General features: G+C 59.2%; 57 protein-coding genes and 2 tRNA genes (2 of these 59 running past the window's edge). 46 read left to right on the plus strand and 13 right to left on the minus strand.

Going from position 1 to position 57,265, the window contains the following annotated elements; all coding sequences use genetic code 11:
* On the plus strand, positions 1-1,061 hold the 3' portion of the coding sequence (locus tag AADH44_RS05315; protein WP_341954517.1) for a ComEC/Rec2 family competence protein. Its footprint begins 1,285 nt before the window's first position; 1,061 of the gene's 2,346 nt are visible here — the last part of the coding sequence; its start codon lies off the left edge, out of view; its stop codon occupies positions 1,059-1,061.
* A 31-nt stretch (positions 1,062-1,092) separates the two neighbouring features.
* The gene (holA, locus tag AADH44_RS05320; protein ID WP_341954520.1) at positions 1,093-2,121 is read left to right on the plus strand and encodes a DNA polymerase III subunit delta; all 1,029 of its coding nucleotides are present in this window, start codon (positions 1,093-1,095) and stop codon (positions 2,119-2,121) included.
* Positions 2,122-2,253: 132 nt separating this feature from the next.
* On the opposite strand, the gene rpsT is transcribed toward holA, so the two are convergent.
* Positions 2,254-2,514 carry a 30S ribosomal protein S20 gene (gene rpsT / locus AADH44_RS05325; protein ID WP_341954521.1) on the minus strand — a complete coding sequence of 87 codons (261 nt, stop codon included), beginning with the start codon at positions 2,512-2,514 and terminating at the stop codon, positions 2,254-2,256.
* A 388-nt stretch (positions 2,515-2,902) separates the two neighbouring features.
* On the opposite strand from rpsT, the gene AADH44_RS05330 reads away from it, so the two are divergent.
* The 3 genes from AADH44_RS05330 (at position 2,903) to AADH44_RS05340 (ending at position 5,920) form a co-directional block, all read left to right on the plus strand.
* Positions 2,903-3,334, plus strand: a complete 432-nt coding sequence (locus AADH44_RS05330) for a DUF4190 domain-containing protein (protein WP_341954522.1) — start codon at positions 2,903-2,905, stop codon at positions 3,332-3,334.
* A 121-nt stretch (positions 3,335-3,455) separates the two neighbouring features.
* A complete protein-coding gene (gene lepA / locus AADH44_RS05335) occupies positions 3,456-5,321 on the plus strand; it encodes a translation elongation factor 4 (protein WP_341954524.1) in 1,866 nt (621 codons plus the stop codon).
* A gap of 5 nt (positions 5,322-5,326) precedes the next feature.
* Positions 5,327-5,920 carry a DUF1990 domain-containing protein gene (locus AADH44_RS05340; protein ID WP_341954526.1) on the plus strand — a complete coding sequence of 198 codons (594 nt, stop codon included), beginning with the start codon at positions 5,327-5,329 and terminating at the stop codon, positions 5,918-5,920.
* Between the two features lie 9 nt (positions 5,921-5,929).
* On the opposite strand, the gene AADH44_RS05345 is transcribed toward AADH44_RS05340, so the two are convergent.
* Positions 5,930-6,607 (minus strand): HAD hydrolase-like protein, encoded by a 678-nt coding sequence (locus AADH44_RS05345; RefSeq protein WP_341954528.1) that lies wholly within the window; start codon positions 6,605-6,607, stop codon positions 5,930-5,932.
* Positions 6,608-6,706: 99 nt separating this feature from the next.
* On the opposite strand from AADH44_RS05345, the gene hemW reads away from it, so the two are divergent.
* A complete protein-coding gene (gene hemW / locus AADH44_RS05350; protein ID WP_341954530.1) occupies positions 6,707-7,957 on the plus strand; it encodes a radical SAM family heme chaperone HemW in 1,251 nt (416 codons plus the stop codon).
* Positions 7,958-7,981: 24 nt separating this feature from the next.
* Here the strand turns inward: hemW and AADH44_RS05355 are convergent, their stop codons facing one another.
* Both AADH44_RS05355 and AADH44_RS05360 read right to left on the minus strand, forming a co-directional pair.
* On the minus strand, positions 7,982-8,356 hold the full coding sequence (locus AADH44_RS05355) for a DUF4870 domain-containing protein (protein WP_341954532.1): 375 nt from the start codon (positions 8,354-8,356) through the stop codon (positions 7,982-7,984).
* Positions 8,357-8,462: 106 nt separating this feature from the next.
* Positions 8,463-8,861, minus strand: coding sequence for a DUF4870 domain-containing protein (locus AADH44_RS05360; protein ID WP_341954534.1), 399 nt, complete (start codon positions 8,859-8,861; stop codon positions 8,463-8,465).
* Between the two features lie 212 nt (positions 8,862-9,073).
* Between AADH44_RS05360 and hrcA the strand changes: the two genes are divergently transcribed.
* From hrcA to leuA, 9 genes are all read left to right on the plus strand, one after another.
* Positions 9,074-10,096, plus strand: coding sequence for a heat-inducible transcriptional repressor HrcA (gene hrcA, locus AADH44_RS05365; protein WP_341954535.1), 1,023 nt, complete (start codon positions 9,074-9,076; stop codon positions 10,094-10,096).
* Between the two features lie 23 nt (positions 10,097-10,119).
* Positions 10,120-11,220: a molecular chaperone DnaJ gene (gene dnaJ / locus AADH44_RS05370; RefSeq protein WP_341954537.1), complete on the plus strand. Its 1,101-nt coding sequence runs from the start codon at positions 10,120-10,122 to the stop codon at positions 11,218-11,220.
* 9 nt (positions 11,221-11,229) lie between these two features.
* Positions 11,230-11,961, plus strand: coding sequence for a 16S rRNA (uracil(1498)-N(3))-methyltransferase (locus AADH44_RS05375; protein ID WP_341954539.1), 732 nt, complete (start codon positions 11,230-11,232; stop codon positions 11,959-11,961).
* Positions 11,962-11,978: 17 nt separating this feature from the next.
* Complete coding sequence (locus tag AADH44_RS05380) at positions 11,979-12,329, plus strand: histidine triad nucleotide-binding protein (RefSeq protein WP_341954541.1); 351 nt, start codon at positions 11,979-11,981, stop codon at positions 12,327-12,329.
* A 79-nt stretch (positions 12,330-12,408) separates the two neighbouring features.
* Entirely contained in the window at positions 12,409-13,383 is a 975-nt protein-coding gene (locus AADH44_RS05385; RefSeq protein WP_341954543.1) for a PhoH family protein, read from the plus strand.
* Position 13,384: 1 nt separating this feature from the next.
* Positions 13,385-13,846, plus strand: a complete 462-nt coding sequence (gene ybeY, locus AADH44_RS05390) for an rRNA maturation RNase YbeY (protein WP_341954545.1) — start codon at positions 13,385-13,387, stop codon at positions 13,844-13,846.
* Between the two features lie 6 nt (positions 13,847-13,852).
* Complete coding sequence (locus AADH44_RS05395; RefSeq protein WP_341954547.1) at positions 13,853-15,163, plus strand: hemolysin family protein; 1,311 nt, start codon at positions 13,853-13,855, stop codon at positions 15,161-15,163.
* Positions 15,160-16,059, plus strand: coding sequence for a GTPase Era (gene era, locus AADH44_RS05400; RefSeq protein WP_341954549.1), 900 nt, complete (start codon positions 15,160-15,162; stop codon positions 16,057-16,059). Before AADH44_RS05395 ends, era begins: the two co-directional genes overlap by 4 nt.
* Before the next feature lie 221 nt (positions 16,060-16,280).
* Entirely contained in the window at positions 16,281-18,053 is a 1,773-nt protein-coding gene (gene leuA / locus AADH44_RS05405; RefSeq protein ID WP_341954551.1) for a 2-isopropylmalate synthase, read from the plus strand.
* A gap of 75 nt (positions 18,054-18,128) precedes the next feature.
* Here the strand turns inward: leuA and AADH44_RS05410 are convergent, their stop codons facing one another.
* Positions 18,129-18,785, minus strand: coding sequence for a TRIC cation channel family protein (locus tag AADH44_RS05410; protein WP_341954553.1), 657 nt, complete (start codon positions 18,783-18,785; stop codon positions 18,129-18,131).
* A 688-nt stretch (positions 18,786-19,473) separates the two neighbouring features.
* Between AADH44_RS05410 and recO the strand changes: the two genes are divergently transcribed.
* The 7 genes from recO (at position 19,474) to AADH44_RS05445 (ending at position 26,748) form a co-directional block, all read left to right on the plus strand.
* Positions 19,474-20,202 carry a DNA repair protein RecO gene (gene recO, locus AADH44_RS05415; protein WP_341954555.1) on the plus strand — a complete coding sequence of 243 codons (729 nt, stop codon included), beginning with the start codon at positions 19,474-19,476 and terminating at the stop codon, positions 20,200-20,202.
* On the plus strand, positions 20,199-21,011 hold the full coding sequence (locus tag AADH44_RS05420) for an isoprenyl transferase (protein ID WP_341954557.1): 813 nt from the start codon (positions 20,199-20,201) through the stop codon (positions 21,009-21,011). Before recO ends, AADH44_RS05420 begins: the two co-directional genes overlap by 4 nt.
* An 81-nt stretch (positions 21,012-21,092) precedes the next feature.
* A complete protein-coding gene (locus tag AADH44_RS05425) occupies positions 21,093-21,809 on the plus strand; it encodes an NUDIX domain-containing protein (RefSeq protein WP_341954559.1) in 717 nt (238 codons plus the stop codon).
* Complete coding sequence (gene nadA / locus AADH44_RS05430) at positions 21,796-23,085, plus strand: quinolinate synthase NadA (RefSeq protein ID WP_341954561.1); 1,290 nt, start codon at positions 21,796-21,798, stop codon at positions 23,083-23,085. Before AADH44_RS05425 ends, nadA begins: the two co-directional genes overlap by 14 nt.
* A 2-nt stretch (positions 23,086-23,087) precedes the next feature.
* Positions 23,088-24,671, plus strand: a complete 1,584-nt coding sequence (gene nadB / locus AADH44_RS05435) for an L-aspartate oxidase (RefSeq protein ID WP_341954563.1) — start codon at positions 23,088-23,090, stop codon at positions 24,669-24,671.
* Positions 24,668-25,525, plus strand: a complete 858-nt coding sequence (gene nadC / locus AADH44_RS05440; protein WP_341954565.1) for a carboxylating nicotinate-nucleotide diphosphorylase — start codon at positions 24,668-24,670, stop codon at positions 25,523-25,525. Before nadB ends, nadC begins: the two co-directional genes overlap by 4 nt.
* Positions 25,525-26,748, plus strand: coding sequence for a cysteine desulfurase family protein (locus AADH44_RS05445; RefSeq protein WP_341954566.1), 1,224 nt, complete (start codon positions 25,525-25,527; stop codon positions 26,746-26,748). The genes nadC and AADH44_RS05445 overlap by 1 nt, the downstream gene beginning before the upstream one ends.
* Here AADH44_RS05445 and AADH44_RS05450 read toward each other — a convergent pair.
* Complete coding sequence (locus AADH44_RS05450) at positions 26,718-27,680, minus strand: LysR family transcriptional regulator (RefSeq protein WP_341954568.1); 963 nt, start codon at positions 27,678-27,680, stop codon at positions 26,718-26,720. The genes AADH44_RS05445 and AADH44_RS05450 overlap by 31 nt on opposite strands.
* Positions 27,681-27,761: 81 nt before the next feature.
* Here AADH44_RS05450 and AADH44_RS05455 point away from each other — a divergent pair, with 81 nt between their 5' ends.
* The 5 genes from AADH44_RS05455 (at position 27,762) to AADH44_RS05475 (ending at position 32,399) form a co-directional block, all read left to right on the plus strand.
* A complete protein-coding gene (locus AADH44_RS05455) occupies positions 27,762-28,808 on the plus strand; it encodes an aminotransferase class V-fold PLP-dependent enzyme (protein ID WP_341954570.1) in 1,047 nt (348 codons plus the stop codon).
* Positions 28,809-28,863: 55 nt separating this feature from the next.
* Positions 28,864-30,249, plus strand: a complete 1,386-nt coding sequence (locus AADH44_RS05460) for a glycine--tRNA ligase (RefSeq protein ID WP_341954571.1) — start codon at positions 28,864-28,866, stop codon at positions 30,247-30,249.
* Positions 30,250-30,567: 318 nt separating this feature from the next.
* A complete protein-coding gene (locus tag AADH44_RS05465; protein ID WP_341954573.1) occupies positions 30,568-31,458 on the plus strand; it encodes a hypothetical protein in 891 nt (296 codons plus the stop codon).
* A gap of 113 nt (positions 31,459-31,571) precedes the next feature.
* Positions 31,572-32,246, plus strand: a complete 675-nt coding sequence (locus tag AADH44_RS05470) for a DsbA family oxidoreductase (RefSeq protein ID WP_341954921.1) — start codon at positions 31,572-31,574, stop codon at positions 32,244-32,246.
* A gap of 3 nt (positions 32,247-32,249) precedes the next feature.
* Complete coding sequence (locus AADH44_RS05475; protein ID WP_341954575.1) at positions 32,250-32,399, plus strand: hypothetical protein; 150 nt, start codon at positions 32,250-32,252, stop codon at positions 32,397-32,399.
* A 17-nt stretch (positions 32,400-32,416) separates the two neighbouring features.
* Here the strand turns inward: AADH44_RS05475 and AADH44_RS05480 are convergent, their stop codons facing one another.
* The 5 genes from AADH44_RS05480 to AADH44_RS05500 form a co-directional block, all read right to left on the minus strand.
* Entirely contained in the window at positions 32,417-34,393 is a 1,977-nt protein-coding gene (locus AADH44_RS05480; RefSeq protein ID WP_341954576.1) for a glycosyl hydrolase, read from the minus strand.
* Between the two features lie 43 nt (positions 34,394-34,436).
* A complete protein-coding gene (locus AADH44_RS05485) occupies positions 34,437-35,171 on the minus strand; it encodes a biotin/lipoyl-binding protein (protein WP_341954578.1) in 735 nt (244 codons plus the stop codon).
* A complete protein-coding gene (locus AADH44_RS05490) occupies positions 35,168-36,838 on the minus strand; it encodes a glycosyltransferase (RefSeq protein WP_341954580.1) in 1,671 nt (556 codons plus the stop codon). Before AADH44_RS05490 ends, AADH44_RS05485 begins: the two co-directional genes overlap by 4 nt.
* A gap of 293 nt (positions 36,839-37,131) precedes the next feature.
* The gene (locus AADH44_RS05495; protein WP_341954582.1) at positions 37,132-37,572 is read right to left on the minus strand and encodes a hypothetical protein; all 441 of its coding nucleotides are present in this window, start codon (positions 37,570-37,572) and stop codon (positions 37,132-37,134) included.
* Entirely contained in the window at positions 37,572-38,051 is a 480-nt protein-coding gene (locus AADH44_RS05500; protein WP_341954583.1) for a YbaK/EbsC family protein, read from the minus strand. Before AADH44_RS05500 ends, AADH44_RS05495 begins: the two co-directional genes overlap by 1 nt.
* A 57-nt stretch (positions 38,052-38,108) precedes the next feature.
* Between AADH44_RS05500 and dusB the strand changes: the two genes are divergently transcribed.
* From dusB to AADH44_RS05570, 14 genes are all read left to right on the plus strand, one after another.
* A complete protein-coding gene (gene dusB, locus AADH44_RS05505; RefSeq protein WP_341954585.1) occupies positions 38,109-39,275 on the plus strand; it encodes a tRNA dihydrouridine synthase DusB in 1,167 nt (388 codons plus the stop codon).
* The gene (locus tag AADH44_RS05510) at positions 39,265-40,509 is read left to right on the plus strand and encodes a deoxyguanosinetriphosphate triphosphohydrolase (protein ID WP_341954587.1); all 1,245 of its coding nucleotides are present in this window, start codon (positions 39,265-39,267) and stop codon (positions 40,507-40,509) included. Before dusB ends, AADH44_RS05510 begins: the two co-directional genes overlap by 11 nt.
* 32 nt (positions 40,510-40,541) lie before the next feature.
* On the plus strand, positions 40,542-42,449 hold the full coding sequence (gene dnaG / locus AADH44_RS05515) for a DNA primase (RefSeq protein WP_341954588.1): 1,908 nt from the start codon (positions 40,542-40,544) through the stop codon (positions 42,447-42,449).
* Between the two features lie 163 nt (positions 42,450-42,612).
* The gene (locus AADH44_RS05520) at positions 42,613-44,238 is read left to right on the plus strand and encodes an ABC transporter substrate-binding protein (protein ID WP_341954589.1); all 1,626 of its coding nucleotides are present in this window, start codon (positions 42,613-42,615) and stop codon (positions 44,236-44,238) included.
* A gap of 109 nt (positions 44,239-44,347) precedes the next feature.
* Positions 44,348-45,442: an ABC transporter permease gene (locus AADH44_RS05525; RefSeq protein WP_341954591.1), complete on the plus strand. Its 1,095-nt coding sequence runs from the start codon at positions 44,348-44,350 to the stop codon at positions 45,440-45,442.
* Between the two features lie 2 nt (positions 45,443-45,444).
* Positions 45,445-46,473: an ABC transporter permease gene (locus AADH44_RS05530; RefSeq protein ID WP_341954592.1), complete on the plus strand. Its 1,029-nt coding sequence runs from the start codon at positions 45,445-45,447 to the stop codon at positions 46,471-46,473.
* Positions 46,470-48,149: an ABC transporter ATP-binding protein gene (locus AADH44_RS05535; protein ID WP_341954593.1), complete on the plus strand. Its 1,680-nt coding sequence runs from the start codon at positions 46,470-46,472 to the stop codon at positions 48,147-48,149. The genes AADH44_RS05530 and AADH44_RS05535 overlap by 4 nt, the downstream gene beginning before the upstream one ends.
* 1 nt (position 48,150) lies before the next feature.
* A complete protein-coding gene (locus tag AADH44_RS05540; RefSeq protein WP_341954595.1) occupies positions 48,151-48,972 on the plus strand; it encodes an ABC transporter ATP-binding protein in 822 nt (273 codons plus the stop codon).
* A gap of 52 nt (positions 48,973-49,024) precedes the next feature.
* The gene (locus AADH44_RS05545; protein WP_341954597.1) at positions 49,025-49,981 is read left to right on the plus strand and encodes a beta-propeller fold lactonase family protein; all 957 of its coding nucleotides are present in this window, start codon (positions 49,025-49,027) and stop codon (positions 49,979-49,981) included.
* Between the two features lie 51 nt (positions 49,982-50,032).
* Positions 50,033-50,105 (plus strand) — tRNA-Asn (locus AADH44_RS05550).
* 154 nt (positions 50,106-50,259) lie between these two features.
* Positions 50,260-51,495 (plus strand): sensor histidine kinase, encoded by a 1,236-nt coding sequence (locus tag AADH44_RS05555; protein WP_341954599.1) that lies wholly within the window; start codon positions 50,260-50,262, stop codon positions 51,493-51,495.
* Positions 51,492-52,157: a response regulator transcription factor gene (locus AADH44_RS05560; RefSeq protein WP_341954600.1), complete on the plus strand. Its 666-nt coding sequence runs from the start codon at positions 51,492-51,494 to the stop codon at positions 52,155-52,157. The genes AADH44_RS05555 and AADH44_RS05560 overlap by 4 nt, the downstream gene beginning before the upstream one ends.
* Positions 52,158-52,322: 165 nt before the next feature.
* A complete protein-coding gene (locus tag AADH44_RS05565) occupies positions 52,323-52,574 on the plus strand; it encodes a hypothetical protein (RefSeq protein WP_341954601.1) in 252 nt (83 codons plus the stop codon).
* A complete protein-coding gene (locus tag AADH44_RS05570; protein WP_341954603.1) occupies positions 52,525-52,872 on the plus strand; it encodes an AzlD domain-containing protein in 348 nt (115 codons plus the stop codon). The genes AADH44_RS05565 and AADH44_RS05570 overlap by 50 nt, the downstream gene beginning before the upstream one ends.
* On the opposite strand, the gene def is transcribed toward AADH44_RS05570, so the two are convergent.
* On the minus strand, positions 52,869-53,432 hold the full coding sequence (gene def / locus AADH44_RS05575) for a peptide deformylase (RefSeq protein WP_341954605.1): 564 nt from the start codon (positions 53,430-53,432) through the stop codon (positions 52,869-52,871). The two genes, AADH44_RS05570 and def, sit on opposite strands and share 4 nt — an antisense overlap.
* 40 nt (positions 53,433-53,472) lie before the next feature.
* On the opposite strand from def, the gene AADH44_RS05580 reads away from it, so the two are divergent.
* Together AADH44_RS05580 and AADH44_RS05585 are read left to right on the plus strand one after the other, a co-directional pair.
* Positions 53,473-54,414 carry a DMT family transporter gene (locus AADH44_RS05580; protein ID WP_341954606.1) on the plus strand — a complete coding sequence of 314 codons (942 nt, stop codon included), beginning with the start codon at positions 53,473-53,475 and terminating at the stop codon, positions 54,412-54,414.
* A gap of 141 nt (positions 54,415-54,555) precedes the next feature.
* Positions 54,556-55,788, plus strand: a complete 1,233-nt coding sequence (locus AADH44_RS05585; RefSeq protein ID WP_341954607.1) for a glycosyltransferase — start codon at positions 54,556-54,558, stop codon at positions 55,786-55,788.
* Between the two features lie 58 nt (positions 55,789-55,846).
* Here the strand turns inward: AADH44_RS05585 and AADH44_RS05590 are convergent, their stop codons facing one another.
* Entirely contained in the window at positions 55,847-56,389 is a 543-nt protein-coding gene (locus tag AADH44_RS05590; RefSeq protein WP_341954609.1) for a DNA starvation/stationary phase protection protein, read from the minus strand.
* A gap of 147 nt (positions 56,390-56,536) precedes the next feature.
* Here AADH44_RS05590 and AADH44_RS05595 point away from each other — a divergent pair, with 147 nt between their 5' ends.
* From AADH44_RS05595 to AADH44_RS05605, 3 genes are all read left to right on the plus strand, one after another.
* A complete protein-coding gene (locus tag AADH44_RS05595; protein ID WP_341954611.1) occupies positions 56,537-56,812 on the plus strand; it encodes a hypothetical protein in 276 nt (91 codons plus the stop codon).
* 88 nt (positions 56,813-56,900) lie between these two features.
* A tRNA-Ile gene (locus AADH44_RS05600) sits at positions 56,901-56,974 on the plus strand.
* Between the two features lie 132 nt (positions 56,975-57,106).
* Positions 57,107-57,265: the 5' end (the start) of a maleylpyruvate isomerase N-terminal domain-containing protein gene (locus tag AADH44_RS05605; RefSeq protein ID WP_341954613.1), read on the plus strand. Its footprint extends 591 nt past the window's final position; 159 of the gene's 750 nt are visible here — the first part of the coding sequence; its start codon is at positions 57,107-57,109; the stop codon falls past the right edge of the window.

The following is a 57,265-nucleotide window of genomic DNA, read 5'->3' on the forward strand; positions in this document are numbered from 1 at the left end:
CACCCCTGGGCATCGGCTTGATGTGGATTGCTTGGTTGCCCTCCGCGTGGGTGGCTGCTGTGGCAACATTCTTCGCCGACGCGCCTGGCGCGCGCATCCCCTGGTGGGAGGGTTGGGTAGGTGTGCTGGTGCTCAGCGCTGTGACGGTGCTCCTGTTAGCGGCTTTGGTGATGCGTGATCCGTGGCGCCGCCGGGCACTCACAATGCTCGTGGTCGCGTCGACTCTTACGGCTGCGGTGACCGCCGGCCTTGGGGTAAGCGCAATGCTGTCCTGGCCCAAGGATTGGCAATTTGCACAATGCGATGTAGGTCAGGGGGATGCGGTTGTGGTTCGCAGCGATGAAAGGATTGCTCTGATCGACACCGGTTCAGATCCGCAGCGCGTCGACTCCTGTCTCACACGCTTGGGCATACAGCGAATTGATCTGCTGGTGCTCACCCATTTCGACCACGACCATGTTGGTGGTGCAGCCGCCCTGATAGGCCGGGCGGACACGGTGCTTGTTGGGCCCACCGGGTCCGCACAGGATGTCGCCCTGCTCGACACTTTCGCGATAGCCGGTGCTCATGTGCTTCCTGCCAGCACCGGCGATCGCGGCGAGCTTGGTGAGCTGCGTTGGAGTGTGCTCTGGCCGGGCGAGCGGCTGGCGGGTATTGATCCGGGAAATGATGCGAGCGTGATCGTCGAGTTTCTGCCGCGGCCCGATTGCGAACACCAGTGTCTGAGCTCGGTCTTCCTTGGCGACCTAGGCGAGAGTGCGCAGGCACGGCTCCTCGGCGAGAGAAGGGTGTCTACGGTGGATGTCGTCAAAGTCAGTCATCACGGTTCCGCTGATCAATATCCACCCCTCTATGCTGCGCTTAACTCAACCGTGGGATTGGTGGGCGTCGGTGCAGGCAATGGCTACGGGCATCCCACCGCTGATGCACTCGACATGCTCAACGAAACAGGCATTACGGCGGTGCGAAGCGACACCGAAGGGCTGGTTTTGGTCTCGCCCGCGACCCGCCCGGGAGCCGTTCGGCTGTGGTCGGAACGGCACGTCAGCGGGCAAGGATAGGCTGGGGTCGCAGTTCTAAGTGAGGAGTCTCGTGGCCGCTAAACCCCCAGCGCGATCGCCGGCAAAGTCGAAGGTTGTTATCCCGCAATTGACGTGGAACAACGTGCGCCCGGCGCCAATCGTGCTCGTCAGTGGCACCGAAGGTTTCCTTGCCGACCGTGCGATTCGGTTGCTGCGCGACACCCTCAAGGTTGAAGATCCCAGCCTCGAAGTGAGCGACCTTGAGGCCGACCAGTACGCCCCTGGTGAGCTCATTAGTTTGGCGAGCCCCTCGCTCTTCAGCGAACCGCGAATGATTCGCATCACGAACGTTGAAAAATGTTCCGACGCGTTCATTACAGAAACGCTGAAGTATTTGGATGCACCCGCCGACGACACCTATGTCGTGCTCCGTCATGCCGGGGGAGTGCGTGGTAAGAAGCTGCTCGACGCTATCCGTGGCGGAACGGGTGGTGGAATCGAGGTGGTATGTGTCGACCTCAAGAAGGATGCGGAGAAGTACGACTTCGCGGCCGCGGAGTTTGCGACTAAACGTCGACGAGTGACACCCGGAGCGCTGCGCACCCTCGTGTCTGCTTTTTCTGCTGATCTGGCCGAGCTGGCTGCTGCGTGTCAGCAGCTCATTGCCGATGATGCTGATGAGATCAACGAGGCGACTGTTGCTCGCTACTATTCTGGTCGGGTCGAAACCAGCGCATTCAAGGTTGCGGATTCTGCGATCGCGGGTCGCTCAGGTGAAGCTCTTGTGTTGCTGCGTCATGCTCTCGCATCTGGTGCTGATCCGGTTCCGATCGTTGCGGCGTTTGCGTCAAAACTGCGCACGATGGCCAAACTCTCTGGCGGCGCAATGTCGTCAGGGCAGGCGGCGAAGACTTTCGGGATGGCGCCGTGGCAAGCAGATCGGGCGATGAAGGATTTGCGCGGCTGGAGCGATGCTGGGCTTGGCTCCGCCATTGAGGCAATCGCCGATACGGATGCTCAGGTCAAGGGCTTGGGGCGCGACCCCGTTTTCGCGTTGGAACGCATGATTACCGTTGTGGCGGCTCGAGGCATCCGCTAACTAGCGGCGCCACCCGACAACATGCGGCCCAACAACATTCGGCCCTACAACAAGTGACGCAACAACAAACGCCTCCGGCCGCGAGCGGTGGAGGCGTCTGTTGTTTTTCGGCAGTGTGCCGATGTGAGGTCTTTAGAGTGCGGCGACCTGCTTGGCGATAGCCGACTTGCGGTTCGCTGCTTGGTTCTTGTGCAGCACGCCCTTGCCTGCGGCCTTGTCGAGCGTCTTGCTCGCTGCGAGGAGGCGCGCGGTGGCGGTCTCTTTGTCGCCAGCCTTGATTGCTTCGCGGGTTGCACGGATAGCGGTCTTGACCTGGCTCTTGACTGCACGATTGCGGTCTTGTGCCTTCTTGTTGGTGCCGATGCGCTTGATCTGCGACTTAATATTTGCCACGTGTATGTGCTTTCTTGTTTGTGGATCAGAGATGGTGGGCGGCCGTGGAAGAGAATCGGTGTTCTGATTCCCGGCCGCGATGCGCATACTGTTCGACAAAGAACCTTATGCATAAGCCAACAGGCAACATTACCAGCGCGGTGGAGCTAAGGCAATTGCGCAGCAATTGTGCGACCCCAGCGCCGGGCAAACTGTGTTTGCTCGGGCTTGTCGGCGGGTTCCCGCCTTGGCTGCAGTCTCCCGCCCATCAACATTAGGGCTGCAGGGCTTTCTCTACCTGTTTGCGACGCCATATTCGCGGGCTCAAGCCGCCGGCGACGAGTTCCCGCCAACATTTTCGGGGGTTATCCCGATTCCTCGGGCATTCCGCGTTTCCTAGTGTCGAGGTATGACTTCTTTAACTATTTCTGATTCCCCTGTCGATTCGTCCGCGGGGGTGCTCACGCCTTCTCGCGAGGGTGCTGCGGGTGCTGATGCAGCGCCCGACGACCGTGCCGTGCCGACCGATTCGGCATCCCCAGCCCCCGATCGCCCAGTTGCACCAGCTGCACCAGCTGCAGCTTCTGCCGCGCGCACATCCCGCACGATGAGTATTTTGGCGTTGAGCTTGGGTATTGCGTCGCTTTTCTTTGCTCAAAGCGTTGTTGTGCCGCTGGCAGCTATCGTCTTGGGCGTTTTTGGTCTTCGGGATGAGCCTGCGGGGCGAAGTTTCTCTATTTGGGGCATTGTGTTGGCTTGCGTCGCTACCTTCGGTTGGGTTGTTGTTGTGGCTGCTGGCGCATTGATTTCGCTGCCGTTTCTTTTCTTCGCCGCGTTCTAGAAGCGCCTGAACGTGCCTGAACGTTCCTGATCGGTGCCCCTGCGGCTACTAAACCGTGGGTCGGCCCGCTATTTCGTCGGGGTGCACGCAGGATCGTCGCTCTCGTGGGAGAATTGGGCGGATGTCTCCTCGCGCCTCTTACACACTTGAGCCTGCTTCGACCGATCCGGCGTTTATCCGCAACTTTTGCATCATTGCGCATATCGATCATGGCAAGTCCACCCTCGCTGACCGCATGCTGTCGGTCACGGGGGTTGTCAGCGACCGCGATATGCGGGCCCAGTATCTCGACCGCATGGATATTGAGCGTGAGCGCGGCATCACGATCAAGAGCCAAGCGGTGCGCATGCCGTGGGCGCTGATTGATGAGAACGGCAAAGAGCAGTCGTATGCGCTCAACATGATTGACACGCCTGGCCATGTGGACTTCACCTATGAGGTGTCTCGTTCGTTGGCGGCGTGTGAGGGCGCAATTCTTTTGGTTGATGCGGCGCAGGGCATTGAGGCGCAGACGCTCGCAAACCTCTATTTGGCACTCGAGAATGATCTGACGATCATTCCGGTGCTGAACAAGATTGATCTTCCTGCTGCAGATCCTGAGAAGTATGCCGATGAGATTGCGGGTCTCATTGGTTGCGATCCATCAACGGTGCTTCGGGTTTCTGGCAAGACCGGTGTCGGCGTGCCCGAATTGCTCGATGAAGCTACGCGATTGATCCCTGGCCCTATCGGCGACCCGTCAGCTCCGGCCCGCGCAATGATTTTTGACTCTGTCTATGACGCCTACCGGGGTGTTATTACTTACGTTCGCATGATCGACGGCAAGATGGCGCCGCGCGAAAAGGTCATGATGATGTCGACGAAGTCAGCTCACGAGTTGCTGGAGATTGGGGTGAGTTCACCTGAGCCGACCCCCACGAACGGTCTCGGCGTCGGCGAGGTTGGGTACCTCATTACGGGTGTGAAGGATGTTCGCCTCAGCAAGGTTGGCGACACGGTCACTAACTTCGCAAAGCCGTCGACTGTGCCGCTTCAGGGCTATTCCGAGCCGAAACCGATGGTGTTCTCGGGTCTCTATCCCATCGACGGTTCTGACTACCCGGTGCTGCGTGAGGCACTAGACAAGCTGAAACTTTCGGATGCTGCGCTCGTTTACGAGCCTGAGACTTCTGTTGCGCTCGGGTTCGGTTTCCGTTGTGGATTCTTGGGACTGCTGCACTTGGAGATTGTGCGTGAGCGTCTTGAGCGCGAGTTCAACCTCGACATGATTGCGACTGCACCTTCCGTAATTTACGAGGTCATGAGCGATGACAAGAGCGTCACGACGGTCACTAACCCGAGTGAGTTCCCAGCCGGGAAGATTGTCAGCGTTACCGAGCCGATGGTGAAGGCATCCATTCTTACTCCTAAAGACTTTGTCGGAACGGTCATGGAGCTGTGCCAGTCGCGTCGCGGAACCATGCAGGGCATGGAATATGTCGGAACTGACCGCGTTGAGCTTCACTACACCATGCCTCTCGGCGAGATTGTGTTTGACTTCTTCGACCATTTGAAGAGCCGCACGCAGGGTTATGCGAGTCTCGACTATGAGCCCAGCGGCCATCAGGAGGCCGATCTCGTGAAGGTCGACATTCTGCTTCAGGGCGAGGCCGTCGATGCGTTCAGCGCGATCGTGCACCGCGATAAGGCGTATGCCTATGGCGTGCTGATGACGGAACGTTTGAAGAATCTGATTCCGCGTCAGCAGTTTGAGGTTCCCATCCAGGCCGCAATTGGCGCACGCATCATTGCTCGCGAGTCCATCCGGGCGATGCGTAAAGACGTTTTGGCGAAGTGCTACGGTGGCGATATTAGCCGCAAGCGAAAGCTCCTTGAGAAGCAAAAAGAGGGCAAGAAGCGCATGAAGATGGTCGGTCGCGTAGAGGTTCCCCAGGCTGCCTTCATTGCGGCGCTGTCTGGTGAAGTCGAAGGCAAAGAGAAGAAGTAGCCGAAGTGGATTCCCGCACCTACCCCAATGCTCCCGTAACGTACGGCGCGGTGGGTGCCACGCGTGGCAGCACTTTCACTGTGCTCCCGCCGACGGGGTTTCGACGGGTTGATCGTAGCGCTCGAATCGGACACGGTGAGGAACGTTGGGAGTTCGCGCATCAGCAGATTCTGACGTGGGGTGTGAAGCGTCGCAGCGGCTTTGGTGTGACGCTGTTGCCGCGCGACCCGGCGGGCGAAGTGCTCGACCTGTCACAGGACAACGATGCGCATCCGAAGGTTCGTCCTGGTGACACGATCGTACTGTCGATTGGTCGCGGTCGATTGACAGCGCACGAGCCGGTTCGGGTCGTTTATGTCGTTGATGAGCCTAAGGTTGCTGGCTTTGCGTACGGAACGTTGGAGGGACATCCGCTGCGGGGTGAAGAATCGTTCATGATCGAACGTCGCGACGATAACTCAGTGTGGATGACGGTTCGTTCGTTCTCTCGACCATCATCGACCAAGTGGATGCTGCTGTCGCCGGCTTTGCGAATTTTGCAGCACGTCGTGGTTGGCCGCTATTTGCGCGCCCTAGCCGGAACGATTCCTACCCTGTAGCGTCTCGGCCTACCTGCGTTCCTTAAGCTCGGTAATGGTGGCAAGTACCTCGTCGAGCCCACTGACGAGGTCATCAACGACAATGAGCGCGTTTGTACTGCGGAGTTCGTCAACCGAGTATGCGCCGGTCGCAACCGCAATGAAGGGTAGCGATGCAGAGTCGGCGGCTAGCCCGTCGTTGGGGGTGTCGCCGATGATCACGTGTGTTCCTTCACCGAGCGTGGGGGCCACGAGCGAGGTGAGGTGAGGACGGTTGGGTGAACGATCGCCGAAGAACGAGTTCTGCCAGTTGAAGTCGTCGATGGAGTAGCCGGCTGCTAAGAGTTTGTAGCGCGAATGCAGCGGACCATTTCCGGTGAGTAGTGCATTTCCCCAGCCTCGGCCCGCAACTTCACGCAGTGCCTGTGGTCCACCAGCAACCGCCTCGCGGGTATATCCGTTCTCGTGTTGGGCGCGCGTACGCACGTCGAGTTCAGCGAGCAGGTCGTCCAGCATCGCCAGTGGGTGGCCGTTGAGCTCGAGCAGTTCGGTGAGTAGCTGCCCCTCAGTCATCCCGTGCGGGTTGGCAATGCGGTGGCGTGGCGGGCCGCCGGTGACGCGGCTGAATGCGTCGAGATAGACAGTTGCTCCGTCACGAGAGTTGTGAATGAGTGTGCCGTCGATGTCCCACAGGATGTGCGTTTTCACTGTTTCATTGTCCCACGCTCGGGGGTGCGACAATTGAGGGGTGTCTGCATGCAAGAGTTGCGGCAGGCTCTCGTGATCGGCTGCTGAGGGGACTCGTTCGTGCCAGGTGCTTTGCCCATTGCAGATCCAGCACCCCTCGATGGCGCACTTCCCGCATCCGCCGCCGTCGGCTCTGAAGGTCGCCCATGGAGTGTCTACATCCACGTTCCGTTTTGCCGGGTGCGGTGCGGTTACTGCGACTTCAACACGTACACGAGCGACGAGTTGCGCGGGGCCAAACGATCCGACTACGCGACGGAAGCCATTGCAGAAATCGCGCTGGCATCCGCGGTGTTGTCTCAGGCAGGCGTCGCTTCCCGACAAGCATCAACAGTGTTTTTCGGTGGCGGCACGCCTACTTTGTTGCCAGTGACCGACCTCACTCGGATGCTTGCTGCTGCGCGTGACACGTGGGGCTTCACTTCGGATGCCGAGGTGACCACCGAGGCAAATCCTGACTCTGTGGATCGAGACTATTTGCTCGCGCTCAAGGAAGCGGGCTTCACTCGTGTGTCGTTCGGGATGCAATCTGCGGTGCAGCACGTGCTCGCAACCCTCGAGCGAACTCATGACCCTGAACGCGTACCACATGTGGTGACGTGGGCGCGCGAGGTGGGGCTCGATGTGAGTCTTGACCTGATCTACGGCACACCGGGGGAGAGCCTCGAGGATTGGGAGCGCTCACTCGATCACGCCATTGCGCAGAACCCCGACCACATTTCTGCCTACGCGTTGATTATTGAGACGGGAACCAAGCTGGCCGGGCAGATCCGTCGCGGCGTGGTTGCCCCGGTCGATGATGATCTGCAGGCGGACATGTATGAGCTGGCCGAGCAGAAACTGAGTGCTGCGGGGTATGAATGGTATGAGGTCAGCAATTGGGGCAAGGCCAGCAATGATCCTGACGTGAGCAATACCAGTCGCCACAACCTTGGCTACTGGCTTGGCAACGACTGGTGGGGTGTTGGGCCTGGTGCACATAGCCACGTCGGCGGAGTGCGCTGGTGGAATGTGAAGCATCCTGCCGCGTATGCCGACCGCATCGCTGCCGGACACTCGCCCGGAGCTGGTAGAGAGATACTCGCTGACTCCAGCAAGTACTTGGAGCACGTGTTGTTGCGAACCCGAGTGCGGAACGGTCTCCCCATAAACACGCTCGATGCGGATGGCCGTAATGCAGTCGCTGGTCTCATTGCTGAGGAGCTCGTGGATGCGCGTGCGGCCTTGAGCGGAACGATTGAGCTCACGCTGAAGGGGCGCCTGCTCGCGGATGCCGTGGTTCGACGATTGCTCGCTGACGCCCCGATCTAGAGCGGTGAGGGTGGTGGGTTCGAGCTACTTAATAAAGGCAAATGTGAGCGGATAGCTGTAGGCCTGCCCATTGTTTGCGGCGATTGCGGCGATGATGCTGAAGATGACAATGATTACGCCGATGGCGAGAATGATCAAGACTCCGATGCCCGCGATCGAGAGGATTCCGCCTAAAAAGAATCCGATATACATGGTGATCTGAAAGTTCAGTGCGGTGCGGGTGTGCGCGCGCACGAAGGGACCCCGGTCCTTGAAGACGAGGTAGCCGACTAGCGCGGGAATGAATGCGAAGAAGATTCCACCAATGTGAATCAACGTCGACCAGAGCTTCTCGTCGCTCGGACTCATCGGTTGGATCGGTGCGTACGGAGAACTGTTGGGGGGTGTGGAGTCTGACATGACTCCATTAAAGCCTGCATCGGGCAAAAGCGTGCATTGGGCAAAAGAATGGCCCCGAGAGCCTAAGCTCCCGGGGCCGAGTCTTAATTGGCTACTAAATTTTGTGTTACTTGACGAGGCGAAGTGCGAAGGGGTAACGGTAGCTCGTGCCGTCCTTGGCCTTCGTGAATGCGATGATCGAGTAGATTACGCCGACCGCCCAGATTGCGAAGCTGAGCAGGCCCTGGATAATTGCGAAGAGGCCGAAAGTCACAATGGAGAGGATCAAGCCGAGGATAAACAAGGCGACCTGTGCGATCGCCAGTGTGATCTGGAAGTTCAGCGCTTCCTTGGCTTCTACATTGGTGAAAGTGCCGCGGTCCTTGAAGATCAGCCAGATGATGAGTGAGGGCAGGAAGCTGAGGATTCCGCCCAGATGAGCGAATGACGCCCACTGGTTGTCCTCAGCCGTTGTCAGTTGCGCTGCCGGCTGCGGTGCGGCGGGCTGCGGATTTGCGTCAGTCATGTGTTCGTGCCTTTCAGGTGAACGAGGGAAGTTCCCGGGTTTCATCAAAATGCTCGGTGTAACACCTGAGCATGTCCCCGGAGGGGTAGCGCCCAAGTACAGACACACGCTAGCGCTAAAGACTCGCGCGGTGCAACGGGTGTGTCGTGGTGTGTCGAGTAAGATTGGCAGTCGAACGGATTGAGTGCCAATCAAGAGAGGTGGGTGGTGGCATGGTTTCCGCCCGCGGACTTGATGTGCTTCGAGTCATCGTGCAGGACTACGTTGCTACGCGCGAGCCTGTCGGATCCAAGTCGATAGTGGAGCGTCATTCTTTTGGCGTGTCTGCAGCAACGATTCGCAACGACATGGTTCTGCTTGAAGATGAAGAGCTGATTGCCGCGCCCCACACCTCGTCTGGTCGCGTGCCCACCGATAAGGGCTACCGGATGTTTGTAGACCAGCTTGCCGATCTGCGGCCCCTCACAAGCGCCCAACGTCAGGCGATCGAATCTTTCCTGGGCCAAGCAGACGACCTTGACGATGTTCTTGCCCGCACGGTGAGGATGTTGTCCCAGCTGACAAACAGCGTCGCGCTCGTACAGTATCCCTCGCTGGCAACCGCTCGGGTGCGTCACATTGAGTTGGTCCGACTGAGCACTTCGCGCATCATGTCGGTGTTCATTACAGATTCTGGCCGCATCGAACAACGGCTTCTTGATGTTTTCGAGCCCCTTGATGATGTGTTTCTTGGCGAAATGCGGGCAAAGTTGAACTCCGCTCTGAATGGGCAGTCGCTGCCGGAAGCGGCGGAGCGGCTCGCGAATTTTGCCGACATTTTTCCTGTCGAACGCCAACCGATTGTCAGTCAGGTGGCATCCAGTCTGGTTGAGCAGGTCTTGGCAAACCGTCATGACAAACTCGTATTAGCGGGCACAGCAAACCTTGCGCGAACTGAGCAAGACTTCGCGGGGAGCATTTTTCCCGTACTTGAGGCAATAGAAGAGCAAGTTACTTTGTTACGTCTCTTTGGAGAGATGCAGGTAACTAGCGGTTCTGTGTCTACTCGCATTGGGCGCGAGAACGCAGAATTCGGACTTGAAGAGACGTCTGTCGTTACGGGTGGGTATTCCTCGTCGGGCGGAGGCGTCGCGCGATTGGGTGTGTTAGGCCCAACTCGCATGGACTATTCGAACAATATGGCGGCAGTTCGCGCAGTAGCGCGGTACCTGTCACGACTTTTAGAAGACAACTGAGCTCGTAAGGAGCAATCGGAACTTTGGCAGATCACTACGAAGCACTCGGCGTTGCGCGCGAGGCCACGCCCGAAGAAATTAAGAAGGCGTACCGCAAGCTCGCTCGAGAGTTGCATCCCGACGTCAACCCCAGCGCCGACGCGTCTGAACGATTCAAGACAGTCACGCACGCCTATGACGTCTTGAGCGATCCGCAGCAGCGTCAGCAGTACGACATGGGAGGCAGCGGTGGCGGTTTCGGCGGCGCAAATTTCGGCTTTGGCGACATTTTCGAAACCTTCTTCGGCGGTGGCGGTGGCGGTCAATCGGTCGGGCCTCGTTCACGACGTGAGCGCGGTCAGGATGCCCTGCTGCGCGTTGAGGTGAGCCTCAAGGACACGATGTTTGGCGTATCGCGCGATATCGAGGTCAACACGGCTGTGCTGTGTGAGACCTGTGAGGGTAGCTGCTCGGCACCGGGCTCTTCACCGGTGCGCTGTGACATTTGTCAGGGCAGCGGTCAGATACAGCGCCAAGTACGCAGTCTTTTGGGTAACGTCATGACCTCGAGCCCGTGTGGAACGTGCCGCGGCTACGGCAACATCATCGTGAACCCCTGCGCCACGTGTGCAGGACAGGGCCGAGTGCGTGCGCAGCGCACCATTTCCGTGGACATCCCGGCGGGTATCGAAACTGGGTTGCGGTTGCAGATGCCCGGCCAAGGTGAAGTCGGGCCGGCGGGTGGACCCAACGGTGACCTCTTCCTGGAGATAAAGGTTCGTCACCACGACGTCTTTAGCCGCTCCGATGATGATTTGCTTGCGACCGTCGAGGTTCAGATGCTCGATGCGATCTTGGGCACCACCGTCACCCTTGACGGCTTGGACGACACAGTCGAAGTGCATATTAAGCCCGGCACGCAGAGTGGCGAAGTGCTCACCGTTAAAGAGCGGGGGATCACGAGCCTGCGCGGTGGCGGTCGAGGTGACCTGCGACTGGGCATCCAGGTGGTCACTCCGACCAAGCTGAGTGGCGCAGAGCAGACGCTCGTTAAGCAGCTCGCGGCGATCCGCAAGAACAAAGCGCCAGAGTTTGCTGAGTTCCAGCAGGGACTCTTTGCGAAGTTGCGCGACCGGTTCCTGTAGGCGAACACAGTGGCTCATCTCTATATCGATGAAGAACTCGACGACGCGAAGGTCGGCGACACTGTTTCGCTTACTAAGGCGGAGGCGCGCCACGCGGTAACAGTATCGCGACTTGCCGTCGGAGAAACTGTCGCGATTAGCAACGGCGCAGGGCTCACCGTTTCTGGGCGAATAACCACCGCAGAACACACCGAGCTCAGCATCGAAGTTGCCGAAGTGCAGCACGCTGCCCGAAACACTCCCGCTGTGTTCCTTGCGCAAGCGCTCGCAAAAGCGGACCGAGATGACCTCGCCGTTCAAGTCGCCACCGAGCTCGGCATCGATGGCGTAATTCCGTGGTCGGCTGCGCGCAGCATTTCGCGTTGGCAGGGCGCAAAGGTTGCCAAAGGCCGCGACCGTTGGGCAGCAATCGTGCGCGAGGCGAGCAAGCAATCGTTACGCACCTGGTTGCCCGACGTGCTTGATCTCGTCACGACGAAGCAACTGGCCGCGTTCGCTTCCAGCACCCGGATGCTCGTGCTCGAGCCAACCGCAACCGAGACCATCTCCGACCTTGTCGTGGATGATCGCGACATTGTGCTCGTCGTCGGACCCGAGGGTGGCGTGGCAGATCATGAGCTCGAGCTATTGACGGCGGCCGGAGCATCCACGGTTCGACTGGGTAGTGAAGTTCTGCGCACGTCAACGGCGGGCCCTGCGGCGCTTGCGGTCCTTAACGTCAAGCTTGGTCGCTGGGGCTAGAGGTTTAGGCTAGAGCTATGTCTGATTCCCCTTCGATCTTTACTAAGATCATCGCTCGCGAGATTCCCGCGGATATCGTCTTCGAGTCAGATTCCGTAATCGCGTTTCGCGATATCGCGCCCCAAGCGCCTGTGCATCTGCTCGTCGTTCCTAAGACCGAGGAGTTTTCCAATGTTGCCGAGCTTGCCGCAGGCAATCCGGCATTGCTGGCTGAGCTGGTTTCGGTGGCACAGCAACTGGCCGATGAGCACACGCAGAGTGAGTACCGATTGATTTTCAACACCGGCGAAAGTGCCGGTCAAACCGTGTTCCACGCTCACGCTCATGTGCTCGGTGGACACCTCGAGGAAGGCACCCTTGGTCATTAGTGACTCCGAGTCCGTAGGCAGTGAGAAAGCACATCCCCCCGAGCGCGATAGCGTATCGATTGAAGTAGATGGCGTAGCCATGGTGCGGCTGCTAGGCCCACACGATCGACTGTTCCGCGTGGTCGAAAGCAAGTTTCCGGATGTCGAAATGCACGTTCGGGGAAACCAGATCACCTTGAGTGGCGACTCCGTTTCAGTCGCAGCCGCCCACGAACTCGTGGAGGAACTCGTCACAATGGTGCGCGGCGGACACGACCTCGGCACGCAAGAGGTCGAATCGTCGGCGAGCATCCTGCGGCAGAGTCAGGGCAGCCCGAACCTGTTGCTTGGCCAAACGATTCTGACCGCTCGTGGCAAAGCCATTCGGCCCAAGACCTTGGGGCAGTCGCAGTATGTCGAGGCGATGGACAACAACACCATCGTTTTCGGGATCGGCCCGGCAGGAACAGGCAAGACCTATCTTGCGATGGCAAAGGCCGTCCAAGCCCTGCAGCGCAAAGAAGTCGACCGCATTATTCTGAGTCGACCGGCGATTGAGGCTGGAGAGCGACTGGGCTTCTTGCCCGGTTCCCTCACTGACAAGATTGACCCGTACCTTCGGCCACTCTACGACGCGCTCAACGACATGATGGATCCAGAGCTGGTACCTAAGCTTCTGGCCGCTGGCACCGTTGAGGTTGCTCCTCTCGCCTACATGCGCGGGCGCACCCTCAACAACTCGTTTGTTGTTCTTGATGAGGCCCAGAACACCACCCCAGAGCAGATGAAGATGTTCCTGACACGGCTGGGGTTCGACTCGAAGATGGTCATCACGGGCGACGTCACCCAGGTCGACCTGCCCGAGGGTGCGAGTGGGCTCAAGCTCGTCTCGAACGTGCTCACAGACATCGACGACATCCATTTCTCTGAGCTCACGAGTGCCGACGTCGTGCGTCATAGCCTGGTTGGCCGGATTGTTGACGCGTACACAACGTACGATGCCGAGAAGCAGCGCGATGACTATTACCGCAAGAACCGACCGCGCGCTCGAAGCCGCAACCACGAGGGACGTTAGCGTGTCTATTGAGATCAACAACGAGTCGGGCATCGACGTAGACGAACACGCGTTTCAGCGACTGTGCACCTTCGCTCTCGACCAGCTTCATGTGCATCCGGATGCCGAACTAGGCATTGTGTTTGTCGACGAAGCAGCCATGGAGCAGCTTCACGTGCAGTGGATGGACGAACCCGGCCCCACCGACGTTCTCAGTTTTCCGATGGATGAATTGCGCCCCGGAACCGAAGAACGCCAGACCGCCGCTGGGCTGCTCGGCGACATCGTGGTGTGCCCCCAGGTTGCGATTTCGCAGGCAGAGACCGCAGGGCATCCGCCACTTGATGAAATGCTGTTGCTGACCACGCACGGACTGCTGCATTTGCTCGGATTCGACCACGCGGAACCCGACGAAGAAAAAGAGATGTTTAGCCTGCAGCGCGAAATTCTGTTGGGCTTTGCCCTTGCCGAACGAAGCCGGTAGCCGCTCATGCTGAACGGCATCTTCATCACCGCCGCGATCCTGCTAGTTTCGCTCGGTGGTTTGCTTGCAGCGGCCGACTCCGCACTGACAGTGCTCAGTCGCAGCGATCTGGTTGAACTTTCGGGTCGCAGTCGGGCGAAGAAATCCATTCTCGCGATCTCCCACGACTTGGGCGCTCACTTTAACGCGCTTAACTTCATGCGAATCGTGCTCGAAACCACTGCGGCCGTTCTCGTGACGCTAGTGCTCGCTGCCGTGTTCGAGCAGTGGTGGCTTGCGCTGCTGTTCAGCGCACTCATCATGACGGGCGCATCATTCGTTCTAGTCGGCTCCAGCCCTCGAAGCGTTGGGCGTGCCCACTCGCGCAAAGTGATCCAGATCGCTGCACCCTTGGTGCGCGGCATCCGCGTGATCTTGGGCCCCATCGCCGACGCCCTCGTCGCTATCGGTAACCGCGTGACCCCCGGTAGGCCACGAACGGCAACCTTCTCTAGCGAAGAACAACTGCTGAGCATGGTGGATGAAGCCACCGAACATGAAGTTCTGGATCAGGAAGATCGCGACCTCATCCACTCAATTTTTGAGTTCAACAGCACAGTGGTACGTGAGGTTATGATTCCGCGAACCGACATGGTGACGGTCGATGCCGATGTGACTGCGAGTGCGGCAATGGGGCTGTTCCTCAGTCGCGGAGTTTCACGAGTTCCGGTTATCGGTGAAGACATCGATCAGGTTATGGGCGTGCTTTATCTTCGCGACGTTTCCCGGGTGGTCTACGAACAACCCATTGAGGCCGACAAGCTCACGACTCGAGAGCTGGCTCGCCCCGCCCTGTTCGTGCCGGAATCACAGCGCGCCGACAGCCTGCTGCGTCAAATGCAGCTCGAATCGAATCATCTTGCGATGGTTGTCGACGAGTACGGCGGCATCGCAGGGCTAGTCTCATTGGAAGACCTCATCGAAGAACTCGTCGGCGATATCTCTGACGAGTACGACCGTGAGGTAGCAGAGTTCGAAGAGCTCGCTGATGGCACGTTCCGGGTGAGCGCGCGATTGCCGATCGATGAACTGGGTGACCTGTTCGGCCTCGAACTTGACGATGACGAGGTCGACTCTGTCGGCGGTCTGATCATGAAAACTTTGGGCCGGCTGCCCGAGAGCGGTGCGGTAGCGCACTATTCCGGACTGGTACTCACAGCCGAGCGTACCGAGGGGCGACGCAAACGCATCAGCACGGTGCTTGTCGCTAAAGACCCCTCCCTTGACAATCAGCACGACTCAACCTCGGATGAACGAGAGAACGGTGAATCACAGTGACCGACGTCAGTGAGTTCAGAGCAGGATTTGTGACCTTTGTTGGTCGACCCAACGTCGGAAAGTCGACGCTCACTAACGCGCTCGTTGGCGAAAAGGTGGCCATTACCTCGTCGAAGCCGCAAACAACGCGACGCGCGATTCGTGGGTTGGTTCACCGGGAGGACGGTCAGCTGATTATCGTTGACACCCCCGGTATGCACCGCCCGCGCACCCTGCTGGGCGAGCGACTCAACTCGATCGTGCAAGACACTCTGGGCGAAGTAGACGTGATCGGGCTGTGCATCCCCGCCAACGAAAAGATTGGTCCTGGCGACCGCTACATCAACGAACAACTCGATTCGTTTCCCCGCGCAAAGAAGGTGGCAATCGTCACCAAAATTGACGCCTCATCGCGACCGGGTGTCGCAGAGCAACTTCGTGCCGTGAGTGAACTGCGCGACTGGGACGAGATCATCCCTATTTCGTCGTTTGACAGCATCCAGCTCGACATTTTGGCGACCGAACTCGTGAAACTGATGCCCGTGTCGCATGCCCTCTACCCTGATGATGCAGTCACTGACGAGTCAACCGAGTCGCGTGTTGCGGAGCTGATTCGCGAAGCTGCGCTCGAAGGCGTTATGGACGAACTGCCGCACTCGATCGCGGTCACTATTGACGACATGATCGAACGCGAGGACAAAGACTTGCTCGAAGTATTCGCCAACATCTTTGTTGAGCGTGACAGCCAGAAGGGAATCATCATCGGCAAGGGTGGCGAGCGCTTGCAGGATGTCGGAGCTCGCGCACGTGCGGAGATTGAGAAGCTCGTGGGCAAGCAGATCTTCTTGTCGCTGCGGGTGAAAGTTGCCAAAGAATGGCAGCGTGACTCCAAGCAGTTGGGTCGTTTGGGCTTCTAGTGCCCGCTCTGATCGCGGCACGGCTGTGGGATAACGGTTGGGGAACCACTCGCTAATCTGCGCTCAGGCAGTGCTATTCTGAAATGGTGTTGTTCGGTCTGCTCCTCCTTAGCTGCCGCGACGAGTCCTAATCCAGGCCTCACTCGTCGCGGAGTTTGTCATTGGCTGACCAGATCCGTAACGAGTGGCCCACAAGGCCTTGAGAGCAGCAGGAGCACCAAATGAAGAACAATCAGTCCGCATCCTCGATGCCGATCCACAAGTACCGTCCGTTTCACGAGATCATTTCTGTTGATCTGCCGGACCGCACGTGGCCCTCGAAGCGCATCACTAAGGCACCGCGCTGGTGTGCCGTCGATCTTCGTGATGGCAATCAGGCGCTGATCGACCCGATGAGCCCCGAACGCAAGCGGATCATGTTTGATCTGCTTGTCAACATGGGCTACAAAGAGATCGAGGTTGGCTTTCCCTCGGCAAGCCAGACCGACTTCGACTTTGTTCGTTCGCTCATTGAAACTAACGCGATCCCGGATGACGTCACCATTCAGGTTCTCACTCAGGCCCGTGAAGAGCTGATCACACGCACCTACGAGTCGATTAAGGGTGCCAAGCAGGCGATCGTGCACCTGTACAACTCCACGAGTGTGCTGCAGCGTGATGTGGTGTTCCGCAAAGACCGTCAGGGCATCATCGATATCGCACTGACTGGCGCGCGCATTTGTAAGGCTTCCGAGGCAATGGTGCCCGAGACCGACGTCTACTACGAGTACTCGCCAGAGAGCTACACGGGCACCGAGCTCGAGTTCGCTGTTGACATCTGCAATCAGGTGCTCGAAGTATTCCAACCCACTCCTGAGCGCAAAGTCATCATCAACCTTCCCGCAACGGTCGAGATGGCAACCCCCAATGTTTATGCAGACTCCATTGAGTGGATGTCGCGCAACATCAACCACCGCGAGAACGTTCTCATCTCGCTGCACCCGCACAACGACCGCGGAACCGGCATCGCAGCAGCCGAACTCGGCTACCTAGCCGGTGCCGACCGCATCGAGGGCTGCCTTTTCGGCAATGGTGAGCGCACCGGAAACGTTGACCTCGTTGCATTGGGGCTGAACCTATTCACGCAAGGCATTGACCCTCAAATCGATTTCAGTGATCTCGATGAGATCCGTCGCACTGCTGAGCACTGCAACCAGTTGAAGGTGCACGAGCGCAGCCCGTGGGCTGGCGACCTGGTTTACACGGCCTTCAGCGGATCGCATCAGGATGCGATCAAGAAGGGCTTTGAGGCGATGGCCGCTCAGGCTGAGCGCGAGGGCAAGCACGTTGACGAGTTGGTGTGGGCTGTTCCTTACCTGCCGGTGGACCCGAAAGACTTAGGCCGCGGCTACGAAGCTGTTGTTCGCGTCAACTCGCAATCGGGCAAGGGTGGCGTTGCCTACCTGTTGAAGGCAGACCACAGCCTCGATCTGCCGCGCAAACTGCAGATCGAATTCAGTGGTGTCGTGCAGTCAAAAACTGACTCTGAGGGCGGCGAAGTTTCGAGCGAGCAAATCTGGACCTCGTTCCAAGATGAGTACCTGCCGGCATCCGCCGATCAGGTCGACCAAAAGTGGGGTCGCTACGAATTGCTCGCCACGCGCACAACAAGCGCCAACGACGGAGAAGTGAGCCTAGAGGCACGGTTGCGAGTTGATGACACTGAGATCGACACCAACCACAGCGGTAATGGCCCGATCGATGCTTTCTTGAACACGCTTTCTGAGCAGGGAGTCGACGTAAAGCTCTACGACTACGTTGAGCACACGATGGGTGCCTCAAGCAACGCGCAGGCCGCGGCCTACGTTGAGCTCGATATTCACGGTCAACGTCTATGGGGTGTTGGCATCGATGGCGACATTTCGCGGGCATCGCTCAAGGCAATTGTCTCGGCCGTCAACCGTTGGGTGCGAGCAACACACACTGCCCCCGAACCAGAACTGGTCGCAAGTTAGCTCACGCGCTTTCGCGAACACACACGCCTCGTAGCCCCGTGCTGTGGGGCGTCTGTGTTTGCTGCAGTGGAGGTCTTACGGCCGACGGAACTTCGGCATGCCGCTGATGGTGCGCTGCTCGGGTAGCGTCCAATTGAAGAGCACCGCCAATACGCGCACGCCCACCGTGAGAGCAACACAGATAGAGGCGGCGAGAAATACGGGAACGTCGAAGCTCCGCATGACGACGAGGCTCGTCGTTCCGACGGTTGCGGCGACCGCATAGAGCGAACCGACGTGCATGAGCGCGATGGGTAGCGAGAGCAGCATGTCGCGAAGAATGGATCCTCCAACCGCGGAGATTACGCCCACGAAAATTGCGGGAACTTCGGGGAGCCCGAGCGAGAGAGCCTTGGTGGTGCCGATCGCGCCGAAGAGACCGATGGTCAGCGCATCCAACACCGTGATTAGTGGGCCAAGGCGGGCAATCAGCCGCTCAAGCAGCATTCCAAATAGTGCGGCACCCGTGACGACCACCAAATACCAGTTGGTTGTGAGCACAGCGGGCACTTCAGAAAGCACGACATCGCGGATGATTCCGCCGCCGAACCCCGTCGCGATTCCGATAATCGCGATGCCCAAGAGATCGAGCCTGCGGTCACGAAACTGAGAAGCGAACATGGCGCCCTGCATCGCACCGACGCCAACGGCAAGCAGTCCAGCCAACAGCGGGATCTCGAATGTCTCATTCACGGACTATTCGTACCATGCCGGATCCGCGCTCAGCTGTTGTGCTGAAGGCAAGCCTGCAATCGACCTGCTGAGAGAAGTGAAAGGTGGGAAGACGCGAGCAGCGATAGAGGGCTCGGGAATGGAGGCGGCGCATCGCGCATGCATCCTCGACCCGGCCGTACGCTGCTGCATCCTCGAAAACTCAGGAGAATCTGCGCGGGTGGCGCCTCGATCCCCGCAAACTGGTAAGGCGACACATCAACGCGCCTAAGTTTCCTGAGTTTCCGAAAGGGAGCGGTCAGCATCCGAAAAGTGAAGGCCAGGGTTCACTGGCGGCTCGAGGGTAACCCTGCAAAAACGGGTCGCAACAAAAAGTGGAGAACACTGAGATGCGCCAGTGGATTCCTCACTCGACGTCCGTCAACTTTTTATAGAGACGCCGCGGCGATCACCGGCGTCCTCCACGCCGCCCGCGCGGAACTAGGCGCAAGCCTCCAGCAGTCCATGCCACCATCGAGTGAACCGCAAGAACTGACCTCTGAGGCTCACGTTGCGCGATGCGCGTGGGGGCGAACAAGTTGCGACGATCCACTGGTCATGCAAAACCCAGGACGGCGTGGTGATGATTCCACTTCTTGGGCCCACAACTGCCGAGTAGCCGCGGGCCGTCGCTCAGCGAAATAGCTGCGGCACGGGGGATACTTGAGGGGTGCCTACCTATCGTGATGAAGCCGTCGTGCTGCGCACCCACAAACTGGGTGAAGCAGACCGCATTGTCACAATGCTCTCGCGCGAGCACGGCAAGATCCGTGCGGTAGCCAAAGGTGTTCGTCGCACGGCGTCAAAGTTTGGGGCGCGACTGGAACCATTCATGGTTGCCGACATCCAGTGCTATATCGGTCGCAGCCTCGACATCATCCAGCAGGCCGAATCTTTGGGCTCATATGGTGCAGAGATTACGGCAGACTATGCGAGCTACACCGCCGCGAGCGTGATGGTCGAGACTGCGGACAAGGTCACGGATGACGACGGCTCGCTTCAGCAATATCTCCTGCTGGTGGGCGCGCTTCGTTCTCTCGCGCGGCGCGAGCACAACCCGAGTCTGACGCTTGATTCGTACCTGCTGCGCAGCCTCTCAATTGCCGGGTGGGCGCCAAGCTTTGTCGACTGTGCCGTCACGGGGGCGCTAGGCCCGCACTCGGTTTTCGTTGCACAGTTGGGTGGTGTTGTCGCCGACGAGGTTGCCCCGCCAGGCTCGCCGCGACTCAACGCAGACACGCTTGAGTTGCTGGGTGCCCTGCTTGCCGGCACTTGGGATGTGGCAGAAGCATCTGATGAACGTTCGCGTTCTCACGCTAGCGGCGTCGTTGCCGCGTACACGCAGTTTCACTTGGAGCGCAGTCTTCGCTCCATTCAGCATGTGGATCGGAGCGCATGAGCCGCGTAGCAAAAACTCACAAAGATGCCGTCGAATTTCGTCCGCTCGATTGGACGGGAATCCAGCCGCCTCAGCTACCTAAGGGCGCTGTTCCTGAGCACATCGCAATTGTCATGGACGGCAATGGCCGCTGGGCTAATGCGCGCGGCCTGACGCGAGTGGAAGGCCACAAAGCAGGCGAGGCGAGCCTGCTTGATGTGGTGGCCGGCGCCATCCAAATTGGGGTCAAACACATCAGTGTTTACGCGTTCTCGACGGAGAACTGGAGCCGTTCACCCGAAGAGGTGCGCTTTCTTATGGGATTCAACCGCGACGTTTTGCATCGTCGCCGGGATCAACTTAATGAGTGGGGTGTGCGCGTGCGGTGGGCTGGCCGACGCCCCCGGCTGTGGACCTCGGTGATCAAAGAGTTGCAGTTCGCCGAGAAGCTCACGGAGCAGAACAGCACTCTCACTCTGACGATGTGTGTGAACTATGGCGGCCGAACCGAGATTGCGGATGCCGTGCGCTCAATCGCTGACGATGTTGCGGCAGGCACACTGAAGCCGTCTGCGGTCTCGGAGAAGCTCATCCAGAAACGTCTCTATCAACCTCAGCTTCCCGATGTTGACCTCTTTGTGCGCTCGTCGGGGGAGCAGCGGATGAGCAACTTCATGCCCTGGCAGAGTGCCTATGCCGAGATGGTGTTCTTAGACACGCTCTGGCCTGATTTCACACGGGAGCAGTTGTGGCAGGCGATCGAGATCTATGCGCGTCGCACACGGCGCTTCGGTGGAGCTGTCGATGCTCCTGATACCTCTCCCCGCTAACCTTCCGTTCGTTTTGGTCACAGTGACTGTAAGGTGTATTCTGTGTTCAGGTCACGAGGACTCTTACAGAAAGGGGCGGCGATGCAGAAGAACAAACAGCGAATTTCGCTCGCGGTCTCTACCGTGATTTTTGCACTGCGCCCCATCCCGGAGTCCGGCGAAAGCGCGCTCTGGATCCCCTTGGTGCGCCGCAACCGAGAACCGTTTGCTGGCCAGTGGGCGTTGCCCGGTGGCTGGGTCGATAACGACGAAAGCCTTGCGGATGCCGCGGCTCGCAACTTGCTCGAGACCACAGCGCTTGAACCGGCCTACCTTGAGCAGCTCTACGCTTTTGGTGACGTAGAGCGTTCGGTCAGCAGCAGAGTGGTCTCGATCATCTACTGGGCGCTCGTTCGCCAAGAGGAGGCGGACCGCGCGACGGAGGGTGAGAATGTTCGCTGGTTCGCCGCTGATGATCTTCCTGAACTGGCCTTCGACCACAACGTCATCATCGACTACGCCCTCTGGCGTCTGCGCACCAAGATGGAATATTCGCGCATCGCCCGCGCATTCCTCGGGGAAACTTTCACACTGAGCGAGTTGCGGCTCGTGCATGAAGCCGTGTTGCAGAGGCAACTCGACCCGGCTAACTTCCGCCGCCAAATCGAAAATTCGGGCTCACTGGTGCCCACCGACCACGTTGTCTCGGGTGGGCGTCACCGGCCGCCGAGGCTATACCGCTATGACGAGGGTGTTGAGCTCGTTGACAACGGCCCGCTGGGGCACACAAAGACAGGGAGCACTCGTGTCATCAATTGATTCGACCATTCAGCGCATCGTCAAGACCGGAGGAGGCGAAACCTGTGCTCCTGAGCTGGCGGATGGTCCCTGGACCTTTGACCTCGGCGTGCCCAGCTACGGACCCGGCGCGTCGATGGGCGATGTCATCCCCACCGGCGCACCTCGTCAGGGTCAACTTCCTGTCGAGTACCAGAAAGCATCCAACGAAGACCTCAACGCCCGCATCGTTGCTGCAAAAGCGACCCTCGGCGATCGTGCGGTGATTCTCGGCCACTTCTACCAGCGTGACGAAGTGGTGGAGCACGCCGACTTCCTCGGCGATTCGTTCCAGCTTGCCAATGCGGCACAGACCGTGCCGAACGCTGAAGCGATCGTTTTCTGTGGCGTGCACTTTATGGCCGAAACCGCAGATATCCTCGCCCGTTCCGATCAGGCAGTGATTCTGCCCAACCTCGCCGCGGGGTGTTCAATGGCTGACATGGCCGACATCGACTCGGTGGAAGAGTGCTGGGAGCAACTCACGGAGGTGTACGGTACTGAGCCGGATGCCGATGGCCGTGTGCCGATCATCCCCGTCACATACATGAACTCGTCTGCTGCGCTCAAGGGGTTCTGTGGCCGCAATGGTGGAATCGTCTGCACGAGTTCTAATGCCACAACAGTGTTGGAGTGGGCGTATGAGCGTGGGCAGCGTGTGCTGTTCTTCCCCGACCAACACCTGGGGCGTAACACGGCGAAGAAGATGGGCATCTCGACCGATCTGATGCCGATGTGGAACCCCAACAAGCCGCTCGGCGGTAACGATGCTGAGACACTCACCGACGCGAAGGTTGTGCTCTGGCACGGCTTCTGCAGTGTGCACAAACGCTTTAATGTCGGCCAGATCGAGCAGGCGCGCGCAGAGTACCCCGGCGTTCGCGTGATCGTGCACCCCGAGTGCCCGATGCCGGTTGTGGATGCCGCAGATGAGGCGGGGTCGACCGACTACATCCAGAAGGCTGTTGCTGCAGCGACGGAGCCCACGACCTTCGCGATCGGCACCGAGATCAATATGGTAAACCGTCTTGCAGCCCAGTATCCGCAGCACACGATTTTCTGCCTTGACCCGGTGGTGTGCCCCTGCTCGACCATGTACCGCATTCACCCCGGTTACCTCGCCTGGGTGCTCGAGGGGCTCGTTCGTGGTGAAGTACTCAACCAGATCACTGTTGCTGATGACGTCGCAGAACCAGCGCGGGTTGCTCTCGAGCGGATGCTCGCCGCCAAGCCCCCGGCCGCGACGAAAGAGGCTTAACCATGGCACGGGTCATTGTTGTCGGCACAGGAATTGCGGGGCTCATCACGGCCTACCGTGCGAGCGCCCACCATGATGTGGTTCTCGTCACGAAGGCAGAACTCGCAGAGAGCAATACGAAGTATGCCCAGGGCGGTATTGCTGCGGTGCTGTTTCCCGATGACTCGGTCGCTAGCCACGTTGCTGACACGATGCGTGCTGGTGCCGGACTGTGCGAGCGGGATGCCGTCGAAGTGTTGTGCAGTGAAGGTCCGCTTCGGGTGCAAGAGTTGATTTCGCTCGGTGTTGAGTTCGACCGCATCAACAATGGTGAGCTTGCGCGTGGCCACGAAGCGGCCCACTCCTCGCGCCGCGTTATTCATGCCGGTGGGGACGCCACGGGGCTCGCGATCGAGGTTGCGCTGCTGCGGGCGGTTCGCGCCCTCGCGGTCGAAACGTACGAGTACACGTTCATGCGGGATCTGGTCACCGAAACCGACGCCGATGGCAAACCCCGCGTTACCGGCATCGATGTCATCGCTCGCGACGGTAACTCGCGCGTCATTGACGGCGACATTGTTGTTATCGCCAGTGGGGGAGCAGGCCAACTCTACAAGCACACCACCAATCCTTTCGTGACGACCGGTGATGGTGTGGCGGCCGCGTACCGCGCCGGCGCTGCACTCGCCGATGTCGAATTCTTTCAGTTTCACCCCACCTCGCTTGCCGTCCCGGGCAACCCGTTGGTCTCTGAAGCAGTGCGGGGAGAAGGGGCAACCCTCCTCGATGAACACGGCAAACGCTTCATGTTTGAGGTACACCCGGATGGTGAGCTCGCACCGCGCGACGTTGTTGCCCGTGGCATCGCCCGCGCCATGGCGAAGCAGGGCGGTCGACCCATCATGCTCGACGCCACCGCTCTCGGCACCGAGTTCCTTGCCACGCGGTTCCCGGGAATTACCGAGGTGTGCAAAGAGCACGGCTTCGAGTGGGGAACCGAACCTATTCCTGTCACGCCTGCCGCTCACTACTGGATGGGCGGCATCCGCACCGACATCTCGGGCCGCACGAGCGTGCGCGGACTCTATGCAGTCGGAGAAGCATCCTGCACCGGTGTGCACGGAGCCAACCGCCTTGCCTCGAACTCCCTACTGGAGTCGTTGGTGTTTGCTTGGCGTGCGGCCGACGCGCTCAACGAGCCACAGCGTGCGATCGAGGTAGACGCTCTGGAACCCCAGTGTGAAATTACCGGCAAGGAACCGTTCACTCGCGATCAGTTGCGAGAACTCATGTGGACTCATGTCGGTCTCGAACGCGACGCAACCCGACTCGAGGAAGCCGCGGCGATCCTCGCGAGCTGGCATGCCGACTCCACCACCGTAGAGAGCGCAGAAAACGCGAATCTTCTCGACCTTGCGCGACTCGTTGTTGTTGCCGCCCTCCGTCGCAAAGAGTCCCGTGGTGCACACGAACGCACTGACTATCCCGAGACACGTGACGAGCTCGCGTATTCCACACGCTGGGCAGCAGTCAATGTGGCGGGCGACTTCATCCCCGCCGAAGATCGCATTCCCGTAGAAGATCACGCAGAAACGGCGACTCGATGAACGAACTGCTCGTCGATGACGTGATCCGGATGGCGCTCGCAGAGGATGCGCCGTGGGGTGATATCACGAGTGAGGCCTTCGTGCCCGAGACCGCGGTCGCTACAGCGGTGCTCAATGCCCGCGAGCCCGGCGTAGCAAGCGGCCTCGACGTGTTCGCCCGCACCTTCCTGCTCGTGGATGCCCAAGCCCAAGTAACGCTCCAGGCCAGTGATGGCGACACTTTCACCGCAGGCCAGCAACTGGCTACCGTGTCAGGTAACGCACGCGCGGTGTTCCGGGCGGAGCGCATCGCCCTCAACCTCAGCCAGCGGATGTCAGGAATCGCGACACAAACGGCGGCGTATGTTGCGCAAGTGGCGGGCTCTCACGCGCGCATTGTTGATACGCGCAAGACGACTCCTGGGTTGCGGGCTCTCGAACGGCATGCCGTGCGTTGTGGTGGCGGCCACAACCACCGCTTCAGCCTTTCGGATGCGGTGATGGCCAAAGACAACCACCTGGCGGTGCTCGCTGCTGAAGGAATTGACCTCGGTGAGGCTATTCGTCGCGCTCGCGCTCGCATCGGACACACCACCCACCTTGAGGTGGAGGTTGATCGCCTCGATCAGGTCGAGACAGTGATTTCTGCTGGTGTCGACACGATCATGCTCGATAACTTTTCACTCGATGACTTGCGAGCGGGCGTCGCCTTGGTTGCTGGTCGCGCCATTGTTGAAGCCAGCGGTGGAGTAAACCTCGATACGGTGGCGGCGATTGCCGCGACAGGAGTTGACGTGATCTCTGTGGGGGCTCTCACCCACAGCGTGCGTTCGCTAGATCTCGGTCTCGACATTGCGGTGAGTGCAGCCTCCTAATGATCTTTCTCGACTCAGCAGCAACGACACCCGTGCGCCGCGAGGTCTTGGAGGCAATGTGGCCGCTGCTCACGGGAGATTTCGGAAACCCGTCGAGCCATCACGAGTTGGGGGAGTCGGCGAAGCGTGCCCTTGATGGTGCGCGCACGAGTGTTGCGGCGGCGATCGGGTGCCGGGCATCCGATGTCATTTTCACGTCGGGCGGCACAGAGTCAGACAATCTGGCGATCAAGGGGTTGGCACTCGCTGAACCCCGGGGGCGACACATTGTGACGAGCGCGATTGAGCATGAAGCGGTGCTGGAGTCTGTTGACTATCTGAAACGTATCCACGGTTTCGAGGTCACCGTGTTGCCGGTGAACAGCGAGGGCGTAGTCGACCTGGAGAAGGCGCGGGCGGCACTGCGGCCCGACACGACTCTCTGCACAATCATGTACGCCAACAACGAGGTGGGTGTCGTTCAGCCGATTGCTGCGATAGCCGAACTGTGCCGGGAGCACGCCATACCGATGCACACGGATGCTGTGCAAGCCGCAGGCTGGCTCCCTCTCGGCCTTGCGATGCTTGGCGTCGATGCGCTCAGCCTGTCTGGCCACAAACTTGGTGCGCCCAAGGGCATCGGTGTACTTATCGTGAAGGGCCGCCGCAGCCTCGAACCTGTGCTGCATGGGGGAGGGCAAGAGCGTGGCAAGCGTTCCGGAACCGAGAATGTTGCCGGTGCTGTCGGCTTCGCCCATGCTCTAGCGCTTGCGGAAAGTGACCGTGTGGAGCGCGCAGAGCGCACGGCACGCCTGCGTGACGACTTCGTGGTTGACGTGATGACCCGAGTGCCTGATGCCATCTTTACTGGGCCCGCTCTGGACTCTGACGGAGGCGCCGACACTAATGTGATGCGCCAGACCGCGAGTGGCGCGTCCGCGTCCGCGTCCGCGTCCGCTCCCGAACGCCTCCCGAACAATGCGTCATTCTGTTTCCCCGGCACGAGCGGCGAATCCCTCCTGCTCGAATTGGGTCGCGCCGGAATTATCTGCTCAGCCGGGTCGGCGTGCGCAGTGGGCAGTGACGAGTCCTCTCACGTCCTGATCGCTTTGGGCCTCGGTGAGGCTATCGCGCAGACAGCGGTGCGCTTCAGTCTGAGTGGGGATACGACAGCGGAGCAACTCGCTACGGTCGCGGCTGAGATCGAGACTGCCTACCGTGCGGTGCGCTCGCTCTCGGGATAGTCCCGCAAACCCCAGGCCGCTCCGCCCAGCGCGGTAAGGGTCGCAATCGTCGTCGCAACGCTCGGGATGCGCGTAGCTCCCGGCTGAATCACATACTGAATCGTGCGCTCACTCGACGGCTGGGGGGCATGGATGCTCACGCCCTCCGGCAGCGTCAGTGACGACAGAGCCAACTGCGGGAGTAGAGCAACACCCAAACCCCGAGAGACAAAGCTCAGCACCGCCAAAGAGTTATCCGTCTCCAGCCCAATCTGGGGAGCAAAACCCTCAATATTGCAGAGGGCAAGCAAATGACCACGGCACAGCGCACATCCGGCAATCCAGGCGTCATCAGCCAGGTCGGCAAGGCTGACGCTATCTGCCGACGCAAAAGGGTGACTGTCGGGGAGCACAAGCACCACGGGCTCCGTGAACAATGGCACTGTCGTATGGCCGCCATCGCGAGAAAGATGTGGATCTGCTCGGTCTTCCGGATACGAGAACGTGATCGCCACGTCCGCGGCCCCATCCCGCAACAATTGCAGCGCTTGGGGCGGCTCCGCCTCCACATAGTTCACCGTGAGGTTCGGATGCTGCTGCCGCAGTTGACGGATCAACGGTGGAACCAGCGTCGACGACGCGGTCGGAAAGGCTGCGATGCGGACCGTTCCACTGGAGAGGCCCGCCAATTCTGCGAGTTCGGCGCTCGCGGCATCCACCGCATTGAGCACGGTGACGGCATGACTGGCGAGGGCTCGGCCTGCTTCGGTGAGTCGCACCCCACGACCGGAGCGAACGACGAGAGCGAGGCCGATTCTGGACTGTACTCGGGTGAGGTGCTGGCTGAGCGCAGGCTGACTGTAGCCCAGTGCGCGGGCGGCTTCGCTGATGGTGCCGTGTTCGGAAATGGCGCGAACGATGCGCAACGAGAGAAGGTCTGGAGTGGTATCCATCGTTCAAGCATAACTAGAAGTGATTGTTTATATCCCAATCATGCCCTTGTCGCATGAATGCCCTGAGAGGACTATGGAGTCATGACATCACCGGCCCTGACCCACGCGATCGAGAGCTTCGACAACCCGCGCGGGTACCTTTCGGCCGCCACGATGGGTTTACCTCCGCGCGCCGCCGTCGCCGAGATGACAGAGAAGCTGCACCAGTGGGCGTCGGCCACCTGCAACCCGATGAACTACGGCGACATCGTGGAGCGCACCCGGAGACACTACGCGCGACTCGTCGGCATCGAGCCCACCCGGGTAGCCATTGGCTCACAAACCTCGGTGATGGCGTCGCTCATTGCCTGCTCGCTTCCGGCCGGTTCCGAAGTGCTCTGTGTCGAATCCGATTTCACTTCGATCATTTTCCCGTTCCTCCAACACCGCGATTTCGTCGTGCGCGCCGTGCCGCTCGCCGAACTCGCCGACTCCGTGCGCGAGAGCACTGCGCTTGTCGTGTTCTCGCTCATCCAATCGTGCAATGGGAAAGTCGCCGATGTTGAGGCGATCACTGCAGCGGCATCCCGTCATGGAGCACGAACGCTGTGCGACATAACCCAGGCCGCCGGCGTCTACCCCGTGGATGCCACCCAGTTCGATGCGACCGTCTGCCACGCCTACAAGTGGTTGTGTTCGCCTCGCGGTGTTGCGTTTCTCACAATCTCCGAGGATTTTGCCCAGCACATCACTCCCGTTCAAGCCGGTTGGTATGCCGGTGAAGACGTGTGGAGCAGCGTCTATGGCACCGACATGACGCTGGCGAAAGATGCCCGCCAGTTCGATGTCTCGCCCGCCTGGCAAGCGTGGGTGGGTGCTGAACAATCCATCTCGATGTTTGCTGACCTCGACATTGCGGAGGTCTGGGAGCACTGCACCGGACTCGCGAACAAACTCTGTGACGAGCTCGGAATCGAACGGCAGAATCAGGCCATTGTGACGTGGCCGGATGCGAGTGGTGCCGATCTAGCCAAGCTCACCGCCGCGGGAATCACCGCTTCGGGTCGCGCCGGACGACTGCGCGCCGCCTTCCATCTGTGGAATACAGAAGAGGACGTTGCCGCGGTTATCGCAGCACTGCGCGTCTAGCTAAACTGGACACCCGCCGACCGTGCATCCAGCTCGGCTGACTATTGGAGTTTCTGTGGCTACGCCTAACCCCCTCGACGCCGTTATCAACCTCGCCAAGCGCCGAGGATTCGTCTTCCAATCGGGAGAGATTTACGGCGGTTCACGCTCCGCCTGGGACTACGGCCCGCTGGGCACCGCTCTCAAAGAGAACATCAAAAAGCAGTGGTGGCAGACCATCGTTCAGGGTCGCGACGACGTCGTAGGCATTGACTCGGCCGTCATCCTTCCCCGCAAGGTGTGGGAGGCATCCGGGCACGTCGAGGTCTTCTCTGACCCGCTTGTGGAATCTCTGCACACCCACAAGAGGTACCGCGCCGACCACCTTCTCGAAGCGTACGAAGAGAAGCACGGCCACCCGCCGGCCAACGGGCTTGCCGACATCCGTGACCCTGACACCGGTCAAGCCGGATCGTGGACCGAACCGCAAAACTTCTCAGGCCTGCTCAAGACGTTCCTCGGCCCCGTCGACAACGAAGAGGGCATGCACTATTTGCGCCCCGAGACTGCTCAGGGAATCTTCACCAACTTCGCCAACGTCATGGGCGCTGCACGCATGAAGCCGCCGTTCGGTATCGGACAGGTCGGTAAGTCGTTCCGTAACGAGATCACTCCCGGAAACTTCATTTTCCGCACCCGTGAGTTCGAGCAGATGGAGATGGAATTCTTTGTCGAGCCCGGCACGGATGAAGAGTGGCACCAGTACTGGATCGACGAGTCGATGAAGTGGTACACCGATCTCGGCATCAATCCCGAGAACCTGCGCTTCTACGAGCATCCAGACGAGAAGCTCTCGCACTACTCCAAGCGCACAGTGGATGTTGAGTACCGTTTCCGCTTCGCCGGCAGCGAATGGGGTGAGCTGATGGGTATCGCCAACCGCACCGACTTCGACCTCCGTACACACTCCGAAGCATCGGGTGCGGACCTGTCGTACTTCGACCAGGCCAAGGATGAGCGCTGGACTCCCTTCGTAATCGAGCCCGCCTTTGGACTCACCCGCGCGCTCATGGCGTTCCTCATTGACGCCTACGCCGAAGATGAGGCACCCAATGCCAAGGGCGGGGTCGACAAGCGCACCGTGCTGCGTCTCGACCGTCGTCTCTCGCCGGTGAAAGTTGCTGTTCTGCCGCTCTCGCGCAACGAACGCCTCTCGCCGCTGGCGCGCAGTGTTGCCGCTGACTTGCGCAAACACTGGAACGTGGACTTCGATGATGCGGGCGCAATCGGCCGTCGCTACCGTCGTCAAGACGAGATCGGCACGCCATTCTGCGTCACTATTGACTTCGATTCGCTCGACGACAATGCGGTGACGATTCGCGAGCGTGACTCGATGGAGCAGAAGCGTATACCTCTGGACGAACTGCGCGGCTACCTCGTGCAGGAGCTCATCGGCTGCTAAAAGCTTCGCGGGGCCCAAAGCAGATTTTGCCGAATGCCCCGCGCCCGTGGCGCGGCCTTCCAGCGCTCCCGCTGGCCCCAGCGCTCCCGCTGCGCCCAGCGTTCCTGTTGCCCAGCGTTCCCCTTTCCGCGGAAACTCAGGAGAACCGAGGGCGCGGCGCTTTCCGCCCCGCTGGCTACCGACAGGCGCTGCAGTGATCTCGCCAATTTCCTGAATTTCCGAAGCTGGCGGCTACTCCACAGCTGCACCACCCGGGGTAACTCCACCGATCAATGCTGCTTCTCATCGGCCGCCAACTTTCACCTCGATGCTCTTTGCATGACGGACATTCAGGCACTAGTCAACGGGCTGGGCGGACTCGCGCAAAAACGCCAGCTTGTGGCTCGAGGTGCACGAGACTGCGACCTGACCCGGGCGGTCAGGGATGGGGCGGTGGCGAGAGCGCGCCAAGGCTGGTACACAACGGTGGACGTCTCGGCCCCGCGGGTGAGAGCAATTCGCGTGGGCGGACGACTGACCGGGATATCCGCCATCAAGGATTGGGGTGGTTGGGTTCTTGGAGAGCACCCGCTTCACGTTTCGGTTCCGCAGAACGCGGCACGATTGCGCAATCAGTGGAACCGAAGGAAACCAATAGGAGCACGCCGCGGAGTACGTGTGTATTGGGATCCGCCATTCACCAGCGAGCGCGGATCAATCTGGCACGTCAGCGCGGCTGAGGCCCTTCGGAGAGTGGCAGTAGAAGAGGATCTTGAAACAGCGGTTGCGGCTATCGATTGGGCCTTATTCACTGGGCGGATTGACCAGTTCGACTTCGAAAAGTTGATACTAAGCCTGCCTCGACACAAACAATGGATCAGGTCCTGGGTGGATGGCAGGTGCGAAAGCCTTCCGGAAAGCCTCGCCCGCACGCGATTGAGGCTTGCTGGTCACACCGTTGAGATTCAGGTCGCCGTCGGGAGGAAGCGAATAGATATGGTCATTGACAATATTGTCGCACTCGAGATTAACGGGAAACAGTTCCATGCGCACACCTTCGAAGAAGACCATCTGAAAAGCATCGAAATCACGATCGTTGGTTTTCACGCGATGAGTGTGAGCGCAAATATGGTGTTCACTCAGTGGGAACTCTTTTCCCGAGCGGTCAGCGTGGCGCTGGGATCCCACGCCCCGCGCAACTTCGGAAATTCAGGAATTCCGCCCGGATGAGGAGCGCCACTCCTGTGATAGCAAGTGCGCCCAGCCGCACTTGTCGGAGATTCCTGAATTTCCGAATTTTCGGATGGAGCAACAGGGAATACCTCTAGCTGTCGGGTGTTGAGATCACAGTGAATAAAACTGCTGCAAACGCCAACGAACCCGTAAAAGTCGACATCTGGTCTGATGTTCAGTGCCCATGGTGCTACATCGGCAAGCGACGGTTCGAAGCTGCTATCGAAAGCTCGGGCATAGCCGTCGATATCGAGTACCACTCCTTTGAGCTCGCACCCGATACTCCCGTCGAATACGAGGGCACCCCCATCCAGTTCCTGAGCGAACGCAAAGGGCTCCCGATGCCGCAGGTCGAAGAGATGCTTACCCGTGTAACCGACATCGCGACTAGCCTCGGACTCCACTATGACTACGAGCACATCCATCAGACCAACACGGTTAAGGCTCACGAACTTCTCCACTATGCCAAGGCCCACGGTCGTCAGCTTGAGATGAAAGAGCGCCTCCTTGAGGCTTACTTCGTGAAGACTGAGCACGTCGGGCGCATCGAGGATCTTGCTGATATTGCGGCATCCATTGGTTTCGATCGCGACGATGTGGTTCGCGTTCTCGAATCGAGCGAATACCTGCCCGCAGTCAAGGCAGACGTGGATCTTGCCATGCAATATGGCATTCAGGGTGTGCCATTTTTCGTGATTGACGGCAAATATGGAGTTTCGGGCGCGCAAGAAAGTGAAAGTTTCGCTAACGTTCTCTCACAGGTACTTACTGAAAGAGATGCGTAACCCATGGACGCCGCAACCAAGCCAATCCCGACCCTAGCCCTACAGCAGATTGGCGACCCCAATGTTGGTGTCTGCGAGGGTGCCGCATGCATCGTTGATGATCACCACTCTCAAGCCTTCGTCAACCGTCAGATCGACGAAGGACTCGTCTAGCCGGCGATACTTCAGCGCTAGAGCTTGCTCATTATCCAGGCGAGCATGTAGCTCCGACTGTTGCCATCGTCGATGCGGTCCTCGGTGAGGTTCGCACTCTCGTCAAGTGCAGCAGCCGCATCTTCTGAGCCGGCCAGAGCTGAGTACATCAGCAGATAGTCGCCGAATAGTACGTCTGAGCCTTGTGGTGCAGCTTCGGAGAGGTTCGCACGCACTCGATCGGGGTCTATGCCGAGGTAACCGGCGACCGGGCTCATGGGCAGCACGAGAATTCCCAACATCGCGCTCGGCTCCGCACTGAACCACGTAGCGTAGTCGCGTTTTCCGCCCCAGTTCAGTGACGCAACGGTGTGGCCGAATCCGTCGTAGACAGCGTCGCTTCTATCGAAGTTGGTCCAGTAGGCAAGGGCCGACTCTGCTTCTGCTGAGAGCATCCATTGTGCTTCTGTGGCGAGGTCTGGCTGGTTGCTTGCGGCAGCCCACAGCGCGAGCCCATTCCACGCGCTGACTGCTTCTGAACTGGATTCCTGATTATTACCGTCGGCAAACGGCGCTGTACCGCTCGCCCACGAGTGGCCCGCGTAGGCGTCGAAAACCCGACGCTCTGGAAAGTAGGTGTTGTCGCTCTGTGCTGCGATATCGGCCGCCAGAAGGTTCATCACAGGCGCCCACCGTGTTACGAGAGTGGGGTCGGCGGCGGCGAGCACTCCTGCGGTGTAGAGAAAGTATCCGTAGTGAAAGTGGTGGTCGTTGAACTGGTCTGACCCGAACGACGGGGCAAGTCCGACTATTCCGCGCGCCTGTTCGTCGTAGACGAAGCAGCGTTCGGTGCGGTTTGTGCACCCGTCAGGATCAGCCCACCCGTCCATGGCATTCACGAGCTGATCTGTGATGGTGGTTGCGAGATCATCGGCGCCGAGCTGACGTGCAATATCGAGCATGTTGGTCAGGCGGTACATCCACTTTCCGCCGTAGTAGGTGTCGGCGGGCGCTGGCAGAGTTGATGCGACATCGATTGTCAACTGCGCAACGAGTCGAAACTTGTTGTCGTCAGAAAATTGCGAAAGGTCAATCGATCCAGCAGGAGTGACCGTTGGTACCGACCAGGTCAGCTCTGTCCCGGCGCACGCCAGAAGCTGCCCGTAGACGCTCTTCCAACTGCTCGTTTCGCATACTGTGCTGGCTCCGAGTGATGCATACTGGTGTGGCATTGCTGCAACGATGGTGGGTGATCCGTCAGTGGTTTCGTAGGTGATGCTCGTTGTGGTTCTGTCGTTAGCAACCGAATAGTGGATGCTCGTGCTCATGATGGGCGACGCGGCGGCCGTCACGTAGTCAGCCAGGGAGCCCCCCGTTGAGACGGCAAACCAGGTCGCCACCTGACCTGGGGAGAGCGTCAGCACTGTTGTTGACGCAGCCATAGCCCCGTCGCTGACGAGTCCGTATTCGGTGCCGTCGATCGTGATGGTCCACGCTCCGGTGCCAGCGGTCAGTGACTGCCCGAGATCTACGGTCACAGACTTCGTGGCGGTGAAACTCACGAACGGTGATCCTTCGGCGATAACGGTAGTTCCGATCTCAATCCCATCAGCAGTATTTGCGATGGTGACTGAGGCCTCGTCGTAGGCGCTAACTGCATAGTCGTCCGCTCCGATGTCTGCAGTCAGTGCGCCAAAAAAGCCGCCAGCGATTACGTTGTCGTTGGTGACTATGGCAGGTACACCGAACGCGAACCCCTGCTCTGTCATCTGAAATGCCAACGGCAAGGGGAAGACCGGCAGGGGGTCGTCCCCGAACACCAGCCCGGAAAACCACTTGTTGGTGGGCGGGATGAGCCCGTCGGCCAGTCGAGCTGTGGGCAGGGCCGTGATGGTTCGCGCAGGCAGCGCTTCGATCAATGGTCCGACCGTGCTGTCTGGCAGTATTCCGGCCCCCACGGTACTCGGGGCAGGTGTCTGAGTCGTGCATCCGGTGACGACCGTGAGGGCCACCACCAGTGTGGAGACTGCAGGATAGGGGTAACGGCGAGCCACTCGACTACAGGCCAATTTTTCTCAGGAAGTCAGAGAAACCGTCGAAAGCGCCCGCCAATATGCCATCGTCGCTCAGCTTTAGCGTTGCGGTCACCGGCGTACCGGCTTTCACGAGACCGTTGTACGCGCCATCAGTAAGAGACGCGCTGTGTACTCGGATGGTGGTCTCCGCCTGGCCGTCCACGGTCTGAACGTCGATGGTCGACACCGAGCCCTCGATGCTTGCGCCATTCGGTAGGAGCAGTATGACGGGTGCTCCATCGCCGATGCGAGAGTAGTCACGCCCCGTTAGCTCGTATTGTGCCACGACAGACAACGTACCTACCCTTTCGATAGTCGCGAGAACCTGACCCGCTTGAACGAACGAACCCGGTTGGGTCGTGACATCCCGCACGGTGCCAGGCACTGCGGCGGTAAGGGTGATGGTGCCATCCTCGGTAACGGTGTAGGCGACGGTCTCCGGCTTTAGAAGCCCTTCGGCGAGGTCAGCCTGCAGTGAGGGGCTTTGCAGTGTGAAGAGGACGTCGCCCTCACTCACTCGCTGGTCATCTGTCGTGATGAAGCTTTCAACGAGCGTGCCGCCGTAGTCGATGCCGACGGGATAACGTTCGGCCGCAATGGATGCTGAGACACTGGTGACCTGTGCTTGGCGCTGGGTAAAGATGACGGTCAGCCCGAGCACGAGCGCGAGTACTGCCACGAGTCCGATAAATAGTTTGAGGTTACTGCGCCAGGTCATGCTGTCGCTCCTGTCCTGGTGATTGGGCGCCGTGTCAGGCGGTGTGACCGGCTCAGCGAAACATGTTCACGCATGGCGGCGGCGACGAAACTTCCCATGATGACGGTGTTAGTAACGTTCCACGCTGTCGCTAGTGTCAGAACCTCGTTGTCGATGTCTCTGAAGATTGCGACAAACGAGGTGAGGAGCAGAAACACGAAAAACAGCACCTGAGGGATCATGAAATTGAAGGGTGAAGACATTTTCGATCGGTCACCCGTGGCGCTCCATGACTGCTCCTTGCCGGTGAGCACATTGAGGAGTGCTGCGAGGTAGATGGGTGCAGAGACCGTAGCGAGCATCAGCGTTTCCCAACGGAATGAACCCATCGTGTAGAACGCAAGCACGATCTGGATGACGTAAAACCCTGCGTAGTAGAGCACCCAGGTCACAACGGTGGTCGATAGGTTCATCGGTCGCAGGTCGAAATAGATTTCGAGCGCCGGCACCACCATGAGGAGGAGCGGGGAAATTCCGGTGAGGTAGAAGGAAGCTGTCACTAGGTACTGGAGGCGCTGGTCGAGCGTGAGTTTGCGTTTGCGGCTCAGCGGGTTGTGGTTGAACAGGATTTCAAAGCCGCCCGTTGCCCACCGCAATTGTTGTTTGGTGTACGACTCCACAGTGTCAGGCGCGTGTCCGACGGCGAGGGTCATCGGAATAAAAATGGTGTGCCATCCTCGCTCATGGAGCATGAGCGAGGTCCAGACATCTTCTGACTTGGAGTCGGTGTAGATCCCGCCGACGTCATCGATTGCTGCACGTCGGAAGATGACGTTGGTGCCGACGCAGAAGGCCGCGTTAAATCTGTTGCGCCCGGGCTGGATAAACCTGTAGAAAATCGACTGCATGTAGCCAGCCCCGCGAGAGATGACGTTGTGCAGGTTTCCATAGGTCTGCGGCGTCTGAACGAAAGCAACCTCATCCCGAGAGAAGAATGGGATCGTTTCGATGAGGAATTCGGGCGAAGGAACAAAGTCTGCGTCGAAGATAGCGAAGAAGTGGCCCTTGGTGAGGCTGAGGCCGTGGTTAACGTTGCCGGCTTTGGCCCCGCCCGAACTGAGCCTGCGTACGTAGCGCGCGCCGAGCTCGGCGGCCATCTCTCGAATTTCGTCGGAGCGCCCATCGTCAAGGACCCACGTAATGTGGGTCCCGCGCATCGCGAGTGCTGCGCTGACGGTTTTGCGGATGACGGGGGCGGGTTCGCCGTACGTGGTGATGAAGACATCGATGCTGGCCTCACTCTCGTCGAGGTACAAGTCCCAGCGAGATGGATCGTTGGTCAGGCCGTCACGCAAAATATCTCGATCGCGGAACAGCTTCGCTTTCGCGTCATGGAATGCGAAGTCTCGGGGGTCCTGTGAGGCAGAGAGGATCGTCCACATCGACAACAGCGCCTGCAGAATCAGGACGGTTTCGGCGATGATGACGAGCGTGTACGGCAGCCAATCTCCGCGGCTAACGGGGTTCAGGAGGAACGAGGCGTAGGCGAGGATGCCTAGGGTCGCGATCATCACCAAGATCACTAACGATGGCGACTGCGCCTTTACAGGCTCTGTGTTTCGGGGTACTGGGGGCAGGTCGGGAACTGCTCTTGTGGTCGTGGGGAGTCGATTCTGCAGGGTCGTCATTCTGGCTTCTTTCGGAAGAAGTGCTAGGCGACGCAGCACGGCAGGAAGGCTCGCTGGACAGGGAACCGGATGCACGCGGGGTGACCAAATGCGACCGGGATGTCATAGCAGCGTCGTTGACGTGCGTACAGGCAGGCGTCGCGACGGGGGAGTCACGGTGCCGAGAGGTGCGGGATTTCGGGTGGAGCGGGTAGAACTGCCCACGGTACGGCAGCTCGGCGTCCCCCAAAAGGGGTGGCCTAGCTAAAAGGCCACTGTTTACGAGCTATTAGCGTGTTTGTAACATTCGCTGGCTAGTCGACGAAACCTCGGTTCGACCATTCAATAATCTCTGCTGTGGTGGCGTGAGGGGGAGCAGCCCGTGCCACTCTCGACGGCACCTGAGTAAGGAGCACAGTTGTGGGGCGATCCGGAAGAGAGGCATGATGCCCGTCACGAGCATTGAACCGTTTGTTTACGAGCGCTCCCAGAATGGCACCAACACCGAATCCGAGCGGAAGCAGCAGCAGGTACCCCGTCGGGTCTGTGTTCGCCGCCGTGCCAAGTGCTAGCGTCGCAGCCACGCCGACCGCAGCCCCGATTGTTATGGCAATCCACCAGCGCTGAAGTTGTGCATTGGCAGCATCCCAGGCTCGCTGAGCACGAAACTGCTCAAGTGCTTCATCACGTGGTACCAAGCTCACCCATGTGCGACCTTCGAAGCGGAAGACGTTCGGGTGGTCGTCGATTGCCATTAGTTGGTGGACCCTTCCATCGTGATGTCGGCGACGGTCGCATCGAGGCCGGTGACGAGGTCATCACTGTTTACCCACACGGTATAGCCGTGGTCTCCTGATCCCATTGAGACTCGCTTGCCGGCGATGCGGTGGTCGGCGAACACGGGCCACGCTGTGCTGCTGCCGAGTGGGGTGATGGTGCCGCGCGCAAAACCGGTGGCTTCGAGGGCTAGGTCGGCTTCGGGCATCCGGAGCTTATTTACGCCGACGACAGCCCGCAGTTTCGACCATGAGATCTGGCGGTCACCGGGCACGAGAGCAAAGAGGTAACTGCCGTCGCTGCGCTTGACGACGAGCGACTTCACGACCTCAGCGGGCGTTATGTCAAGGAGTTCGGCGGCGTGCTCGAGCGACGTTGCTGGCGGGCGTTCGACTATCTCGATCGGGATGCCACGGCGCGCGGCATCGTCGCGTACGCGGTTGGTTCCTGCCGTCATTCGGGGCCTTCCGGGCTGTGCGGCGCCGGTTCAGTCGCGCCGTGGGACAATTGTTGTGTGACTATTCTTGCCCTTGCCGACCCGCGTGTCGCGCCACCGCTATCAATTGGGCGTCTAGAGCTCGACGTGCCGGTCGTTCTGGCGCCCATGGCGGGCATCACCAATACTGCTTTTCGCCGTCTCTGCCGGGAATACGGTGCCGGATTATATGTCAGCGAAATGATCACGAGTCGCGCGCTGGTTGAGCGCACGCCCGAAAGCATGCGACTCATCACGCACCACGAGTCGGAGACGACGCGCAGCATCCAGCTCTATGGCGTCGATCCGAAGACGGTCTCTGAGGCTGTCACGATGCTGGTGGCTGAAGACCGCGCCGACCACATTGACTTGAATTTCGGATGCCCGGTACCCAAAGTCACGCGCAAGGGTGGGGGAGCGGCGCTGCCGTGGAAGATTGATCTCTTCCGTGACATTGTCGAGGGTGCGGTGAGGGCTGCCGGCGATATCCCTTTGACTATCAAAATGCGCAAGGGTATCGACTCCGACCATTTGACCTATCTCGAGGCGGCACGGGTTGCGTCGGGAGCTGGCGTTGCCAGCATTGCGCTTCACGCACGCACGGCCGCAGAGTTCTACTCTGGCACTGCCGACTGGTCTGCCATCGAAAAACTCAAGAACACCATCACCGATACTCCGATCTTGGGCAACGGTGATATTTGGAGTGCCGCCGATGCGCTTCGCATGGTTGATGAGACCGGATGCGACGGTGTCGTTGTCGGTCGGGGGTGCCTCGGCCGGCCCTGGCTCTTCGGTGACCTCGCTGCGGCATTCCGTGGTGAAAGCGTCAAGGCGGAGCCGAGCCTCGGTCAGGTTGCGGCGGCCTTCAAGCGGCACGCAGAGCTGCTCGTCGAATTCTTTGGCGAGGAAGACCGGGCGTGCCGCGACATCCGCAAGCATGTGGCGTGGTATTTCAAGGGCTATGCCGTTGGCGGTGAGCTTCGCGCCGCTATGGCTACAGTGCAGTCGCTGTCGCAGCTCGATGATTTGCTTGGCCAGCTGGACGGTAATCAGGAGTATCCGGGTGCTGATGCAGAGGGTCAGCGTGGTCGCGCCGGCACTCCCAAGAAGCCGTCGCTGCCCCAGGGTTGGCTGGATAGCCGCGAACTGCAGGAGACACACCGCAGCGAACTGAATCAGGCTGAACTGAGCACCAGTGGAGGCTAAGGGGTATACCGAAGCCGACGCCGAGCGTTGGCTTCCGGAGCAGCATTCGAGCCGACGCAGTGACTTTGCCCGTGATCGTGCTCGTGTGCTGCACTCGAGTGCCCTGCGCCGCCTCGCTGCCAAGACTCAAGTGTTGAGTCCCACAATGGGAACCGATTTTGCTCGTAACCGACTGACGCATTCGCTTGAGGTCGCCCAAGTGGGCCGTGAGCTTGCCGATAGTTTGGGGCTCGACCCCGATGTGGTTGACACCGCGTGCCTTTCGCACGACCTCGGGCATCCACCCTTCGGACACAACGGTGAACGCGCACTCAACGAGTGGGCTGCCGATATTGGCGGCTTTGAAGGCAACGCCCAGACACTGCGGTTGCTCACCCGGATTGAACCGAAAGTTTTTGGCCCGGATGGTGTGAGTTACGGCCTCAATCTCACTCGTGCCAGCTTGGATGCCAGTACCAAGTATCCGTGGCCGAGTGCGCAGGGCATTCCCGATCCGAGTGGTCGCAGCAAATACGGGTTCTTCGACGACGACACTGCGGCGTTTGAATGGTTGCGTGCCGGTGCTCCTGACCGCCGGCGCTGCATCGAAGCACAAGTGATGGATCTGTCTGATGACATCGCATACTCCGTGCACGATTTCGAGGATGCGATTGTTGGCGATTTCATCGATGTCACTGCGCTCGGTGCCCGGGTTAATCACGATGATCTGGTGAAGTCGATGTTCGAGTGGATCGGTGGCGAATTTTCCCACGACGAGCTGATCGCCGCTTTCGACCGCCTTGACCTGCTCGATCCGTGGATCGATCAGTGGGATGGCAGTCGTGCCGCCCATGGTCGGCTCAAGAACCTCACGAGTCAGCTGATCGGTCGTTTTGCCGGAGCAGCGGTTCAGGCAACACGCGAAGCGCATCCTACTGACGCCCTGGCCCGTTTCGGCGGAAGCCTCATTGTGCCTCACGACATTCAGGCAGAGATTGCGGTTCTCAAGGGCATCGTCGCCGCATTTGTGATGTCTATTAATGCGCGTCGACCGATCTATCAGCAGCAGCGCGACGTGCTCACTGAGCTCGCCGATGTTTTGCTGTGGACGGCACCGCGTAACCTCGATTCTGGTTTCAGGGCGGACTGGGATTTCGCCGAAACTGATCATCAGCGCAAGCGCGCCGTAGTAGATCAGGTGGCAAGCCTCACCGATCAGTCGGCGATGGCGTGGCATACACGCCTAGTTGGCTAGCGACACCGTGGGGTGAGCCTACAATTACGAATGTGGCTGGCCTGATCCGAAGAAACGATATCGACGAGGTGCGTTCGCGCACTAACCTCGCCGATATTGTGGGCGACTATGTCGCTCTCAAGAGCGCGGGGTCGGGGTCCATGAAGGGCCTGTGTCCTTTCCACGAAGAGCGCAGCCCTAGCTTCCACGTGAGGCCCCAGGTTGGTTTTTATCACTGCTTCGGATGCGGTGAGGGCGGTGACGTCTTCACCTTCCTGCAGCGTATGGATCACGTCTCATTCTCCGAAGCTGTCGAGCGCCTGGCTGGCCGCATTAGCTATGAACTTCACTATGAGGATGGCGGCGCGGCAACCGATCACGGCAACCGTGCGCGCATCCTTGCCGCTAATCAGGCGGCATCTGACTTCTTTGTTGCCCAGTTGAGAACGCCTGAGGCAGAACTTGGGCGCAGTTTTTTGGGGGAGCGAGGTTTCGATCAGTCGGCTGCCGAGCGTTTCGGAATCGGTTTTGCTCCCCGCGGTGGCGCTCTCATGAAGCACTTGAACACACTCGGCTTTGCTTCCGATGAACTCGTCATCGCGGGGCTCATTGGCAAGGGCGAGCGTGGTGATTACTACGACCGATTCCGCGGCCGCCTGGTGTGGCCCATCCGCGATGTGACCGGTCAGACCTTGGGCTTTGGCGCGCGCCGATTGCTCGACGATGACAAAGGCCCCAAGTACCTCAACACCCCTGAGACTCCCGTTTATCACAAGAGCCAGGTGCTTTACGGCCTCGATCTCGCCAAGAAAGACATTTCTCGCAGCAAGCAAATCGTTGTTGTCGAGGGCTACACGGATGTGATGGCCTGCCACCTTGCCGGCGTCACGACCGCCGTTGCTACCTGCGGAACGGCGTTCGGTGTTGACCATATCAAGATCGTTCGGCGGATGATCGGCGACTATGACAACGCCGACACCACCGCCACCGGCGAAGTGATTTTTACGTTCGACCCGGATGAGGCAGGTCAGAAGGCAGCAAACCGTGCGTTCGCCGAGGAGCATCGTTTTGCCGCGCAAACGTTCGTTGCGGTTGCTTCTGACGGTCTTGACCCCTGTGATTTGCGGCTCAAGAAGGGTGATGGCGCCGTTCGTCGTCTGGTGAGCACTCGTAAGCCGATGTTTGAGTTCAAGATTCGCCGCGAGTTGGCGGTGCACGACCTCGAGACTGTTGAGGGTCGGGTGGCCGCTCTGCGTGCCGCAGCACCGGTGGTTGCGGGTATCCGCGATCAGGCGCTCGGCATCGGTTACGTGCGCAGTGTTGCTGGTTGGCTCGGTATGGAACCCAGTGAGGTTCAGAGTGCGGTGTCGTCGGCCAGGCGCCAATCTCCGAGCGCTGCTCCCTCACGCGGTTCGTCGTCGCCTGGCGCTGGTTCGGGATCCGATTCTGGTCCGGGCGTTGCAGCCCCCGAGCCTCAGCACGAGCAGGGTCCCTCGATCATGGGCCTCAAGACCGATGCCACGACCCGACTCGAGCGCGACGCGCTGATGGCTGTGCTGCAGCATCCGGAGGTCGTCGGTGACGACCTGATCCGCAAGCTCACGCAGATAGCGTTTGCCGATAACACTCTCGCGGTGGTGCGTGATGCGATCGCGTCGCAGGTTGAGCGTGCGCTACTACCAGGGTGGGCATCGGCTGTTGCCGACGAAGTGCCTCAGTCGTTCTCTACGTTCGTCAAGCAACTGAGCGTTGCGCCGATTCCTGAGCGCGAAGACCGCATCCCGGTGTACTGCGTGCAAGTGACGACGGATCTGGTTGAGCGTGACCTGCTGCGTCAAAAACGTGAGCTTCTTGGGGTGCTGCAGCGCATGGATCGGGAGAGTGATCCCGCGCGCTATGTGCAGACTCAGCGTGATCTTATGGGGATCGAAGCAGAGCGTCGCGCTTTGCGCGACGACTAACTGTTTTACCCACTTGGTTGCGTTCGTGTAAATATCGTTCATTCGGGTACCAACAACCTAGAGGTTGCCGTTCACTTTGTGTTACTACTGAACAATTAGCATGCGCGGTGCCCACAAACGCACCGTCGCATTTTCTGCACCAAACAGGAAGAGGTAGACGGATATGACATCCGCATCCAAGAGCAGCAAGCGAGTCCTTGCTGTAGTTGCTGGTTCGGCGGCGTTCGCGCTCGCTTTGACTGGCTGCCAAGCTGGAACAGATTCCGCCGGTGGCGGTTCTGATTCGCTTACCGTGGGCACGACTGACAAAGTCACGTTCCTCGACCCGGCCGGTTCGTACGACAATGGTTCTTTCGCACTCATGAACCAGGTTTTCCCGTTCCTGCTCAACTCCCCGCTCGGCACCTCCGATGTTGAACCTGACATCGCTGTTTCTGCCGAGTACACGAGCGACGACCAGTACACGGTTGTACTCAAAGACGGTCTCAAGTTCGCGAATGGTAACGACCTCACTTCCTCTGACGTGAAGTTCAGCTTCGACCGCCAGGTTGCAATCGCTGACGAGAACGGCCCGTCCGTGCTCCTCGGCAACATCGATAGCGTTGACGCTGTTGATGACACCACCGTGGTCTTCAACCTGAAGAACGGCAACGACCAGACGTTCGCTCAGATTCTGTCGAGCCCCGCAGCACCGATCGTTGACGAAGAAGTATTCTCGGCCGATGCCGTTACTCCCGATGCTGACATCGTCGCGGGCAACGCCTTTGCTGGTCAGTACGTTATCGACAGCTACGACTTCAACAACGTGGTGTCGTTCAAGGCCAACGCTGACTACCAGGGTGTTCTTGGTGCAGCAGCAACTGACACGATCCTGCTCAAGTACTACACCGATGCTTCAAACCTGAAGCTCGATGTTCAAGAGGGCAACATTGATGTCGCACACCGTAGTCTTTCGGCTACCGATGTTGCCGACCTCGAAGGCAATGACAAGGTCAACGTTGTCGTAGGCCCCGGTGGAGAAATCCGCTATATCGTGTTCAACTTCGACACACAGCCCTTCGGCGCAAAGACTCCTGAGGCTGACGCCGCGAAGTCGCTCGCAGTTCGTGGAGCCGTTGCTGACCTCATCAACCGCCAGGAAATCTCTGACCAGGTCTACAAGGGCACCTACCTGCCGCTGTACTCCTACGTTCCTGATGGACTGACCGGCGCGACCGAGGTCCTCAAGGACCTTTACGGCGACGGAGAGGGTGGACCGAGTTCTGAAGCCGCGCAGAAGCGTCTCTCGGATGCGGGAGTTGCCACTCCGGTGAAGCTCAACCTGCAGTACAACCCTGACCACTACGGTGAGTCTTCGGGTGACGAGTACGCGCTGGTAAAGAGCCAGCTCGAGGCTGACGGAATCTTCGAGGTCAACCTGCAGTCGACTGAGTGGGTTACGTACGCTAAGGAGCGCACGGCAGACGCTTACCCCGCTTACCAGCTGGGTTGGTTCCCTGACTATTCCGACGCTGACAACTACCTGACTCCGTTCTTCGGCGACGGTAACTTCCTCGGCAATCACTATGCGGATGCTGAAGTCAACGATCTCATCGTTGCTCAGGCAACCGAGCTCGACCCTGCCAAGCGTGAGGGAATGATCCAGGACATCCAGGCGAAGGTTGCAGCTCAGCTGTCGACCGTTCCGTTCCTTCAGGGAGCGCAGATCGCTGTAACAGGCAAGGACGTTACCGGGGCTACGCTCGACGGTTCGTTCAAGTTCCGCTACGGCAGCTTGGCAAAAAACTAGGGGTGATTCGCTCCCGTTAGGCTTCCGTCTAGCGTAGTGATGAATAGGAGGTGGCCCACACACACTGTGGGTCACCTCCTCGTCCCCATTTTCTGCACGATAGGTAGGTATGTCGCAGTCTGCTTCCGCCGTGATTGAACCGGCACCAACTCCAACGCCCACCCGGCGTTCCCGGGGGATCACAAATCCTCTTGTTCGTTTTCTTATCGTCCGTTTCCTTCTCATTTTTCCGACCGTGTTCATCCTCGTAACGATGGTGTTCGTGCTGATGCGGTCGATCGGTGACCCGATCACGGCGGCGCTCGGTGGCCGTTTGACGGCAGCTCAATTGGCTGAACGTATTAGTTCGGCCGGTTACGACCGCCCGATTCTGGTTCAGTACTTCGAGTACCTTGGGCAGGTCTTCACCGGCAATTTCGGTACGGCTATTACCGACGGTCGCCCGGTATCAGAGCTTCTTGTGACCTACGGAAGTGCCACGCTCGAACTTTCGCTGTACGCGATTCTGGTTGCTCTGGTGGTCGGTATTCCGCTGGGGATGGCCGCGGCTTACTTCCGTGACAAGTGGCCAGACGCGGTGCTGCGTGTTGCTGCGATCCTCGCGTATGCCACTCCGGTCTTTTTCGCCGGGTTGTTGCTCAAGCTGGTATTCGCTGTGTGGCTCAAGGTGTTGCCGGTTGCCGGTCGTGCAACGCTGCGCACTGAGTTGGAGCTCAATGCCCTCGACAACAAGTCGGGCATCTACCTGATCGACGCAATCCGTTTGGGAAGCCCAGCAGCAATCGGAGACGTGCTTTCTCACGCAGTGCTCCCCGGCCTTGCACTCGGGCTGCTCACGGCGGGTATCTTCATGCGCCTAGTTCGCACCAACGTCATCGGGTCACTGTCGATGGACTATGTGGATTCTGCCCGTTCCCGTGGCGTTAGCGAGTTCCGTCTCGTTCGCAAGCACGCCTACAAGCCAGCGCTTATCCCGATCATTACGGTTATCGGTTTGCAGATCGCGCTCTTGCTTGGAGGTGCGGTGCTCACGGAAACCACGTTTGAGTGGAAGGGGCTCGGCTTCAAGCTTGTCGAGTATTTGGGCGCTCGTGACTTCGTTGCAGTGCAGGGCATCGTTGTGTTGCTCGCGGTGATCGTCGCTCTGACCAACTTCATCGTCGACATAATTGCGGCGATCATCGACCCGAGAGTGAGGTACTAATCATGGCTACAACACCCTCACGGTTCGTGTCTATCTGGCGGCGTTTACCCGTCGTTCACCAAGTACGTCAAGCAGTTGGGCTGCAGCGCGGAATGCTTGTCGCCGGCCTTGTTCTGACGGGGATCTTCTTGCTCACGGCTTTATTTGCGCCTCTGCTCGCTCCTTATGGCTTCGCGCAGTTACGCGATGACGCTGGCACCTTTGGCGCACAGGTGCCTCCGGGCGGCGACCACATCCTGGGCACAACTGTCGGTGGCTATGACGTGCTGTCGCGGGTGATCTGGGGATCGCGCACAGCAGTGCTCGTAATCGTCGTTGCGGTTGCGCTGTCGATCTTTGCTGGCGTGCTTCTTGGGCTGGTCTCGGGCTACATCGGCAGTTGGATTGACCGCGTTCTGGTGGTCATCTCAGATGCTGTGTACGCATTCCCGACCCTGTTGCTCGCGATTGTTGCGGCGATCGCGATTAGCGGTGGTCGATCGAGTTTCTGGGGCGGCGTCTTTGCGGCGGCAATCTCGATCACGGTGGTCTACATTCCGCAGTATTTCCGGGTGATCCGTGCAGAGACGGTGCGAATCAAGTCGGAAGCGTATGTGGAGTCGGCGAAGGTTCTCGGGGCGAGCACTCCACGCATCATGTTCCGCCACGTGTTCCGCAACGCCACCCGCACCCTGCCGTTGATCTTCACTCTCAACAGTTCAGAAGCAATTCTGACGCTCGCGGGTCTGGGGTTCCTCGGTTTCGGTATCGAACCGTCTGCGGCAGCAGAGTGGGGTTACGATCTCAACAAGTCTATTTCGGATGTCACGAGCGGTATCTGGTGGACGTCACTGTTCCCCGGTTTGGCTATCGTGCTCGTTGTGCTGGGAATCACTCTGGTGGGTGAGAGCCTCAATGACCTCGCTGATCCACGACTGCGCACTCGTCGTCGTGCTGACGCGTCGGCCCCGGTTCTCGAGACGTCAGCTCTCACCACGGTTGACCTTGATGGCGATGACACACCGATCGATCCTGTGGAGGCTCGCTCATGAGCGACATTGTTGAAATCAAGAATCTCGAAGTAACATTCGCCACCGATGGTGGAGATGTAAAAGCCGTCGACGATGTTTCGTTGACTCTCGCCCCTGGCGAGGTACTGGCGATCGTCGGCGAGAGTGGCAGCGGAAAGAGTGTCACAGCTAAGTCCGTTCTCGGTCTGCTGCCTGAAACAGCTGTCGCGCGTGGTGCAATCCTGCTCAATGGCAAAGACGTCATTGGGATGTCAGGAAAGCGGATGCGCGAATTGCGCGGTGTCGACGTCGCGATGGTGTTCCAAGAGCCGTCGCTTGCACTCAACCCGGTATTCACTGTTGGTTGGCAGATTGCCGAAGGATTGCGGGCCCACGGCAAGGTCAGTAAGAAGCAGGCGCGCGTCAAGGCGATCGAGATCTTGCGCAAGGTGGGTATTCCGGAGCCCCAGAAGCGAGTCGACTATTACCCCCACCAGTTCTCTGGTGGTCAGAAGCAGCGCGTTGTCATCGCGATGGCTCTTGTGCTTGAGCCTGAGTTGATTGTTGCCGACGAACCAACCACTGCACTGGATGTCACAGTGCAGGCTGAGATTCTCGACCTGCTTCGCCGGTGCCGCGATGAGTTCGGTGCGGCGATCATCCTGATCACTCACAATATGGGTATCGTGGCCGATCTTTCTGACCGGGTGGCGGTGATGTATCAGGGCAAGCTGGTCGAAGAGGCTCCCGCTCAGCAGCTGTTCGATTCTGCGAAGCATCCGTACACCCAGAAGCTACTTGCTGCTGTTCCGCGCATTGGAACGGGTGCGGCGCGAGCCGCGGCTCGAGTCGTGGACCGTGAGGAAGCAGGAGGCGACACCAAGGTCGAGCCCGTCGTGGTGGCGAAGGATCTTGAGATCTCGTTCCCTGGTCGTTTCGGCCAGCAGCCCTTCCGCGCCGTCGATGGAGTAAGTTTCACTATTTCTCCCGGCGAAGTTCTTGGCCTTGTCGGTGAGAGTGGTTCGGGTAAGACCACAATCGGTCGTGCGATTGGCGGCCTTAACAAGATCACGGGCGGCTCGCTTCAGGTTCTTGGTCACGAGATGCTCGGATTCAAAGAGCGCAAGTTCCGGCCCGTTCGTAGCGAAATCGGGTTCGTATTTCAGGATCCGGCATCCAGCTTCAATCCGCTGCTCACAATCGCCGAGTGCGTTGCGGAACCGCTCATCGTGCACGATCAGGCGCGGGACTCTAAGGATGCCCGTGGCCGAGTTGACGAACTGCTCGAAGCGGTGCAATTGCCCCGTGCATTCGGGGATCGTTACCCGCATGAGCTGAGCGGTGGCCAACGCCAGCGCGCAAGCCTCGCTCGTTCGCTCGCACTGCGGCCTCGACTGCTGATTGCCGATGAGCCGACCAGCGCGCTTGACGTATCTGTTCAGGCGAAGGTCCTTGAGCTATTCGCTGATCTGCAGCGCGACCTCGGATTCGCGGCGCTGTTCATCAGCCACGATCTCGCGGTCGTTGATATGCTCTCGGACCGAATCGCGGTGCTCTACAAGGGGAAACTCGTTGAGGAGGGCGTCGGCTCTGACGTTCTCGGTAACCCTCAGCATCCTTACACGCAACGTCTGCTTGCTTCGCTCCCGGTGCCCGATCCGCGTGAGCAGGCTGAGCGTCGTGAAGCGCTGAGGTCGCTGACTGCCGTAGATTATTGAGGTGACTTCTTCTCAGCCGACAGTGAACGCGCGTGACCTGTCACTGCGCTACCCGTCGCGCAATCCAGAAACACGTTCGGTTGCCGTCAACGGGCTGAGTTTTGAGATTGCTGCAGGTGAAGTGCTGACCGTCGTGGGTGAGAGTGGCTCCGGTAAGAGCACCCTCGCTAAAGCCGTTGCACTTCAGGCTGAGACGGGCGCGTATGGATCGCCGTTGTTTAGCGGCGGTGAGTTGAGCGTTCTGGGCACCGAGCTCCGATCAGTGAGTCGACGTAAGCGTGACCACCTGAGCCTGAAGGTCGGCTATTTGCCTCAAGACGCAGGTAACCATCTCAACGGGCGCCTCACTGTAGGGGAGAACATTGCCGAGCCGATCTTTGTGCGCGATCGCCGTTTCAATCAGCGTGAAGCGGCCGAAGCGGTAGCGACGCTCATCGACACGGTTCGGTTGCCGTTGGCCGTAATGAATCGCTATCCCTACGAGTTGAGTAAGGGGCAGCGTCAGCGAGTCGCGATCGCGCGGTCGATGATTCTTGAACCGCAACTGCTGGTCGCCGATGATCCAACCGCGGGAATCGATGTCAACGTGCGTGCGGCCATTCTCGATCTCATCGTCGATCTGCAGCGGGATCGAGCATTTTCGGCGCTCCTGGTCACCGCCGATCTGGCCGCTGTTCGCCGCATCTCCACCACCATTGCCGTGATGCACCGGGGAATCCTGGTGGGTATCGGTGAACTTGATGATGTTCTTTCTGACCCGTGGCACCCCTACGTTCAGGGACTCGCACATTCGCTGGTGGAGCTGAGAAGTGAACAGCGCTAGTCGGACCGCGAACTCTAGTTCCACCTGGTTTGTCGGGGGATGGGGCCCTGACATGGAGGGCGAATCCGAAGGAATTTCGGTTATGCGCAGCCGAAGCGATGGGGCACTCGAACTGTCGCACCTAGCTGCAGAAGCGCCCTCGGCGTCCTTCATAGTCGTCGACGGTGACCGCGTGTACGCGACGCTGGAGGGCTCCGGCGAGGTAGTCACGTTCGACCGTGACGGCGAGGCGCTAACTAACCAGAGCACGGCATCCAGCGGGGGGCAGTATCCGTGCCACCTGACGGTAAAGGACTCTGTTGTCGTTGCTGCGAACTACGGCACCGGCACGCTTGGCGTGCTTGAGCGATCAGGAGAGCCATCAGCACTCGAATACAGGTCGGCATCAGAGCCCACAGGCAGGGGACCGCGCCCCCAGCAGGACGGTCCGCACGCTCACTCCTCGCTGTTTGTCGACGACGAGACGCTGGTCGCCCTCGATCTCGGGGCCGACCGCATCCGAATCTTGCACTACAACGACTTCGCTCTGACCCCAGTGGATGAGGTGGCCCTGCCGGCAGGATTCGGGCCTCGAGATATTGTGGCTCGCCCCGGCAACCTTTTCTACGTTCTGGGAGAACTAGGGCTCGCCTTTCTCATCTTTGAGTGGCGCGACCGTGAACTGCACAAACTCTGCTCGATTGCCCTTCCGGGTGCTAGCGAAGGCGACCACGCGTCTGCGATTGCGATCTCCGCCGACGGTCGACATGCCTACGTCGGCCTTCGGCGCAGCAACCTCGTCGCCGTGCTCACCATTGCCGAAAACGGTCGCAGTGTTGCACCCCTCACAGCAGTGTCCTGTGAGGGCGATTGGCCACGTCACCTCGTGATGCACGATGACGTACTGCACGTGAGCAACCAGTTCTCGAATACGATCGCCAGCTTCCGCATCGATGAGAACGGCATCCCGAAGCTGATTGCTCCGCCAACCAGGGTACTTTCGCCGACCTACCTGGCGCGAATCGTCTGATGGTTTTAGAACTGCACAATCATTTGCTAATGTAGACGAGTTGCACAGCGATCCTCGATAGCTCAATTGGCAGAGCAATCGGCTGTTAACCGGTAGGTTCTTGGTTCGAGTCCAAGTCGAGGAGCTTCTGAATCCCGGCCACTGAGGTGGCCGGGATTTTTTGCATTCTGGCGTGGTTCGTTGTCTCGCTCCGCAGGCGTCAACTACTCCGTAGGGAGTAGCGGGGTGTGCGCCGCAAAGCCGATGTGTGCGCGTCGACGGCCAACTAGCATCGGAGCATGCCCTCATCCGATCAATCGTCTCGTTCTGCCAGTGCAATGGCTGACGCGATGATGAAGGGCCCTGGCTTTGGCTTTCCCGTCTCGCGACGGTCAGCCCTGCTGCGGCGGTGGCTGCCCGTAGTGGTTTCTTTGCTTGTGCAGGTGCCGATCACCGTGATCAGTGTTATTCGAGCCAACGACTTTGGCCTGCCGGGCGTCGCTCTTATCCTGCTCTCAGTTCTTGGCCCCGCTCTGTTGATTTGGGCGCGCGACTACCCAGGGCCGATCATTGCCAGCCTGTCGGCCCTGGGCGCCGCGGACTTCTTGCTCGGGTATTCCGAGATTTCGCCGCCGTATCTGGCGTTGGCATTTGCCATAGTGATCGCAGTTTCGCGTGGTGCGCGCACGTGGACCTGGATTTCGCTGATCGTCGTGTGGGAGGCGACACTGTTGGCCGCGTTGTTGGTTGGTATCGCACTCGAACCACCTCGCATCGTCGTGACGACGCTCGGATTGCTGCTTGTTTTAGGATTCGCGGAATCCTATCGGCGTCGTGGTGAACACTTCGTGCAGTTTCAGCAGGCGTTTGCTGACCGCCGTGAAGCCGAATTGCGAGCCGAACGCGTTCGAATTGCCCGCGAGCTTCACGATGTTTTGGCGCACTCACTCAGCCAGATCAACGTTCAGGCGGGTGTGGGGCTTCATCTTATGCACAAGCAGCCCGAGCAGGCAGAAGCAGCCCTCGCAAGCATCAAGAGCTCAAGTAAGGAAGCGCTCGATGAAGTGCGATCACTGTTGGGCATGCTGCGCACCGAAGGCTCTGACGGTGCCACCGTCGATGACGATGCGGTCCCGCCGGTTCCCGAACCCGATCTTTCACGATTGACCAGCCTGGTCGACTCGGTGCGCTCTCAGGGGCTCGAAGTGTTGCTCGCGTGCGAGGTAACACCGGAGACACCCACCGCAGTGCAACTTGCTCTCTACCGAATCGTGCAAGAGTCACTGACAAATATTGTTCGCCATGCCAAGGCAACCGCCGTCAGCGTGAGCGTTGGCTACGACGGCGGCGACTATCTCGTTACTATTGCCGACAACGGTGTGGGGTTTGATAACTCCGTCGACAACGAGGGGCGAGGCTTGTTAGGGATGCGCGAAAGAGCTGACCTCTTGGGCGGCACCCTCCACGTGGGCGAATCAACAGCGGGTGGCGCGCTCGTTACAGCGCGTATTCCGCGTCGACCGGCATCCACATGATTCGGGTTGTCGTCGCTGACGATCAGCAGCTGATTCGTGCGGGCTTCCGCAGTTTGCTCGACGCTGAAGATGACATTGAGGTCGTTGGCGAAGCTGCGACGGGCACCGATGTCATCGAGGTTGTGCGACGTGAGCGCCCCGACGTAGTGCTGATGGATATCCGGATGCCGGATGGCGACGGACTGTGGGCCACTGAACAAATTGCTACTTTCCCTGAACTTGCCGCGACTCGAATAGTGGTCGTCACGACGTTCGAGGTCGACGAGTATGTCGCGCGTGCGATCAGGGCTGGCGCGAGTGGTTTCCTAGTGAAAGATACGGAACCGGTGGAGCTCATCCGAGCGGTGCGGGTCGTTGCTGCTGGCGACGCGCTGCTGAGCCCGGGAGTCACGAAGCGACTGCTCGCCAGATTCGCTGGTGGATCGTCCGTAGTGATCGACAACAGCATCCTCACCGCCATCACGACCCGCGAGCGCGAAGTTCTCGCCCTCGTTGGGCAGGGGCTCACGAACGCGGAGATCGGCGAGAAACTCTTCCTCAGCCCACTCACTGCTAAGACGCACGTTTCGCGCATCATGGCGAAGCTCATGGCACGCGATCGCGTTCAATTGGTTGTGATCGCCTACGAAACCGGACTCGTTTCCTCAGGGCGCGCTGTGTGACAGAGAATTGACGCACGCGTTCGCCTTAAATCTCTTCGGCCATTCGATCAAGTTTCGCGGTCGGTCTCGCCGTTGCCGCCTACGGAATCTCATTCGGTGCGCTCTCGGTTGCCGCAGGGCTGGATGTCTGGCAAACCTGTGCATTGAGCCTGCTGGTGTTCTCTGGTGGGTCCCAATTTGCCCTGGTGGTGGTTCTCGCTCCCGGTGGAGTTGCCGTCGGCGGTAGCGACGGCACAGCCGACCCTTGCACGCCAACGCGCCGGATTTTGGTGGACGGGCCTCGTCATCTACGTCGGGTGGAACCTCACCACGTTGATTGGAGCTCTAATTGGCGATCAGTTGGGCGATGTGAGGCAGTACGGTCTCGATGCGGCGGCTGCCGCAGCCTTACTCGGCCTGCGGCGGCCTCGCCTTTAAGCAACTGCAACCCATTGTTGTCGCTGTTGGCGCGGTCGCCGTTGCCGCTGCGCTGATGCCCGTTCTCCCTGCTGGCATCCCCGTGCTTGCGGCAGCGCGGCTCGCAAACCTACTGACCGTTGCGCTACTGTCGGCGCTGGTTGTCGTGCAGAGCTTTGGTTCGACACGAGGCTTCGAAGTGGATGCCCGGCTCCCGGCTGTGGTTGTGGCTGCGGTGCTGTTCGCACTCCGGGCGCCGTTCATCCTCGTGATTATCGCTGCGGCTCTCGTCGCGGCAGCGATTCGGGCCTTCCTCTAGGCGTCAAGTTGTTCTTCGGTGGGCAGCCAGGAGTTTCCTGGTTGACCCCAGCCTTGCTTGCGGATGGCCTTCGCCGCGGCTTTGGCATCGGGTTCACGAAGGCGGTCGGCATAGAGCACCCCGTCAAGGTGGTCATATTCGTGTTGGAAGATGCGGGCAAGCCAGCCGGATGCTTCGATTTCAAAAGGCTTCTGGTCGAGATCTACGGCTCGCAGGATGACGCGGTCGGCGCGTACCAGCCCGAATCGTTCGCCGGGAATGGAAAGGCACCCTTCTTCATCCGCCTCGCTCGGTTCATGGATGGGGGTGGGGGAGTGCCAGAGTTCTGGATTTATGGCGACTCCGTGCCAGTGAGTGTCGTCGTCGTCGGTCCAGTCGTAAACGAATATGCGTTGCGAAACACCGACCTGGGGTGCGGCAAGGCCGACCCCTGGCGCCTCATCCATCGTTTCGAACATGTCGCTAACCAGCGTGTTCAGAATGCGGTCGAAGGCCGTTACCGGATTCGCAGGAGTGTGGAGCACCGGATCGCCGGTGATAATGATGGGAAGTACGGCCATGTACTAAGAATATCTCGCTTGAACCGAGTACATTTGACGGGTGCCACCGGAGATTTTTGACCTCACTGATCAGATCACTCTCACTCCGACCCAAGTTGTGGGAATACCGCTTGCACTCATCGGTGCCGTTCTGCTGTCGCTGGGTGCCCAATTTCAGCACCGTGGTGTCGCCCGCCTGGAGGAACATTACGGCGAGCAAGCACGATCTGGGCTGAACTTTGCCCAGCTTAAGGCGCTCCTTGCCCGGCCTTCGTGGGTTCTGGGCACGCTGTTTTTGGGGCTGGCGATTGTGTTTCAGCTCTCGAGCTTGGCAATTGCGCCCATCATGGTTGTTCAGCCACTCGGTGCCGTAGCTCTGGTCATGACGGCGATAATGAACGCCCGCATCACCAAGATCACGTTGGATGCCATTTCGATCCGCGCAATCGTGATGTGCGTTGGCGGTGTTGGTGTCTTTGTTGCGCTCGCAGCGGTGTTCGCGAAGTCGACGGTGATCACTCAGCGTGAGTTGTCGACGGTTCTGATTATTTTGGTGGCTGTCTTGGCGCTGTGGGTGACGCTGTTTATGATTTTTCGTAAGAATGCGTCGCCCGTGTTCTACATAATTGGCGCTGGAATGCTTTTCGGTTTTGTGGCGACGCTCGCAAAAGTTGTCATTGATCGCATCAAAACCATCATGATTTTGGGGTCCGGCATTGAGAGCACTGATCTTCTGACGGTGCTCTGCATTGTGGGACTTATCGCGGCATCCTTGCTGGGGTCTTATTTTGTGCAGACTGCGTATGCGTCGGGCCCACCCGATCTGGTGGTTGCCGGTCTCACCGTTGTTGATCCGCTTGTTGCGGTGACGGTGGGCATCATTGTGTTGGGTGAGGCATCGAATGCTCCACTGTGGGCAGTCATTGCATTTGTGATTACGGGTGCGGTCGCAATTTTTGGTGTCTTCTCGCTCTCGAAGCACCATCCTCAACTCAAGGGATAGCTTTTCGGATGCTCGGCGGAGCAGATGCCGCACGAGGGTGTGGTGGGGTACGTTATTAGGTGCCGTTGACCTGACCGGGGTGTAAACGAGTTGGCTCGTGACGAAAAATTGTTAAGGAACTCTTCGACTGTGAATTCCGCTGTGAGACGCTCGCCCCACGAGGGCAAACCGCGACTTCGCATCCTCATTGGTGCTGACACGTTCTGGCCCCAAATTAATGGTGCCGCTACGTTCATTGCTCGTCTAGCGGCCGGTTTGGCCGAGCGTGGCCACGACGTGCATATTGTTGCGCCGTCGTACTCCAACACGAAGCTCGGTCAGATGGTGGAGGAGCATGAGGGTCAAAAGATGACCCTGCACCGCCTCTACTCGTGGAAGTGGCCTGGCCACCCCTGGCTTCGATTTATGTTGCCGTGGCGCGTAAGACCCCACTCGGTGATCATTCTTGACCAAGTGAAGCCCGATGTCATCCACTTTCAATCGCACATTGTGGTGGGGCGCGGTCTGACTATTGAGGGCAGCAAGCGCGGTATCCGATTGGTTGGCACTAACCATTTCATGCCGGAGAATTTGCTCGATCACGCGCGCGTCATCCCGAAGTTCATGCGCGATAAGGCCATCCGGATGGGGTGGGCTGCGGCTGGTCGTTCCTTTGCTCGTGCGGAGCGAGTGACCACTCCCACACGCCGCGCTGCTGACTATCTTGAAGAGAACACCGTGGTTCGCAATGTTATTGCGGTGTCGTGTGGCATTGATGCTGATGGCTACAACGGCAATCTTGATCCGAAGCCCGAGAACCTGATTGTGTTTTTGGGGCGTTTGGCTGAAGAGAAGCAAATCGACAAGTTGATTCGTGCTCTGGGGATCATGGATCCTGCGCTCGATGCCAAGTTGGAGATTGTGGGCGGGGGAGAGCTTGAGGGCAAACTCCGTGCTCTTGCGACGTCTTTGGGGCTTGAGGATCGTGTGACGCTTACTGGTTTTGTTGAGCAGGATGAGCTGCGTGACGCTCTCCAACGCGGCTCAGTATTCGCCATGCCATCCATTGCGGAGTTGCAGAGCATTTCAACAATGGAGGCGATGGCTTCGGGTCTTCCTGTTGTTGCCGCCAATGCGATGGCGCTACCTCACCTTGTTCACGACGGCGAGAACGGATTCCTGTTTGAACCTGGCAATGTCGAAGACTTGGCGGCGAAGCTCACCGCGGTGTTGACGATGCCAGCGGAGGAGATTCTGAAGTTCAAGAAGGAAAGCTTAGCGATCGTCTCGGCCCACGACATCCAGCGCACGCTCGATACTTTCGAAAGCTTGTATCGCGGTGAACAGGTCACCGACCCGGCCGCGTTAGGGAAAAAGAACGAGAGCGCCTCCTAATCGGAGACGCTCTCGCGTGGCACAGCAATCGATTCGTTGTGCACGGCAGGCGTGGAGCCTACTTTTTTGTGGGGGTGCGGTTCTCGGCTGAGACCATCCAGGCGTACTGCTCGAGGCTTTCGATGATGGCGTGCAGCAGGTCTGCACTGGTGGGGTCTTCGTCGTCGATGGGGTCGTGAACGTCGCGGATGGTGGCGACGGTGCCCTCAAGGCGTTCCGTGAGCAGGTCGATGGTGTCTGTCGTGCTGATCTCGCCGGCGGGAAACTCGGGCAGCGTTGTAGTGGCCGCTACGGTGTCGCTGCGTCCGTCTGGTGTGGCGTGGAGTGCGCGCATCCGTTCGGCGATGGTGTCGCTGAAGCCACGCGCGGCGTCGATGATTTCGTCGAGTACGAGGTGGGTATCGCGAAAGTTCTTGCCGACAACATTCCAGTGCGCCTGCTTGCCTTGCAATTGCAGTTCGAGCAGGTCAACAAGCACTAGTTGCATTTTGTCGGAAAGCCCTTTCGAGGCGGTGAAGCCCTTCTCGGCATTCTGTTGACGAGTTTTGCGGGCCCCCGACTTGGCTGGACTTGTGGTCTGCGCTTTCTGTGAATCGGTCATAGCGCAAACCTACGAGCGTTGGATGAACGCTAGCTTCACGTTCTTTGTGAGGATGCCGTACAAGGGAGTGCCTTCGCACTATGTCTGAGCTAGCCTCGTTTCTAACTCTGTCTCATCATCTACGTCAGCTATCGCAAGGAGATTCTCATGGGCCAGCGACTTCTGTTGATCGGTGCGTGGCTTCTTCCTGTCGCGATAGTCACCTTGGGTGTAAATGCTGGCGTCACGATGTGGATCTACATGGAGCCGCAAATGGATACCATCCCCACACCGGATGCCTACGGTGTGGCATTCTGGGCAGGCGTTGTTGCACTGCTGCTCAGTGTGCTCGTCGCCGTGGGAATCTCTATTCAGGTCGCGACCTCGCGCCATGCAACGGAAGCAGGCAGCGAAAGCACGAAGGTGCATCAGCTGGCTCGCTGAACGACGCGCTCAATTCGCTGGATGACGTGTCACCTAGCGTGCCCAATTTGCCGGTAACGTAGACACGCGTTCGCACTCGTGCGGACACGGGGCGGTAGCTCAGCTGGTTAGAGCAAACGACTCATAATCGTTCGGTCACGGGTTCAAGTCCCGTCCGCCCTACTAGCTTGGTTTTCTCGTTGCAACTTCGTTCCGTTGTAAAGCGAAAACGCTGTCGGCCGCGCAGGCTTGTCCGCTTAACTTTTGGAACAAAGCTACTCGCGAAGGCCAACTGCCACTGGTATTGTTTCGCTCATGATGGTCACCCACGCTCGTCGAAGTGTGTTGTTGGCCAAGGTTTCCCAATGCTTTTCCCAAGAAGTCCGCAACTTCGACTTAGAAGCACCCGTTCCCTCCGCAGCGTGGCCAACGATCAGCAGGCTTGTCGACCATCTCGGCGGCATCTACCTGTGG

Origin of the sequence: Salinibacterium sp. TMP30 (assembly GCF_038397785.1) — a bacterium.
Lineage (GTDB): Bacteria > Actinomycetota > Actinomycetes > Actinomycetales > Microbacteriaceae > Rhodoglobus.

Bases quoted from the DNA above. Each gene is read 5' to 3' on its own strand.
- nadC (WP_341954565.1), top strand. From the start codon at position 24,668: ATGAACGAACTGCTCGTCGATGACGTGATCCGGATGGCGCTCGCAGAG.
- nadB (WP_341954563.1), top strand. From the start codon at position 23,088: ATGGCACGGGTCATTGTTGTCGGCACAGGAATTGCGGGGCTCATCACG.
- AADH44_RS05525 (WP_341954591.1), top strand. From the start codon at position 44,348: ATGTCGCAGTCTGCTTCCGCCGTGATTGAACCGGCACCAACTCCAACG.
- AADH44_RS05595 (WP_341954611.1), top strand. From the start codon at position 56,537: ATGGGCCAGCGACTTCTGTTGATCGGTGCGTGGCTTCTTCCTGTCGCG.
- AADH44_RS05420 (WP_341954557.1), top strand. From the start codon at position 20,199: ATGAGCCGCGTAGCAAAAACTCACAAAGATGCCGTCGAATTTCGTCCG.
- leuA (WP_341954551.1), top strand. From the start codon at position 16,281: ATGAAGAACAATCAGTCCGCATCCTCGATGCCGATCCACAAGTACCGT.
- AADH44_RS05500 (WP_341954583.1), bottom strand. From the start codon at position 38,051: ATGACGGCAGGAACCAACCGCGTACGCGACGATGCCGCGCGCCGTGGC.
- hrcA (WP_341954535.1), top strand. From the start codon at position 9,074: ATGGTTTCCGCCCGCGGACTTGATGTGCTTCGAGTCATCGTGCAGGAC.
- AADH44_RS05495 (WP_341954582.1), bottom strand. From the start codon at position 37,572: ATGGCAATCGACGACCACCCGAACGTCTTCCGCTTCGAAGGTCGCACA.
- AADH44_RS05560 (WP_341954600.1), top strand. From the start codon at position 51,492: ATGATTCGGGTTGTCGTCGCTGACGATCAGCAGCTGATTCGTGCGGGC.
- AADH44_RS05355 (WP_341954532.1), bottom strand. From the start codon at position 8,356: ATGTCAGACTCCACACCCCCCAACAGTTCTCCGTACGCACCGATCCAA.
- AADH44_RS05590 (WP_341954609.1), bottom strand. From the start codon at position 56,389: ATGACCGATTCACAGAAAGCGCAGACCACAAGTCCAGCCAAGTCGGGG.
- AADH44_RS05490 (WP_341954580.1), bottom strand. From the start codon at position 36,838: ATGACGACCCTGCAGAATCGACTCCCCACGACCACAAGAGCAGTTCCC.
- AADH44_RS05425 (WP_341954559.1), top strand. From the start codon at position 21,093: ATGCAGAAGAACAAACAGCGAATTTCGCTCGCGGTCTCTACCGTGATT.
- AADH44_RS05530 (WP_341954592.1), top strand. From the start codon at position 45,445: ATGGCTACAACACCCTCACGGTTCGTGTCTATCTGGCGGCGTTTACCC.
- AADH44_RS05395 (WP_341954547.1), top strand. From the start codon at position 13,853: ATGCTGAACGGCATCTTCATCACCGCCGCGATCCTGCTAGTTTCGCTC.
- def (WP_341954605.1), bottom strand. From the start codon at position 53,432: ATGGCCGTACTTCCCATCATTATCACCGGCGATCCGGTGCTCCACACT.
- AADH44_RS05450 (WP_341954568.1), bottom strand. From the start codon at position 27,680: ATGGATACCACTCCAGACCTTCTCTCGTTGCGCATCGTTCGCGCCATT.
- AADH44_RS05330 (WP_341954522.1), top strand. From the start codon at position 2,903: ATGACTTCTTTAACTATTTCTGATTCCCCTGTCGATTCGTCCGCGGGG.
- lepA (WP_341954524.1), top strand. From the start codon at position 3,456: ATGTCTCCTCGCGCCTCTTACACACTTGAGCCTGCTTCGACCGATCCG.
- AADH44_RS05385 (WP_341954543.1), top strand. From the start codon at position 12,409: ATGGTGCGGCTGCTAGGCCCACACGATCGACTGTTCCGCGTGGTCGAA.
- AADH44_RS05380 (WP_341954541.1), top strand. From the start codon at position 11,979: ATGTCTGATTCCCCTTCGATCTTTACTAAGATCATCGCTCGCGAGATT.
- AADH44_RS05535 (WP_341954593.1), top strand. From the start codon at position 46,470: ATGAGCGACATTGTTGAAATCAAGAATCTCGAAGTAACATTCGCCACC.
- AADH44_RS05360 (WP_341954534.1), bottom strand. From the start codon at position 8,861: ATGACTGACGCAAATCCGCAGCCCGCCGCACCGCAGCCGGCAGCGCAA.
- AADH44_RS05520 (WP_341954589.1), top strand. From the start codon at position 42,613: ATGACATCCGCATCCAAGAGCAGCAAGCGAGTCCTTGCTGTAGTTGCT.
- AADH44_RS05455 (WP_341954570.1), top strand. From the start codon at position 27,762: ATGACATCACCGGCCCTGACCCACGCGATCGAGAGCTTCGACAACCCG.
- AADH44_RS05445 (WP_341954566.1), top strand. From the start codon at position 25,525: ATGATCTTTCTCGACTCAGCAGCAACGACACCCGTGCGCCGCGAGGTC.
- AADH44_RS05555 (WP_341954599.1), top strand. From the start codon at position 50,260: ATGCCCTCATCCGATCAATCGTCTCGTTCTGCCAGTGCAATGGCTGAC.
- AADH44_RS05475 (WP_341954575.1), top strand. From the start codon at position 32,250: ATGGACGCCGCAACCAAGCCAATCCCGACCCTAGCCCTACAGCAGATT.
- AADH44_RS05485 (WP_341954578.1), bottom strand. From the start codon at position 35,171: ATGACCTGGCGCAGTAACCTCAAACTATTTATCGGACTCGTGGCAGTA.
- AADH44_RS05570 (WP_341954603.1), top strand. From the start codon at position 52,525: ATGCGGCGGCTGCCGCAGCCTTACTCGGCCTGCGGCGGCCTCGCCTTT.
- AADH44_RS05545 (WP_341954597.1), top strand. From the start codon at position 49,025: ATGGAGGGCGAATCCGAAGGAATTTCGGTTATGCGCAGCCGAAGCGAT.
- AADH44_RS05465 (WP_341954573.1), top strand. From the start codon at position 30,568: ATGACGGACATTCAGGCACTAGTCAACGGGCTGGGCGGACTCGCGCAA.